Source organism: Streptomyces catenulae (assembly GCF_000718015.1).
Classification (GTDB): domain Bacteria; phylum Actinomycetota; class Actinomycetes; order Streptomycetales; family Streptomycetaceae; genus Streptomyces; species Streptomyces catenulae.
The window spans coordinates 1-44,068 of the sequence record NZ_JODY01000045.1 but is presented as its reverse complement, the minus strand read 5'-3'; the positions used below and the strand labels follow the sequence as shown (position 1 = coordinate 44,068).

At 73.0% G+C, this 44,068-nt stretch carries 39 protein-coding genes; 23 read left to right on the top strand and 16 right to left on the bottom strand.

The features are described 5' to 3' along the window. Positions 1–667: 667 nt before the first annotated feature. Complete coding sequence (locus tag IF23_RS0128595) at positions 668–1,306, top strand: M23 family metallopeptidase (protein WP_030288774.1); 639 nt, start codon at positions 668–670, stop codon at positions 1,304–1,306. Here the strand turns inward: IF23_RS0128595 and IF23_RS0128590 are convergent. Further along, entirely contained in the window at positions 1,288–1,902 is a 615-nt protein-coding gene (locus IF23_RS0128590; RefSeq protein WP_037680067.1) for a TetR/AcrR family transcriptional regulator, read from the bottom strand. The two genes, IF23_RS0128595 and IF23_RS0128590, sit on opposite strands and share 19 nt — an antisense overlap. A gap of 137 nt (positions 1,903–2,039) precedes the next feature. On the opposite strand from IF23_RS0128590, the gene IF23_RS0128585 reads away from it, so the two are divergent. Next, on the top strand, positions 2,040–3,677 hold the full coding sequence (locus IF23_RS0128585) for an MDR family MFS transporter (RefSeq protein WP_030288771.1): 1,638 nt from the start codon (positions 2,040–2,042) through the stop codon (positions 3,675–3,677). A gap of 230 nt (positions 3,678–3,907) precedes the next feature. Here the strand turns inward: IF23_RS0128585 and IF23_RS0128580 are convergent, their stop codons facing one another. Beyond that, positions 3,908–5,545, bottom strand: a complete 1,638-nt coding sequence (locus IF23_RS0128580) for a helix-turn-helix domain-containing protein (protein ID WP_030288766.1) — start codon at positions 5,543–5,545, stop codon at positions 3,908–3,910. A gap of 205 nt (positions 5,546–5,750) precedes the next feature. Between IF23_RS0128580 and IF23_RS0128575 the strand changes: the two genes are divergently transcribed. Further along, complete coding sequence (locus IF23_RS0128575) at positions 5,751–6,467, top strand: DUF4232 domain-containing protein (protein WP_030288759.1); 717 nt, start codon at positions 5,751–5,753, stop codon at positions 6,465–6,467. A gap of 348 nt (positions 6,468–6,815) precedes the next feature. Here the strand turns inward: IF23_RS0128575 and IF23_RS0128565 are convergent, their stop codons facing one another. Next, positions 6,816–7,022, bottom strand: coding sequence for a hypothetical protein (locus IF23_RS0128565; RefSeq protein ID WP_030288755.1), 207 nt, complete (start codon positions 7,020–7,022; stop codon positions 6,816–6,818). A gap of 107 nt (positions 7,023–7,129) precedes the next feature. Between IF23_RS0128565 and IF23_RS0128560 the strand changes: the two genes are divergently transcribed. From IF23_RS0128560 to IF23_RS0128550, 3 genes are read left to right on the top strand one after another with little or no spacing between them, the layout of a single operon-like run. Further along, the gene (locus tag IF23_RS0128560; protein ID WP_342667942.1) at positions 7,130–8,044 is read left to right on the top strand and encodes a helix-turn-helix domain-containing protein; all 915 of its coding nucleotides are present in this window, start codon (positions 7,130–7,132) and stop codon (positions 8,042–8,044) included. Next, the gene (locus IF23_RS0128555; RefSeq protein ID WP_030288750.1) at positions 8,020–8,316 is read left to right on the top strand and encodes a DUF397 domain-containing protein; all 297 of its coding nucleotides are present in this window, start codon (positions 8,020–8,022) and stop codon (positions 8,314–8,316) included. Before IF23_RS0128560 ends, IF23_RS0128555 begins: the two co-directional genes overlap by 25 nt. Positions 8,317–8,363: 47 nt before the next feature. Continuing rightward, positions 8,364–8,846 (top strand): hypothetical protein, encoded by a 483-nt coding sequence (locus tag IF23_RS0128550; protein ID WP_030288745.1) that lies wholly within the window; start codon positions 8,364–8,366, stop codon positions 8,844–8,846. Between the two features lie 22 nt (positions 8,847–8,868). Here IF23_RS0128550 and IF23_RS0128545 read toward each other — a convergent pair whose 3' ends face one another. Continuing rightward, positions 8,869–10,149, bottom strand: a complete 1,281-nt coding sequence (locus IF23_RS0128545) for an FAD-dependent oxidoreductase (protein ID WP_078654328.1) — start codon at positions 10,147–10,149, stop codon at positions 8,869–8,871. 283 nt (positions 10,150–10,432) lie between these two features. On the opposite strand from IF23_RS0128545, the gene IF23_RS0128540 reads away from it, so the two are divergent. Together IF23_RS0128540 and IF23_RS0128535 are read left to right on the top strand one after the other, a co-directional pair. Beyond that, complete coding sequence (locus IF23_RS0128540) at positions 10,433–11,083, top strand: TetR/AcrR family transcriptional regulator (protein WP_078654327.1); 651 nt, start codon at positions 10,433–10,435, stop codon at positions 11,081–11,083. A 133-nt stretch (positions 11,084–11,216) separates the two neighbouring features. After that, positions 11,217–12,128, top strand: coding sequence for a GNAT family N-acetyltransferase (locus IF23_RS0128535; RefSeq protein WP_030288741.1), 912 nt, complete (start codon positions 11,217–11,219; stop codon positions 12,126–12,128). A gap of 549 nt (positions 12,129–12,677) precedes the next feature. On the opposite strand, the gene ilvD is transcribed toward IF23_RS0128535, so the two are convergent. From ilvD to IF23_RS0128520, 3 genes are all read right to left on the bottom strand, one after another. Then, positions 12,678–14,516 carry a dihydroxy-acid dehydratase gene (ilvD, locus tag IF23_RS0128530; RefSeq protein ID WP_030288739.1) on the bottom strand — a complete coding sequence of 613 codons (1,839 nt, stop codon included), beginning with the start codon at positions 14,514–14,516 and terminating at the stop codon, positions 12,678–12,680. A 242-nt stretch (positions 14,517–14,758) separates the two neighbouring features. Next, positions 14,759–15,559, bottom strand: coding sequence for a sugar phosphate isomerase/epimerase family protein (locus IF23_RS0128525; protein ID WP_030288737.1), 801 nt, complete (start codon positions 15,557–15,559; stop codon positions 14,759–14,761). Positions 15,560–15,597: 38 nt separating this feature from the next. Next, positions 15,598–16,530: a Ppx/GppA family phosphatase gene (locus IF23_RS0128520; protein ID WP_030288735.1), complete on the bottom strand. Its 933-nt coding sequence runs from the start codon at positions 16,528–16,530 to the stop codon at positions 15,598–15,600. A gap of 112 nt (positions 16,531–16,642) precedes the next feature. Between IF23_RS0128520 and IF23_RS0128515 the strand changes: the two genes are divergently transcribed. Beyond that, on the top strand, positions 16,643–17,524 hold the full coding sequence (locus tag IF23_RS0128515; protein WP_051739950.1) for a DUF3109 family protein: 882 nt from the start codon (positions 16,643–16,645) through the stop codon (positions 17,522–17,524). An 80-nt stretch (positions 17,525–17,604) separates the two neighbouring features. Here IF23_RS0128515 and IF23_RS0128510 read toward each other — a convergent pair whose 3' ends face one another. Next, positions 17,605–19,431: a BACON domain-containing protein gene (locus tag IF23_RS0128510; protein ID WP_245655143.1), complete on the bottom strand. Its 1,827-nt coding sequence runs from the start codon at positions 19,429–19,431 to the stop codon at positions 17,605–17,607. A gap of 291 nt (positions 19,432–19,722) precedes the next feature. Here IF23_RS0128510 and radA point away from each other — a divergent pair, with 291 nt between their 5' ends. Together radA and disA are read left to right on the top strand one after the other, a co-directional pair. Beyond that, complete coding sequence (gene radA, locus IF23_RS0128505; RefSeq protein WP_030288729.1) at positions 19,723–21,135, top strand: DNA repair protein RadA; 1,413 nt, start codon at positions 19,723–19,725, stop codon at positions 21,133–21,135. Between the two features lie 131 nt (positions 21,136–21,266). Next, entirely contained in the window at positions 21,267–22,391 is a 1,125-nt protein-coding gene (gene disA, locus IF23_RS0128500; RefSeq protein ID WP_030288727.1) for a DNA integrity scanning diadenylate cyclase DisA, read from the top strand. Positions 22,392–22,514: 123 nt separating this feature from the next. On the opposite strand, the gene IF23_RS0128495 is transcribed toward disA, so the two are convergent. After that, positions 22,515–23,504 carry an NAD-dependent epimerase/dehydratase family protein gene (locus tag IF23_RS0128495; protein ID WP_030288725.1) on the bottom strand — a complete coding sequence of 330 codons (990 nt, stop codon included), beginning with the start codon at positions 23,502–23,504 and terminating at the stop codon, positions 22,515–22,517. Positions 23,505–23,724: 220 nt separating this feature from the next. Further along, on the bottom strand, positions 23,725–24,543 hold the full coding sequence (locus tag IF23_RS34235; RefSeq protein ID WP_030288723.1) for a hypothetical protein: 819 nt from the start codon (positions 24,541–24,543) through the stop codon (positions 23,725–23,727). A 444-nt stretch (positions 24,544–24,987) separates the two neighbouring features. On the opposite strand from IF23_RS34235, the gene IF23_RS0128485 reads away from it, so the two are divergent. Beyond that, positions 24,988–25,596: a phosphatase PAP2 family protein gene (locus tag IF23_RS0128485; RefSeq protein WP_030288721.1), complete on the top strand. Its 609-nt coding sequence runs from the start codon at positions 24,988–24,990 to the stop codon at positions 25,594–25,596. An 85-nt stretch (positions 25,597–25,681) separates the two neighbouring features. On the opposite strand, the gene IF23_RS0128480 is transcribed toward IF23_RS0128485, so the two are convergent. Continuing rightward, the gene (locus IF23_RS0128480; protein WP_107127046.1) at positions 25,682–26,251 is read right to left on the bottom strand and encodes a pyridoxamine 5'-phosphate oxidase family protein; all 570 of its coding nucleotides are present in this window, start codon (positions 26,249–26,251) and stop codon (positions 25,682–25,684) included. 380 nt (positions 26,252–26,631) lie between these two features. Between IF23_RS0128480 and IF23_RS0128475 the strand changes: the two genes are divergently transcribed. The 5 genes from IF23_RS0128475 to cseC all read left to right on the top strand — a co-directional run bounded on the left by IF23_RS0128475 (position 26,632) and on the right by cseC (position 31,431). After that, positions 26,632–27,594, top strand: a complete 963-nt coding sequence (locus tag IF23_RS0128475) for an HhH-GPD family protein (RefSeq protein WP_030288717.1) — start codon at positions 26,632–26,634, stop codon at positions 27,592–27,594. Between the two features lie 468 nt (positions 27,595–28,062). Next, entirely contained in the window at positions 28,063–28,668 is a 606-nt protein-coding gene (locus tag IF23_RS0128470) for a SigE family RNA polymerase sigma factor (protein WP_078654326.1), read from the top strand. Positions 28,669–28,753: 85 nt separating this feature from the next. Further along, positions 28,754–29,395, top strand: a complete 642-nt coding sequence (locus IF23_RS0128465) for a hypothetical protein (protein WP_211266213.1) — start codon at positions 28,754–28,756, stop codon at positions 29,393–29,395. A 9-nt stretch (positions 29,396–29,404) separates the two neighbouring features. Next, the gene (gene cseB / locus IF23_RS0128460; protein WP_030288712.1) at positions 29,405–30,121 is read left to right on the top strand and encodes a two-component system response regulator CseB; all 717 of its coding nucleotides are present in this window, start codon (positions 29,405–29,407) and stop codon (positions 30,119–30,121) included. Between the two features lie 8 nt (positions 30,122–30,129). Then, positions 30,130–31,431, top strand: coding sequence for a two-component system sensor histidine kinase CseC (gene cseC, locus IF23_RS0128455; RefSeq protein WP_030288710.1), 1,302 nt, complete (start codon positions 30,130–30,132; stop codon positions 31,429–31,431). 82 nt (positions 31,432–31,513) lie between these two features. On the opposite strand, the gene IF23_RS0128450 is transcribed toward cseC, so the two are convergent. Next, positions 31,514–32,440 carry an MBL fold metallo-hydrolase gene (locus IF23_RS0128450; RefSeq protein ID WP_030288708.1) on the bottom strand — a complete coding sequence of 309 codons (927 nt, stop codon included), beginning with the start codon at positions 32,438–32,440 and terminating at the stop codon, positions 31,514–31,516. Between the two features lie 554 nt (positions 32,441–32,994). Between IF23_RS0128450 and IF23_RS0128445 the strand changes: the two genes are divergently transcribed. Both IF23_RS0128445 and IF23_RS0128440 read left to right on the top strand, forming a co-directional pair. Continuing rightward, positions 32,995–33,231, top strand: coding sequence for a hypothetical protein (locus IF23_RS0128445; protein WP_157848093.1), 237 nt, complete (start codon positions 32,995–32,997; stop codon positions 33,229–33,231). A 175-nt stretch (positions 33,232–33,406) separates the two neighbouring features. Further along, positions 33,407–34,078, top strand: coding sequence for a hydrolase (locus IF23_RS0128440; RefSeq protein ID WP_030288706.1), 672 nt, complete (start codon positions 33,407–33,409; stop codon positions 34,076–34,078). Between the two features lie 19 nt (positions 34,079–34,097). On the opposite strand, the gene IF23_RS0128435 is transcribed toward IF23_RS0128440, so the two are convergent. Together IF23_RS0128435 and IF23_RS0128430 are read right to left on the bottom strand one after the other, a co-directional pair. Beyond that, the gene (locus IF23_RS0128435; RefSeq protein ID WP_030288705.1) at positions 34,098–34,988 is read right to left on the bottom strand and encodes a hypothetical protein; all 891 of its coding nucleotides are present in this window, start codon (positions 34,986–34,988) and stop codon (positions 34,098–34,100) included. A gap of 170 nt (positions 34,989–35,158) precedes the next feature. After that, positions 35,159–37,648, bottom strand: coding sequence for a serine/threonine-protein kinase (locus IF23_RS0128430; RefSeq protein WP_030288704.1), 2,490 nt, complete (start codon positions 37,646–37,648; stop codon positions 35,159–35,161). A gap of 188 nt (positions 37,649–37,836) precedes the next feature. Here IF23_RS0128430 and IF23_RS0128425 point away from each other — a divergent pair, with 188 nt between their 5' ends. The 3 genes from IF23_RS0128425 to IF23_RS0128415 all read left to right on the top strand — a co-directional run bounded on the left by IF23_RS0128425 (position 37,837) and on the right by IF23_RS0128415 (position 39,748). Continuing rightward, complete coding sequence (locus IF23_RS0128425; RefSeq protein ID WP_030288703.1) at positions 37,837–38,151, top strand: SH3 domain-containing protein; 315 nt, start codon at positions 37,837–37,839, stop codon at positions 38,149–38,151. Between the two features lie 147 nt (positions 38,152–38,298). Beyond that, the gene (locus tag IF23_RS0128420; RefSeq protein ID WP_051739949.1) at positions 38,299–38,877 is read left to right on the top strand and encodes a hypothetical protein; all 579 of its coding nucleotides are present in this window, start codon (positions 38,299–38,301) and stop codon (positions 38,875–38,877) included. 64 nt (positions 38,878–38,941) lie between these two features. Further along, positions 38,942–39,748 (top strand): class I SAM-dependent methyltransferase, encoded by an 807-nt coding sequence (locus IF23_RS0128415; RefSeq protein WP_030288701.1) that lies wholly within the window; start codon positions 38,942–38,944, stop codon positions 39,746–39,748. 128 nt (positions 39,749–39,876) lie between these two features. On the opposite strand, the gene IF23_RS0128410 is transcribed toward IF23_RS0128415, so the two are convergent. Further along, complete coding sequence (locus IF23_RS0128410) at positions 39,877–41,325, bottom strand: M1 family metallopeptidase (RefSeq protein WP_030288696.1); 1,449 nt, start codon at positions 41,323–41,325, stop codon at positions 39,877–39,879. Positions 41,326–41,659: 334 nt separating this feature from the next. Between IF23_RS0128410 and proC the strand changes: the two genes are divergently transcribed. After that, positions 41,660–42,469 (top strand): pyrroline-5-carboxylate reductase, encoded by an 810-nt coding sequence (gene proC, locus IF23_RS0128405; protein ID WP_030288695.1) that lies wholly within the window; start codon positions 41,660–41,662, stop codon positions 42,467–42,469. Between the two features lie 203 nt (positions 42,470–42,672). Here proC and trpS read toward each other — a convergent pair whose 3' ends face one another. Further along, positions 42,673–43,668, bottom strand: a complete 996-nt coding sequence (trpS, locus tag IF23_RS0128400; RefSeq protein ID WP_030288693.1) for a tryptophan--tRNA ligase — start codon at positions 43,666–43,668, stop codon at positions 42,673–42,675. Between the last annotated feature and the right edge of the window lie 400 nt (positions 43,669–44,068).

Sequence of the window (44,068 nt, the reverse complement as noted above, 5' to 3'; positions counted from 1 at the left end):
CGGGCGGCGCCCCCGCGCCCCTCGCCCCTCGACAGCTCCCCGCCCCCCCCAGACAACTCCCGCCGCCCTTTCCACCTCCCCCGGCAAGGAAAGGTAACCGCCGTCACATAACCCCCGTCACATTCACCCCTTTCCGAGTAACCGCGGTCACACAAAACCCCGGAAATGATGAAGGAAAGGGGGCGCGGCCCGCCCGCGAGTAACCCCGGTCACAGGGGGTCGAAGGTCCCTCGGCGGGCCGTGAAAGTCCCATCGAAAGGGCTGAGAAGGCGCTTTCCGGTGACGTGCCGCACAGCCGAATTCGGGCCTACTAGAGGAATTAGGGGGAGTTTCGCGGGGGTCCCGGGGGGTGCGTCGGGGGCCCCGCGGGGCGTGTCGTCCGGGGGTGGGGTGCGGGCCCTGCGGGCTGGGCGACGTAGGCTCATATGTCCAGTTCAAGCATGGTATGGCGACCGTGCGCGCCTGGGCAGGATGGGGTGATTTGGGGGATTGATCCGTGGGGTCCGCGGGGTGTCCGGCGGACATCCGGGCGGCGTCGTGCTTACGGTCCGGGCTAGTAGAAAGGGCCCTTGGCAGCACGGCAATGGCGGGTTACCAAGGAATGGCGATGCCGGTCCGCAGCCGGAACGCAGATCCCTTTCCCTTCCTTTCCGGAGGTACAACCCGCATGTCGAAGTTCGCCAAGCTCCGCAATTCCAAGAAGTCCGTTCTCCGTACCCGTGCGGTGGCCGTCACCGTCGGTCTCGGCGCCTCTGTCGCGCTGGGCGCGGGTATCGCGAACGCCGCGGATTCCGGGCTGACGAGCCTCACCTCGAATGTGAGCTCCACCGTCGCCAAGCAGGCCGATGCCCAGACCAAGGCCGTCCAGAGCGCCAAGAAGGCCGCCAACGCCTGGGTCAAGCCGGTCGACAACTACACCCTCGGCTCCACCTTCGGTATCGCCGGTAGCCACTGGTCGCACAACCACAGTGGTCAGGACTTCGTCGTGCCGACCGGTACCGCCGTCAAGGCCGTGCACAACGGCACCGTGGTCAAGGCCGGTCCGAACGGCGGCGGCGACGGTCCCGCGTACGGCAACGCCATCGTGATCAAGCACGCGAACGGTATGTACACCCAGTACGCCCACCTGTCGCAGATCAAGGTGAGCGTCGGCCAGACGGTCAAGACCGGTGAGCTGATCGGTCTGTCCGGCTCCACCGGCAACTCGACCGGTCCCCACCTGCACTTCGAGGTCCGCACCGGTCCCAACTACGGGTCGGGCATCGAGCCGACCGGATTCCTGCGGGCTCACGGCGACGCCGTCTGAGCTGAGTCCGGCCGGGCTGGCCGGCGGTACGGCGGGTTGGCCGCCGTGACCAGTTCCGTGGCGACCTCGAGGATGGCCTTGCGCTTCTCCTCGGGGTCGCCTTCGACGTGCTGCATCGTGAACTGAGCCGCGTGCAGCGTCTGGACCGCGGTCATGCACCGCATCCGGTCGACCAGATCGTCCTCCGGGTCCATGATCATGTCGCACAGCTCCAGCACCCGCCGCTTGAAGATCTGGCCGATGCTGAGATCGCGCATCGTCGCCTGGTTCTCGTGGACGAAACGGAACAGTGCCTCGGCGGTGCGCAGCGCCTCGCCGTAGCGGCGGATCAGTTCGACCTTGGTCTCCGTGGTGTGCGGCTGCTCGCGTCCCCAGGTCAGGAGGTCGTCGATCGGTCGGGCCGCGTCCTCGAAGAGCCCGATGACGATGTCTTCCTTGGTCTTGAAGTGGTAGTAGAGCGCTGCCTTGGTGACGTCGAGCTGCTCGGCGATCTCGCGGAGTGAGGTCTTCTCGTAGCCGTGCTCGGAGAAGAGCTCCAGTGCGGCGTCCTGGATGCGTCGGCGGGTGTTGCCCCTACGCGCCTGACCTGTGCTCATGGTGCTCTCCTGCGTCCTCGGTGCGGTGCTCCCGGCGCGTCAGGAAGAAACTTACTTGACGACCGGCTAGTGACGTCTTACCTTTCCTTACTGTACTGAACTAGCCGGGCGGCAAGTAAGCAGAGTAAGTGAGAGTGATGGGGATGTCGCGAAGAGCGACCCCGACGGGGGACGGCATGTCAACTGCCGAGAAGACGGAACCGGCGCAGGCGGACCAGGGGCAGACGGCGGGCAAGCAGTCCGCGAGTGTGCGGGTGGTCCTCTTCGCGCTGATGATCGCGATGTTGCTCGCGATGCTCGACAACATGATCGTCGGCACCGCGATGCCCACGATCGTCGGCGAACTGGGCGGCCTTGAGCACCTGTCCTGGGTGGTCACCGCCTATACGCTCGCCACCGCCGCGTCCACCCCGATCTGGGGCAAGCTCGGCGACATGTACGGACGCAAGGGCGTGTTCCTGTCGTCCATCGTGGTCTTCCTGATCGGCTCGGCGCTCTCCGGCGCGGCCCAGGACATGGGCCAGCTCATCGGCTTCCGTGCCGTCCAGGGGCTGGGCGCTGGTGGTCTGATGGTCGGCGTCATGGCGATCATCGGTGATCTGATTCCGCCGCGGGAGCGCGGCAAGTACCAGGGCATGATGGCCGGTGTCATGGCCGTCGCCATGATCGGCGGCCCGCTGGTCGGCGGCACCATCACCGACCACCTCGGCTGGCGCTGGAGCTTCTACATCAACCTGCCGCTGGGCGCCGTGGCCCTCGCCATGGTCACCGCGGTGCTGCATCTGCCGAAGAAGCGGGCGCAGGCGCGCATCGACTACATCGGCGCCGCGCTGCTCACCATCGGCATCACCTCGCTGGTGCTGATGACGACGTGGGGCGGGACCGAGTACGACTGGGCGTCGCCGCAGATCATCGGGCTGGGCGCGGGCGCGGTCGTCGCGCTGGTGCTGTTCGTGCTGGTGGAGCGGAAGGTCGCGGAGCCGGTGCTGCCGCTGCACATCTTCCGCAACGGCAACTTCTCGCTGGTCACGCTGATCGGTTTCCTCGTCGGCTTCGTGATGTTCGGGTCGATGACCTTCCTGCCGCTGTTCCAGCAGACGGTCCAGGGCGCCTCGGCCACCAACTCCGGGCTGCTCCTGCTCCCGATGCTGCTGGCGATGATGGTGGTCTCGCTCTTCGCGGGCCGGATCACCACCACGACCGGCAAGTACAAGATCTTCGTGGTCGTCGGCGGCGGGCTGATCACCGTCGGTCTGGCGCTGCTGTCCCTGATGGACGTCGGCACCACCCGCTTCACCTCGGGTCTCTACATGGCGGTGCTCGGCGCCGGTATGGGCTTCCTGATGCAGACCACGATGCTGATCGCGCAGAACAGCGTGGAGATGAAGGACATGGGCGTCGGCTCGTCGTCCGCCACGCTCTTCCGGACGATCGGTGGTTCCTTCGGTGTCGCGGTCTTCGGTGCGATCTTCACCCAGCAGGTGACGGACACGATGAGCCAGCGGCTCGGTGCGGCGGGCGGCAAGCTGCCGTCGGGTGGCGCCGCGCAGTTGGACCCGAAGGGTCTGGCGCAGCTGCCGCCGGTGGTGAAGGACGCCTATCTGCACGCGGTCTCCGCCGGTACGCACCATGTCTTCCTGTGGGGCGCGCTGATCAGCGTCATCGGCTTCGCGGCGGCGTGGTTCCTCAAGGAGATCCCGCTGCGTGGCGGTCCGGCCCGTCCCGTCGCCGAGCAGAACGAGGCCGCTCCGGCGCCCGTCGCCGAACCGGTCTGATCTGCCCGACCTTCCGATACGGACGGTCTGAGCTGCGGATATGAGGAGCGGCCCCTGCTTCGGCGGGGGCCGCTCCGTGCGTTCCAGGGGCCGCCGTTCCGAGGCTGCCGCATTCCATGGCCAACGGTTCGAGGGGCGCCGCGTTCCATGGCCAACGGTCCGGGTCGGTCGTCCGCGTTCCATGGCCAACGTTCCAGGGCGCCCGGCGCCGGTGCCCCGCGTCCGGGGGATCAGCCGTCGCCCCACCATTTCGCGGGGTCGCCGCCGTACGTGTACGTCGTCCTGCTCGCCGCGCCGCTGGTGCGGAACGGGCGACCGCCGTCGTCGATACGGAGGGTGCCGCTGCGCTTGCCGCTGCTCCAGTCCAGCTCCAGATACCAGCTGCAGTCGCAGGAGACCGCGTCCGCCCGGATGGCCAACGCCTCCGGGTCGCTGGCGCTGACCGTGCGCGGGAACGGCTTGGCCGGGACGGTCTTCCCCGCCTGCTCGCCGGGGACCGGCTTGACGACGGGGCTGGTGTTGTCGAGGGCGATGGAGTACGAGGACGGGGTCAGCCCGCCGCCGCAGCCGCCCGACGGGTTGTAGTGCTGCCAGCCCAGCGCCGGACCCCGGCCCACGACCTGGGCGCGCAGCGCCTCCAGGACCACCGGTTCCTTCTCCGTGCCGCGGACCACCACGCCGATCCGCGAGTGCTCCGCGTCCACCCCGCCGAGCGAGCGGGCCCAGCCGACGGTGTCCCCGGACGGCGGGGTGCCGGGCATGTTCTCCGGGGGCCGGTTGATCAGAAAGGTCTGGAAGCAGGGCAGTTCGTCGCCCCAGACGTACGGGCGGACGTTGGCCGTCAGCGGGATGCCGCCGGAGTGGCCGCCGCCCGCTCCGGCGGACGGACCGCCGGACGGATCCTTGCCGGGCGGGGTGGACGCGTCCTTCTTCCCGTCGTCCTTCCCGTCCTCCTCCTTGCCGTCCGCCTTCTTGCCCGGCCCCTTCTCCTTCGCGGTCGCCGACGGGGTGCCGTCGCCCGGTTCGCGGTCGCCGTTCTGTGTGTCGCCGTCGCGGGCGGTGGTGACGCGGTTCGCGGCGCCGTCCCCCGAGAAGCTGTACGCGGCGGTCACCGCGAGCGCGGCGGTGACGGCCACCGCCGCCGTGATCAGGACCGGGCGCCGCTTCCGGGGCGCCTTCGCCGTCACGGTGAACGCGGCATTCTCCGCCGCCTCCTCGTCCGCGCGGGCGGCCGGGCGCCGGTGCCGGTCCGCCGGAACGGGATCGGCCGCGTTCCGGGCGGCGTCCTCGTCGGGATTCCGGTCGGCCGGATGTGGAACGGTGTACGCCGCGTTCTCCGCCGCGGTTTCGTCCGGATCGACGGCGGGCGGGGTGGAGAACATCTCCGGCAGCGGCGGTTCCGTGGCCGCCGGTGCCGCCTCGGCGTTCCTCGCCCACTCCGGCTGTCGTTCCGCGGCGCCCCCCGGCACCGATGCGGACGCCGTCCCGGCTTCCGTTTCCGGCACGGGTGCCGGGTCCGGCTGCGGGGTGTCCGCCTCCGGCTCGGACGCGGCGCCCGGCGTGGGCGTCGGCGCCGTCTCCGGCTCGGGTGCCTCGTCCCGTTCCCGTTTCTTCCCGCTCCGGGCGGCCGACGCCAGGATCCATCTCCGGTGCAGCTCGACCAGTTCGTCGGGTTTCGCGCCGCAGAGCCGCCCGAGGCGTTCCGCGGGGGCGAACTCGGCGGGTACCGCGTCGCCGTTGCAGTAGCGGTGCAGCGTCGAGGTGCTCACATGCAGTCGCTTCGCCAGCGTGCTGTAGCTCTGTCCCGAACGCCCCTTCAACTCCCGCAGCATGGCCGCGAAGGAGCCCTCCCCATCGTCCTTCGTCATGCCTCAACTATTCCACCCGTTCCAGGCAGGCGTTCCAGGCTGTGGATAACCGTGCAGGTCAGGTGGGTTGGAATCATTCCGGCGTCCCGTATGAGCTGGGAATCCTTGCCGCTGGCGGGCTGGAACGGCGAATGTGATGACCACGCCGCGGCGTTGAGGCCCTCCGCCGCGGCCCACCACTTCCACCACGTGATCGAGGTACGTCATGTCTGCTCTTCGCCGTGTCCGCAAGCCCGCTCTCTTCGCCGTCACCGCCCTCGCCGCCCTCTCCCTGACCGCCTGCGGCCCCGCGGACGGTAAGGACGACGCCCTCAAGTCCGTGCCCTCCGCGTCGGAGGAGCAGGGGCAGAACACCACCGACGTCAAGGGCGGGGAGAGCGGCGGTAAGGGGGAGGCGCGGGCCTCCACCGAGCGCGGTGACAGCGCCGGTAAGGGCCAGGCCGGTCAGAACGGCGGCGCCCAGCAGAGCGACTCCGGCGGCAGCGGCGCCGCGGAGGACGTCCCCTGCACCGGCGCGACCGTGAAGGCCGAGGTCTCCCAGCCGTCGCGGCCGATCAACCACCTGCTCATCAAGATCACCAACACCGGCAGCAAGCGCTGCGACGCCTACTACGCCCCCGCGCTCCGCTTCGACGAGGACCAGGCCGCCACCCGCGAGTTGGAGGACTCCCAGCCGCAGGCTGTCGTCAGCCTCAACCCCGGTGAGTCCGCGTACGCCGGTGTCGGTCTGACGGGTGAGCCGGGCGGGGACACCCACCTGCGCGACGCCAGCAATCTGGAGGTCCACTTCAAGGGCCGGGACGAGAGCGAGCCCGACGCCGGTCACAGCGTCAACCTCGCCCTCCCCGACGGCACCAAGGTCGACGACAACGCCTTCGTCACCTACTGGCAGACCGACCCCTCCGTCGCGCTCTCCTTCTGAGCCGATGGAGTCCCCCGACCTCCGCGTCCGGCGGCGTACTTCCCCCGACCCGCCGGGCGCGGAGCCCCCACCCGGTACCGGTCCGGCGCACCCCGCGCCGGGCCGAGCCCGAGCTTCCTCAGTGCCCTGCCGCGCCATGGCAGGGACAGACGCACACCTCGTGCCGCACGCCGGGCACCGCGCCCGGTTCCACCCGTCCCTTGTCGCACCACGGATGCCGTCCGACGTGACAGGCGGGCGAGAGATACGGCTTGGCGGCGTACGGCCGGACGCCCGAGCCGCCGCGCCGGACGATGCTCACGAGATACGGCCGGACGGTGCTCATCACATAGAGGTCGCGTGGGCCGCTCATCCGGCCGCCCCGCGGAGGACGGCGGTGAGCCGTCGTGCGGTGTCGAGGTTGCAGCGTCCCAGCTCGATCAGGACGACGGGCAAGGCGCTGCCGTACGACAGCGGGTCGACGGCAAGCGACGGCAGGGCCACGCCCACCGCCCTGAGCGCGCGGTCCAGTTCGTCGCAGACGGCCTCGGCGTCCTCGGGCTGATTCGTCCCCATGGCCACTCCTGTGTTTTCGGTGTTCGAATGCCGGGACGCGCCACATCAACTACCGTGCGTATTCCGGGTGTTAAGAGAATGCACCCGCAATGGAGCCCCCTTTCCGCATGTCGGAGTCCCTTCGGTTGCTCCAGAACGTAAGTCCAGATCTTCTCGGGGAGGTCGTTATGCCGCCCAGGCGTGCGGTCACAGGTCGAAGCCAGGAGCCGCGTCAACGGTTCGCGGAGGAACTGCGGTTACTACGAGCGAAGAAAGGGGTCAGCTTCCGGGAAATGGGTGATGCTCTGGGGTGGGATGCGTCCCTTTTCGGAAAAATGGAAGGAGGGCAGACGATCGGCAGCCCCGAAGTTGTGGAAGCACTGGAGGTGTACTACGAGACACCGCCAGGGTTGCTGATCGCCATGTGGGAGATGGCTCTGGGCTCCTCGCAGCAGTTCCGCGAGCAGTATCGGCGGTACATGACGCTGGAGGCCGAGGCTGCGGGTATCCAGCAGTACTCGCCCAGTGTGATCCCGGGACTTCTCCAGACGCGGGCGTACGCACGGAGACTGTTGATGCTGGGCAGCCTGGCGCAAGGCGATCAGGTGGAGCAGCAGGCTGATGCTCGAGCAACCCGCAGCGAGTTGCTGTCCGGCGATTTGGCGCCCCACTTCCGCGCGGTCATCGACGAGGCTGCACTGCGCCGCCGCTTGCTGAATGACGAGGAGTGGTGTGAGCAACTGACCCACCTCCTGGCGATGGCCGAGCAGGACAACATCGCCATCCAGGTGCTGCCGCTCGCCGCCGGTCCGTGCGAGTTGATAAACACGGACACCGCTCTTCTGCGACTTCCGGAAGGGCGCACGGTGGCCTGGGTCGAGACCGGGTTCGACGGACAACTGGTGACCGATAACGCCGGAGTTGAGCGGCTGCAGTTCAGTTACGATCGGCTGCGCGACCACGCTCTCTCCCCGCGCGAGTCCGTCGAGTTCATTCAGCGTCTTCTGGAGGAAATCCCATGTCCGTCCGCCGAGTCGAACTGAGCGCTCTCCAGTGGCGTAAGTCCAGCTACAGCAACCACGATGGCGGCGACTGCATCGAGGTGTCGGACGACCTTCTCTCCGCCCTCTCCTGGCGTAAGTCGAGCTACAGCAACCAGGAGGGCGGCAACTGCATCGAGGTCTCCGACGACCTCGACGCGGTGGTTCCGGTCCGGGACAGCAAGGTTCCGGCGGGTCCGGCGCTGGTGTTCGGGGCGCCGGTGTGGGCGTCGTTCGTCGGAGCGGTGAAGGGTGGTGCGCTGTCCGGGCGCTGAGATCCGGGGACGACGACGGGCGGCGGCGCGACCGGCTGATCGCGGTCGTGGCGGTGCTCGTCGTGGCCACCCTCCTCGGGTGGGCCTGGTTGTCCGACGCGGGGGCGCCGCCCCTGGAGAGCCGGGCGGCGGCGCTCGCCACGACAGAACAGCAGGTCAGGAACGTGGCCGCGGATGCCGGTATCGGGATCAGCGGACGGTACAACCCGGGTGCGTCCTACGAGACATGCGGCCGACGCGGCGTCCCGGCGCCGACCGAAGGCCCGTACACCCTGACGTACACCGCGTACGCGGACCTGCCCGACCGGATGCACATCGCCGCACTGCGACGGCTGCGGGCGGCGCTGGAACGGAAAGACGGCGTCGAGATCACCGCGTACGAGGAACGGCCGCAGGTGCAGGAGGCCCAACTCGACGCCGACGACGGGCCACACCGCCGCCACATAGCCGTCGCCTCCGCCAAACCGCCGCACACGGTCCGGCTGGCGGTCAGCACGGAATGCTTCCGGCAGCCGGTGGACGGGCGGTAGCGCAGCCCCGTCCCCGCCGCGGTCAGCCCTGGCCCGACAGATGGGCGAGGACGTGCGCGGCGCCGTCCGCGGAGAAGGCGTCGGCCAGCCCCGCGGCGGCGCCCGCCGCGGCTGCGGTGGAGCGCGGGCGGCGGAACTCCTCGTAGGACGCGACGGCGGCGTCGACGGAAGGGTGGTCGAGCAGGGCGCGGGCGAGGTCCGCGCCGTCCCGCATCGCCAGGTTGGCGCCCATGCCGCCGATCGGGGACATCAGATGCGCCGCATCGCCGAGGAGGGTGACACCGGGGGTGCGCCGCCAGAGGTGGGGGACGGGCAGTGCGTACAGCGGGCGGTTGACGTAGCCGGTGTCGGTGGCGTGCAGGAAGGCGCGGAGCGGGGCGCCCCAACCGGAGAAGCGGGCCAGCAGGGCGGTGCGGACGGCGGCGGGATCGGCGAGGTCGACGCCCGCCGTGCGGTGCCAGTCCTCGGCGGTGCGCAGACCGAGGTGGATGCGGATCCGCCCGCCGCCGTTGCGCTGCGCGATCACGCCCTGACCTGCGTCAAGGGCCATCATCATGCCGTTGCCGGTGAAGGCGGCCAGCTCCGGGTGGCGGTGGTCGGCGTCGTGCAGTTCGGCTTCGACGACGGTGACGCCGGTGTAGCCGGGGCGGGCGTCCGAGACCAGCGGGCGGACCCGGGACCAGGCGCCGTCCGCGCCGATGACCAGGTCCGCTTCGGTGGTGGAACCGTCGGCGAAGTACAGCCGGTGGCCGCCGCCGCCCAACGGTTCGGCGCGCTCCAGGCGCTGGCCCCACCGGACGGTGCCGGGCGCGAGCGCGTCGAGCAGGAGGCGCCGCAGCCGACCACGGTCGATCTCGGGCCGGGCATCGGCGCCGTCCCCGGTCCCGGCGCCGCTCCCGACATCGTCCCCGCCCCCGTTCCCGTTCTCGGGTGGGGCGGCGTCGAGCAGGAGGTGGCCGTGCCGGTCGGCCACCCGTATCTGCTGGCCCTCGGGTCGGGAGAGGGGGTGGAACGCGTCCCACAACCCGGCGGCGCGCAGGGCGTGTTGGCCGGTGTCGGGGTGCATATCGAGGCTGCCGCCCTGGTCACGGGCGGTGGCGGAGGCGTCGAGATCGTGGACGGTGACGGCGACGCCGTGGCGCTGAAGGACCCGGGCGCAGGTCAGACCGCCGGGACCGGCACCGACAACGGCGATCCGGGGCGGGCGTGGCGCGACGGAAGGAGGCGTGACGGAAGCAGACGCAGCGGAAGCAGACGCAGCGGAAGGAGGCGTGACGGACGGAGACGTGGCGGAAGAAGGCATGGCGGTGTCCTCGATTCGTCGGAGAGGGCTGCGCGGACAGCGGACAGCGGACAGCGGACAGCGGACAGCGGACAGTGGGCAGTGGGCAGCGACAGCGGGCCCGAGGGCCGGGTGCGGGGCGGCCCGACCGCAGGGCAGGGCAGCGCAGGGCAGGGCGAACGGGCAGGTCAGGGCCGTGCGGCTCGCCGTGGCCCTGCCGGAACGTCCTCCATGAAAGGGCACCCATAAGAAAAGTGCAACCGTGAAACTTTTTGGGTCGTGCCACCTTGGATAGGGTGGCGGCATGCCCACTCCCGCCGAGCCCACCGCCGCCGAGCCCACTGCCGCCGAGCCCGCGTCCGTCGAGTCCAGTCCCGTCGAGCCCGCGCCCGTAGGGCGTCGCGAGCGTAAGAAGGCGGCCACCCGTCGGGCGCTCGCCGATGCCGCGCTGCGTCTCTTCCTGGAACACGGCTATGACGCGGTGACGCTGCACACCGTCGCCGATGCCGCCGATGTCTCCACGACCACGCTCCTCAAGTACTTCCCGAGCAAGGAAGCGCTGGTCTTCGACGAGGAGGCGGACCAGGAAGCGGGGCTGGTCGCCGCCGTACGCGACCGGAAGAAGGGCGTCAGCGTCCCGGCGGCGCTCCGCGCCCACGCCGAATGGGCCCGCCGGAAGATCGCCGACGAGGCGTCCGGTGCGGCGGAGTTCTTCGCCCTGATCGAGCGCACCCCGGCGCTCGCCGCGTACGCCCACCGCATGTGGATGCGTCATCAGACCGCGCTCGCCCGGGCCATCGCGGAGGACGCCGGAGCCGCGCCGGACGATCCGCGTAGCGCGGCGCTGGCGCATTTCGCGCTGGAGGCGGTCGCGTTGGCGTACCGGGCGGAGGACCAGGTGGCGGTGTTGGACGCGGCGTTCGACCTGCTGGAGAACGGGTGGAGCCGGGGCTGAGCGGTCGGCGGCAGGCGGTCGGCGGCGGGCGGTCGGCGGGGGCGGGCGCGGCACCGTAACGGCGCTGGTCGGCGCCCGCCCGGCCAGGGAAAACCCCCGCGCGCCACGGGTCGCCCCTGGCTACGGTGACCCGATGACGGAAATCAGAGTGCTGGACGAACGCGCGGCGTGGGAGCGGGACTTCGAGCGGCGGTTGCGGGACACGTATCTCGCCGCCAGGCTCGGAGCGGACGCGGCGCAGACCCGGGTCGGCCAGGTTCGGGAGCGGGAGAAGGCGGCGGAGTGGACCGTCGCGGAGATCGGCCACGACGGGGCCCGGATCGGGTACGTCGCGGTGGGTGTCACCACCGAGCACGGCATAGCCGCCGGCCGTATCGGCGACCTCTGGGTCGATGCCGTACACGCAGGTCAGGGCCATGAACAGGCCGCCCGGTCGTGGGCGGAGGCGTGGTGCGCCGAGCGGGGTGCCCGCCGGGTCAACGTCCGGGTCGCCGGACCGGACGGCGGTCTCTTCGCGGACTATCCGGTCGAGGGGCAGGTGCGTATCCGCACCTTCGACGGCCCGCAGCCGTCGTCCGATCCGGTCGCCGCACGGCCGATGACCACGGGCGAGTATCCGCGCTGGCTCGCCGCCGAGAAGGACGCGTATCTCTACGGCATCGTCCGCGCCGGTGCCCTGACCAGGGACGAAGCCCTCCGTAAGGCGGAAAAGGACTTCGCCGAACTGCTGCCGCAGGGCCTGTCCACCCCTGGCCACGCCGTCCTCGTCCTGCAAGTCGAGGGCGCGCCGGTCGGCAGCGCCTGGCTCCACCACGGCCATCTGCCCGGCGTCACCTACGGTTTCAGCCTCAACGTGGACGACGCGCAGCGCGGCAAGGGATACGGCCGTGGCGCGATGGCGGTGGGGGAACAGGCCACCCGCGCCGCCGGGGACACGGCGCTGATGTTCACGGTCTGGGGCGGCAACGAGGTGGCGATGAATCTGTACGACAGCGCCGGATTCCGGGTGCTGGAGAGCAGCCGGTCCCTTCCCGTTTCCGACTGAGTACCCCGCCGCGTTCCCCTCGCGTTCCTGCCGCGCCCCTCGCGGTATTCCCGCCGAACGGCCGTCGAATTTCTCGAATTTGGGAGAGGGAGGAGAGGGGGAGGCGGAAGGGATGCGGAGGGGGCGGCGTGCGGGGGAGAGAGGCGGGAGCCTCTCCAGGAATCCGGAGGGATTCAGGAAAGGATTCTGCTTTCCCGCCGGTTCGGCATTCGGGCGGCAGGGGCGGCGGCATTCCGTTCCGTATGAGGTGCGGAGGGGCTGCGGGGGACGGAGTGGCGGTACGTATTTCGCGGCCCGCCACCGTGCGTGATCCCGCCCGTCTCGCGCCCGGAATTTGCGCCGAACTATCCGTCGCCGGAACGCAGTTGGAATCGAACGCCAGGTAAATGGGGCGGAGTTACCTGAAGAGGGGCAGGGGTAGACCGGACCGTTCCGGCGGCCCCGCCCCGGACGCCGTGTGGGCCCCCGCCATCAGGCGAGGGCCCACACGTACGGACTCCGTCGGTTCAGGGTCAGGTTCGGGTTCGGGTCCGGGCCCGAACCCGGGGGTCAGCCCAGCTTGCTGACGTCGCGCACCGCGCCCTTGTCCGCGCTGGTGGCCATCGCGGCGTACGCACGGAGCGCCTGGGAGACCTTGCGGTCGCGGTCCTTGGGGGCGTAGACGCCGCCCAGGGCCAGACGGCGGGACTCCAGCTCCGTGTCGGGGACGAGGAGTTCGATGGAGCGGTTCGGGATGTCGATGCGGATGCGGTCGCCGTTCTCGACGAGGGCGATGGTGCCGCCGGACGCCGCCTCCGGGGAGGCGTGGCCGATGGAGAGCCCCGAGGTGCCGCCGGAGAACCGGCCGTCGGTGACGAGCGCGCACGCCTTGCCCAGACCGCGCCCCTTGAGGAACGACGTCGGGTACAGCATCTCCTGCATACCCGGGCCACCCTTGGGGCCCTCGTAGCGGATGACGACGACGTCACCCTCCTTGACCTGCTTCTTCAGGATCGCGTCGACCGCGGCTTCCTGGGACTCGCAGACCACGGCGGGGCCCTCGAACGTCCAGATCGACTCGTCGACACCGGCGGTCTTCACGACGCAGCCGTCCACGGCGAGGTTGCCGTAGAGAATCGCCAGCCCGCCCTCGGTGGAGTAGGCGTGCTCGATGTCGCGGATGCAGCCGTTCGCCGCGTCGGTGTCGAGCGACTCCCACCGCTCCGACTGGGAGAACGCCTTCGCGGAGCGGACGCAGCCGGGCGCCGCGTGGAACAGCTCGGTCGCCTCCGCGGACGGGGAACCGCCGCGGATGTCCCAGTTCTTCAGCCAGTCGGCGAGCGAGGAGGAGTGGACGGTGTGGACGTCCTCGTTGAGCAGCCCGGCGCGGTACAGCTCGCCGAGGATGGCGGGGATGCCGCCCGCGCGGTGCACGTCCTCCATGTAGTACGCGCCGTTCGGGGCGACCTTCGACAGGCACGGCAGCTTCCGCGACAGCTCGTCGATCTTCTTCATGTCGAAGTCCAGCTCGGCCTCCTGGGCGGCGGCGAGCAGGTGCAGGATCGTGTTGGTCGAGCCGCCCATGGCGATGTCGAGCGCGACGGCGTTCTCGAACGCGGCACGGGAGCCGACGGAGCGCGGCAGGACGGTGGTGTCGTCCTGCTCGTAGCGGCGCTTGGTGATCTCGACGACGGTGCGTCCGGCGTTCTCGTACAGCGCCTTGCGGGCGGTGTGGGTGGCGAGGACGGAGCCGTTGCCGGGCAGGGCCAGACCGATCGCCTCGGTCAGGCAGTTCATGGAGTTGGCGGTGAACATGCCGGAACAGGAACCGCAGGTCGGGCAGGCGTTCTGCTCGATGCGGAGGATGTCCTCGTCGGAGACGTTCTCGTTGACCGCCTCGGAGATGGCGTTGACCAGGTCGAGCTTGCGGACCGTGCCGTCGACCAGCGTGGCCTGACCGGCTTCCATCGGGCCGCCGGAGACGAAGACGGTGGGGATGTTGAGGCGCATCGCGGCCATCAGCATGCCCGGGGTGATCTTGTCGCAGTTGGAGATGCAGATCAGCGCGTCCGCGCAGTGCGCCTCGACCATGTACTCGACGGAGTCGGCGATCAGATCGCGGGACGGCAGGCTGTAGAGCATGCCGCCGTGGCCCATCGCGATGCCGTCGTCGACGGCGATGGTGTTGAACTCCCGGGCGATGCCGCCCGCCGCGTGGATCGCCTCGGAGACGATGCGGCCCACCGGCTGGAGGTGGGTGTGGCCCGGCACGAACTCGGTGAAGCTGTTGGCGACGGCGATGATCGGCTTGCCGAAGTCCTCCCGCGCTACGCCGCTGGCCTGCATAAGGGCTCGGGCGCCGGCCATGTTGCGGCCATGGGTAACGGTGCGGGACCTCAGCTCGGGCACGATGGTCACTCCCTAGGGGATCGTCTCGGACGACCGCCGCTGCGGCACCGGAAGGAGGGCATCCGCCCTGCTCCGTACCGGCGGCGTCGTACATCAGCCGTCCTGTATCAGCTCATCCCGAGAGTACGCTGCCGATCCGCGATCCGGACAAGTCCTCCGCATGGTGAGACGGGTGACCGGAGTGCGGACGGGCGCGGACGGGTTCCCGGGGCCGGTGCGGCCGGTCCCGCGGCGGCGTCGCCCTACCGCTTCGGGGACGCCAGATGGAGGCGGGTGAAGGCCAGCGCCTCGGCGAGATCGGCCTCGCGCTCCGCCGCGGACATCGCCCGGCGGGTGTTGACCTCGACCACGACATGGCCGTCGAAACCGGTCCCCGCGAGCTGTTCCAGCAGCTCCGCGCAGGGCTGGGTGCCGCGCCCCGGCACCAGATGCTCGTCCTTGCCGGAGCCGCTGCCGTCGGCGAGATGGAGGTGCGCCAGCCGGTCGCCCATCCGCTCCACCATCTTCAGCGCCTCGCTGCGCGATGTCGCGGTGTGCGAGAGGTCGATGGTGAAGTGGCGGTAGTCGTCGTTGGTCGGATCCCAGTCCGGCGCGTACGCCAGCATCTCGCGGTCGCGGTAGCGCCACGGATACATGTTCTCGACGGCGAACCGGACGTCCGTCTCGTGCTCCATCCGCCACACCCCGCGCACGAACTCCCGCGCGTACGACCGCTGCCAGCGGAACGGCGGGTGGACGACGACGGTGGAGGCGCCGAGCTTCTCCGCGGCGTTCTTCGCCCGCTGGAGCTTGACCCACGGATCGGTCGACCACACCCGCTGGGTGATCAGCAGACACGGCGCGTGCACCGCCAGGACCGGCACACCGTGGTAGTCGGACAGCCGCCGCAGCGCCTCGATGTCCTGGCTGACCGGGTCGGTCCACACCATGACCTCGACGCCGTCGTACCCCAGACGCGCGGCGATCTCGAACGCCGTCGCCGTCGACTCCGGGTAGACCGAGGCCGTGGACAGCGCGACCTTCGCATCGGGGATGCGCACCACTGGCTCTGTCACGAGGGACAGCGTACGGGCCGCACCGCTCAGGGCGTCGGCAGGTGGTCGAGCCGCCGCAGGATCACGCCCTCCCGCAGCGCCCACGGGCAGATCTCCAGCGCATCCACCCCGAAGAGGTCCATCGCCGCCTCCGCCACCAGCGCCCCCGCCAGCAACTGGCGGGAGCGGCCCTCGGAGACGCCGGGCAGCGCGGCACGCTGCTGCGCCGTCATCCCGGCCAGCTTCGGCACCCACTCCTCCACCTTCTTGCGCTCCAGCTCCCGCTGGACGTAGAGCCCGTCCGAGGCGCGGGCGGCGCCGGTGATCCGGGCCAGCTGCCGGAAGGTCTTCGACGTACCGACGACATGATCGGGGTTGCCGTAGCGGGTGAAGTCGCTCACCACCCGCGCGATGTCGGCCCGCACCCGGCGGCGCAGCGCCCGCACATCGTCCGTGCCGGGCGGATCACCGGGCAGCGCGCCGCTGGTCAGACGGCCCGCGCCGAGCGGCAGCGAGGTCGCCGCGTCCGGCTCCTCGTCCAGCCCGTACGCGATCTCCAGGGAGCCGCCGCCGATGTCCAGGAGCAGCAGCCGCCCGGCCGACCAGCCGAACCAGCGGCGGGTGGCGAGGAAGGTGAGCCGCGCCTCGTCCTCCCCGGAGAGCACCCGCAGCGCGACACCGGTCTCCTCGGCGACACGGCGCAGCACCTGCTCGCCGTTGGTGGCCTCGCGGACCGCGGAGGTGGCGAACGGCAGCACGTCCTCGACGCCCTTGTCCTCGGCCACCTGCCCGGCCTCCCGGACGGTCGCGACCAGCCGCTCCACGCCCGCGTCGCTTATCGCGCCGTCCGCGTCGAGCAGTTCGGCGAGCCGCAGCTCCGCCTTGTGCGAGTAGGCGGGCAGCGGGCGCGCGCCCGGGTGCGCGTCGACCACCAGGAGATGGACCGTATTCGAACCCACATCGAGGACACCGAGTCTCATACGGGGAAACCTACTGCGGCGCCCGGGACCCCCGGGGGCGCGGGGGCGCGCGTAGTAGGTGTGTGCGCCTGGCTGTCCGGATCCGGGTGCGCCGGGCCCGTACGCTGGAGTCGTGGCTAAGACGAACAAGGCGAAGCGCGGGAAAGCCGCGGAGAAGGGCGCAAAGCGCCAGGCGGGCGCCCCGGCCGACGAGGTCGGCCTCGACTTCGCCCGCGCCTGGGTCACCTTCCCGGACCCGGCCGACGACGAGCAGCTCTTCCGCTGCGACCTGACCTGGCTGACGTCCCGCTGGACCTGCATCTTCGGCAGCGGCTGCCAGGGCATCCAGGCGGGCCGCGCCGACGACGGCTGCTGCACGCTCGGCGCGCACTTCTCCGACGAGGAGGACGAGGAGCGGGTCGCCGGACACGTGGCGCGGCTCACGCCGGAGCTGTGGCAGTTCCACGACGTCGGCACGGAGAGCGGCTGGACCGAGGAGGACGAGGACGGCGACCGGCAGACCCGCCGCTGGCAGGGCTCCTGCATCTTCCAGAACCGCCCCGGCTTCGCGGCGGGCGCCGGCTGCTCCCTGCACCTGCTGGCGCTGCGCGAGGGCCGCGAGCCGCTGGAGACCAAGCCGGACGTCTGCTGGCAGCTCCCGGTGCGCCGCACCTACGACTGGATCGACCGGCCCGACGACACCCAGATCCTCCAGGTGACGATCGGCGAGTACGACCGCCGCGGCTGGGGCCCCGGCGGCCACGACCTGCACTGGTGGTGCACCTCCGCCACCTCCGCCCACGGCGCCGGTGACCCGGTCTACGTCTCGTACGAACCGGAACTCACCGAGCTGATGGGCAAGGAGGGGTACGCCAAACTCGTCGAACTCTGCGAGGAACGGCTGGCCGCCACCCTCCCGCTCGCCCCGCACCCGGCCGACCCGGCGACCCCGCCGGAGTCCGCCCGCTCGGGCAAGGCGGTCAAGCTGGAGGTTCCGGAGGCGGGCCGGGGCTGAGCCCGGGACGGCCCGCGGCGACGCGGCCGTTCCACCCCGCCGTTCCAGCCGCTGACCTGCCCGTTCCAGCCTTCCGCCGACTACCGCACGGTGGCCACCGGCGTCGACGAATCCGTCGGCGTCGGGCCGGTGGGGGTGGGATCCGGTGACGTCGGAGGCGTCGGCGACGGGCGGGTCGGCCGCGGCGCCGGGGTGGTCGGACGGGGCGGCGTCGGCGCCGGGGGAGTGGGGCGCGGACGGCCCTGGCCCGGGGAGTCGCCGCCCCGGCCCTCCATCGTGACGGCGGTCGCGCCCGGCCCGATGACGATGCGGGTCCGCCACGGCCCGTCCGGCTCCCGGTCGTGGTCGACGGCGACGGTCACCGCCGTGCTCCGCCCCGGCTCCAGCTCCCCCGCCGTCCGGCTGAGCTGGAGCCACGGGGCGCCCGCGGCCGCCGTCCAGCGCACCGGGGCGCCGCCGGACGCGCTGAGCGTGATCACGGTCGTCGCGCCGCGCGGCTGCGCCGTGACGGTCAGCCGCCCGGGGCCGGTCGACCGGCGCGCGCGCCCGCCGTCCGCGCCGGTCACCCGCGCCGTCACCTCCCCCGGCACCTCGGACGCCGACGCCGCCGGGCGCGGCGGCGTCCCGGCGTTCCCGGCGTTCTCGTACGGGCGGCCGTCCAACCGCCCGCTGTCCGAGTCGACGGCCGTCACCGGGGGCGCGCTCTCCGCCTCACCCGGTGCGGGGGCGCCCCGGTACGCCGCCCACAGGGCCAGCACCGGGGCGGCCAGCACGGTGGCGACGATCGTGGTCGTCATCGCGCGGCTGCGCAGCCGCATCCGGCGGGCCGCCAGATCCGTCGCACGGACCGGGAAGCCCCGGCGGTCGTAGCGTGGAGAACCGTTTGCCCCACCGCTGCGGCCCGTCCGGCGCGCACCGGACGCCACCCCCGAACCGGCGACCCCCTCGGCCCGCCCGGACCGCGTCCGCCGGGCCGCCGCCAGCGCCCCGAACACCGCCTCCCGGGGCGCCGCGACCAGCGGCAGCGTCCCCCGGGCCGCGGGTGCGGTGCCCGGCCAGGGACCGGTGGCCGTCGCGCACTCCGCGGTGCCGCGGCACTCGGCGCAGTCGTCGACGTGCCGCACCAGCTCCCGCCGGAGCACCGCCCCCAGCAGCATCCGGGTGCCACCGGCCAGCCGCGCCACGTCCGGGCAGTGCCCGCGCTCCACCACGGCCAGCGCCGCGCGGGTCCGCTCCACCTCGCAGGAGGCGGTGGCCAGCAGCGCCCGGGTGGCGACCGGATCGGTGCCGAGCACCGCGGCCACCTCCGCCGCGGGCAGCCGGTGGCGGACCGACAGCTCCAGCGCCTCGCGCTGCTCCGGCGTCATCCCCGCCGCCTCGGGCCACGCCAACCGGGCCAGCTCGCGCCGCCCGGACTCCGGGTCCGCCGCCGGGTCCGGCGCGCTGGGATCGGCCAGCCGCCGCAGGCACGCCCAACGGGCCAGGGCGTAGAGCCAGGGGCGGTACAGACCCGGGTCGTCGGGGCGTCTGCCGTGCTGCCGCTCGGCGAGCGCCAGCGTCTCCCCGAGCACCGCCGCCGCCGCGCCGTGCGCGCACAGCACGGACAGGCAGTACGTGAACAGCCCGTCCAGATACGGCTCGTAGCCCGCGGCCCGGACGGGATGCCCGGGACGGCCGGGGGGACCGGGACGCGCGGCATGCGGCTGGCCGCCCGGAGCGCCCGGGGTCCCCGGGGGCGGGGCCAGGACGGGCCAGGCGACGCGGACCGACCGCTCGGGGCGGACGGCCTGCTCGGGACGGTCGGAGGGCACCGGTCGGCCGGGGTGCTGCGGCCTGCTCCGATGCGAAGCGCCGCTGCGCGACCGGTGTGCGCCGGTGGTGTGCGTGGGGTGCTCGGGCCTGCTCATCACCCCGGCGACGGTAGGGCGATGATCCAGCGGCACTGGCCGTCTGGCCGCACATTCAACCCTAACGAGTGAGCATCTCACTCAAAAGGGGACATGAACCACCCGTTCCGCCCAAGCCTCCCGAACGTGACGGGGCCGGGGCGGGCCCCTCGGACCGTTTCCCGCCTCTCCTCCGGGACACCGGACCCGCCGGAGACGAGGGGGCCGGGCGGTCCGGGCCGGGCGGTCCGCCGTCGCCCCGGCCGACCGCCGCCGACCCCCGCTGTCACACCCCGCCGCTACGGTGACGTCATGGCAACCCGTAAAACGTCGGCCAAGGAGCGTCCCTCCTACCGATGCACCGAGTGCGGCTGGACCACCGTGAAGTGGCTCGGGCGCTGTCCCGAATGCCAGGCGTGGGGCACGGTCGAGGAGACCGGCGGCGCCGGGGCGGTCCGCACCACCGCGCCCGGCCGGGTCACCACCGCCGCCGTCCCGATCGGCCAGGTCGACGGCCGCCGGGCCACCGCCCGCTCCACCGGCGTGCCCGAGCTGGACCGCGTGCTCGGCGGCGGCCTCGTCCCGGGCGCCGTCGTGCTGCTCGCCGGGGAGCCCGGCGTCGGCAAGTCCACCCTCCTGCTGGACGTCGCCGCCAAGGCGGCGTCCGACGCGCACCGCACCCTGTACGTCACCGGCGAGGAGTCCGCGAGCCAGGTCCGGCTGCGCGCCGACCGCATCGGCGCGCTCAGCGACGACCTCTACCTGGCCGCCGAGACCGATCTCTCCGCCGTCCTCGGCCACCTCGACAGCGTCAAGCCCTCGCTGCTGGTCCTCGACTCCGTGCAGACCGTCGCCTCCCCGGAGATCGACGGCGCCCCCGGCGGCATGGCGCAGGTCCGCGAGGTCGCCGGGGCCCTCATCCGCGCCTCCAAGGAGCGCGGAATGGCCACCCTCCTCGTCGGCCATGTCACCAAGGACGGCGCCATCGCGGGCCCTCGGCTGCTGGAGCATCTCGTCGATGTGGTCCTGCAGTTCGAGGGCGACCGGCACGCCCGGCTGCGGCTGGTCCGCGGCGTCAAGAACCGCTACGGCACCACCGACGAGGTCGGCTGCTTCGAGCTGCACGACGAGGGCATCACCGGGCTCGCCGACCCCTCCGGCCTCTTCCTGACCCGCCGCGCCGAGCCGGTGCCCGGCACCTGTCTGACCGTCACCCTGGAGGGGCGCCGTCCGCTCGTCGCCGAAGTGCAGGCGCTCACCGTCGACTCGCAGATCCCCTCGCCCCGGCGGACCACCTCCGGCCTGGAGACCTCCCGCGTCTCGATGATGCTCGCCGTCCTCGAACAGCGCGGCCGGATCAGCGCCCTGGGCAAGCGCGACATCTACAGCGCCACCGTCGGCGGGGTGAAGCTCACCGAGCCCGCCGCCGACCTCGCGGTGGCGCTCGCCCTGGCCAGCGCCGCGAGCGACACCCCGCTGCCGAAGAACCTCGTCGCCATCGGGGAGGTCGGGCTCGCCGGGGAGGTCCGCCGGGTCACCGGCGTCCAGCGGCGGCTCGCCGAGGCGGCGCGGCTCGGCTTCACCCATGCGCTGGTGCCGTCCGATCCGGGCAAGATCCCCGACGGGATGCGGGTGCTGGAGGTCGCCGACGTCGGTGAGGCGCTGCGGGTGTTGCCCAAGCGGCCCCGGCGAGCGGCCCCGCAGGAGGAGGAGGTCCGCCGGTAGACTCTGCCCCGGTCCCGCCCGCCCCTCCGCAGTCCTGCCGCCGGGACACGTACGCTCCCTGATACGCCGCAGGACACCACGGCAGGGGCCGGGCGGCTGCGGACCGACAGACCTTGCGACGGAGGAGTGCAGTGGCAGCCAACGACCGGGCATCGTCTCCCGGCAGGTCCGGCGGGGGTTCCGGTACCGACGCCCTGATGCGCGCCTCGCTGAGCGCGGTCGCCCCCGGTACGGCCCTGCGTGACGGACTTGAGCGCATCCTGCGCGGCAACACCGGCGGACTGATCGTCCTCGGCTTCGACAAGACCGTCGAGTCGATGTGCACCGGCGGCTTCGTGCTGGACGTCGAGTTCACCGCCACCCGCCTGCGCGAACTGTGCAAGCTGGACGGCGCGCTCGTGCTCGACAAGGACATCAGCAAGATCCTGCGCGCCGGGGTGCAGCTGGTGCCGGACGCCTCCATCCCCACCGAGGAGACCGGCACCCGCCACCGCACCGCGCAGCGCGTCTCCATCCAGGCGGGCTTCCCCGTCGTCTCGGTGAGCCAGTCGATGCGGCTGATCGCCCTGTACGTCGACGGTGAGCGGCGCGTCCTGGAGGAGTCGGCGGCGATCCTCTCCCGCGCCAACCAGGCGCTGGCGACGCTGGAGCGGTACAAGCTCCGCCTCGACGAGGTCGCCGGCACCCTCTCCGCCCTGGAGATCGAGGACCTGGTGACGGTCCGGGACGTCTCCGCCGTCGCGCAGCGCCTGGAGATGGTCCGCCGGATCGCCACCGAGATCGCCGAGTACGTCGTCGAACTGGGCACCGACGGCCGCCTCCTGACGCTCCAGCTGGACGAGCTGATCGCCGGGGTCGAGCCGGAGCGCGAGCTGGTCGCGCGCGACTACGTCCCCGAGCCGACCGCCAAGCGCTCCCGCACCGTCCCCGAGGCGCTCGCGGAGCTGGACGCGCTCACCCACACCGAGCTGCTGGAACTGCCGACCGTCGCCCGTGCGTTGGGGTACAGCGGCTCGCCGGAGACGCTGGACTCCGCCGTCTCGCCGCGCGGCTTCCGGCTGCTGGCGAAGGTGCCGCGGCTGCCCGGCGCGGTCATCGACCGCCTCGTCGACCACTTCGGCGGCCTCCAGAAGCTGCTGGCCGCCAGCGTCGACGACCTCCAGGCGGTGGACGGCGTCGGCGAGGCCCGCGCCCGCTCGGTCCGCGAGGGCCTCTCCCGCCTCGCCGAGTCGTCGATCCTCGAACGGTACGTCTGACGGGGGCGGGCCCGGGGCATCCGCGTCCGGGCCCGGGCCCCGGCTCCCGCGTCCGGCCGGGTGGACGGGCTTCCGCTCGTCCGCCCGGCCGTTTTTGTGCGCGGCGGCCCGTCCGACCGCGCGTCACTTCGCCCAGAAGGCCGCCTCCTTCTCCGGTGACAGGCCCGGCGTGGGGCGTCCCGGGTGCAGCGGGGCGGTGCCGCCGATCGACCGCAGCCACTCCCAGGTGTCGGCGACCGTCTCCGCCACCGGACGGCACCGCAAGCCGGTGGCCAGCGCCTTCGACACATCGCCGCGGTGCAGCGTGTCGTGCAGCTCGCCCGGCGGCAGCCACACCGGCAGCTCCGTCCACGGCTCGATCCCGGCGGCCGTCACCGCGTCCGGATCGGCCCAGCGCAGCTCGGCGTCCGAGCCCGTCACCCGGACACAGGCGTCGAGGAGTTCGCCCATCGTGGCGTGACCGGTCGGGCTGACCAGGTTGTACGCGCCGCCGGGGATCCCGTCGCGCAGTGCGTCCAGCGCCCATACGGCGAGGTCGCGGGCGTCGATGTACTGGAGCGGCAGCTCGCGCGGCCCGGGGGCGAGGACCGGCCCGCCGCGGGCGATGCGGCCCAGCCACCACGGCAGCCGCCCGATGTTCTCGTACGGCCCGAGCACCAGCCCGGCGCGGGCCAGCACCGCCCGGTCGCCGAACGCCTCCTGGACCGCCAGTTCGGCGCCCCGCTTGGCGCGCGCGTAGTCGTCGTCGGAGGTGTCGTCGGGGGAGCCGTCGACCACCGGGCCGTCCTCGTCGAGTCCGGCGGCGGACGGGAACGGGTGGACCGAGCGGGAGGAGATGTAGAGATGGCGTCCGACGCGGCCGGACAGCAGCCGGGCGGCCTCCCGGGCGGCGGACGGTGCGCCCTTCCAGGTGTCGACGACCGCGTCCCAGCTGCCGTCCTCCAGCGCCGCCAGCCCGCCCGGGACGCTCCGGTCACCGATCCGCACCTCCACCCCCGTGGGCGGCGCGGAACGCCCGCGGTGAAAGACCGTCACCTCCCAGCCCCGGCCCAGCGCCTCCTCGACGACCGACCGGCCGACGAACTCGGTCCCACCCAGCATCAGTAGCTTCATGCGGTGACTGTGCCCCGCGCGGCGGCGGCCCACCGGCGGCGCATGCTCTCAGCGAATCCTCTGTGGGCGGAACAAGCGGAGTGCCCAGGTCCGAGGGGCTGGTGACGGGGTGTGGGATACGCCGCCCGGGACCTGGAACGCGCAGGTCAGCGGCTGGAACGCGGGAGGCGGGAGGCCCGGGCGGGACGGTCGGGGCGGTGGCCCGGCCGTCCCGCGGCGGTCAGTCCTTGGCGAGCGTGAACTCCGTGTGCACCGCGGTCAGGCCCGGGACGGCGGCTTCGACGCGGTACTTGCCGGCGGGCACGGTGGCGGCGCTCGGGGTGGCGCACTGGGGGCCGCCGGCCCGGCGGTCCCAGGTGACGGTGCGGGTGACGGCGCCGTGCGCGGGGATCTTCATCAGCGCGGCGGTGGCGCTCTTGGGGCAGTCGTCGGAGGCCCACACCGGGTCGTCGGCGGTGGTGTCGGTGATGGTCAGCACCGCGGCCTTCGCGCCGAGGTCGACCTTGCAGTCGGCGCCGCCGGTGTTCTTGACGGTCAGCTCGAACTCGGGCTTCGTCCCGGGGTGGTAGGAGTCCTTGACGCTGCGCAGCGTCAACTCGACGCTGCTGCCGGAGCAGCTCGGCAGCGAGGAACCGGCCGCCACCGGCGCGCCGCCGGTGCCCGTGCCGATCGGGCCCTTGCCGGAGCCGCCGGAGCCCGCGTCATCGGAGCCCGCGCCGCCGGAACCGGAGTCCCCGGAGCCGGAACCCGAGCCGCCCGTGCCGTTGCCGCCTCCGCCGCCGGAGCCCGACTCGTCGCGACCGCCGGGCTTCTGGCTGATCGCGGGGCCGGTGGAGGAGGGGCCTGGGGTGATGGCGTCGGCCGGGCCGTGGTCCGCGGCGCCCTTGCCCTCGGTGTCGGTGGGGCCGCTGCCGCCGCCCCAGTTGAGGATCCACACCACCAGGAGGGCGAGCAGCGCGAAGATGCCCAGCGCAACGGCTCTCCGCCGCCAGTAGATGGAGGAGGGGAGCGGACCGATCGGATTGCGCAGAGATCCCACGCGGAAACTCTACGAGAGATCACCCCCGGCACCGGCCAGTACCCGCCGCACGAAACGGCAACTTTTCTCATGATCGTTCCGGTGGAGGGACGGGAGGCGGGAACGGGACACGGTCCGGGACGTATGGGAGGCGTTCCGGAGAGGTGCCGGAGGCGTTCCGGGGACGCCCCTGGAACGGCCCGCCTGGGCGCCGTCGGGGCCGTTCCAGGGGCCTGACCTGTGCATTCCGGGGCATTTCCGCCGCCGTTCCAGGGGGCCGCTCCCCCGTGGGGCCCGACCGCGCGCCGGAACATCCCGGGCCCCGTACCGTCCCGCGCCTTCCGTGGCGGTCCGTTCCGCGCCGTTCCCGAACGGTCACCGAACGGGCGCCCGGCGTTGGCCGGGGGGTCCCGGAGCCGTACGCCAGATGCGCTAAGGGCCCGGCATTACGTACCGTCTGCCCTCATGAACAGCACCGACCTCTATCGCGATGTCACCGACTTCGCGCACGGCACCCCTGGGTGGGTCCATTCCTTCGCCGATGCCGGTACCGAAGGCGGGATTCTGCTCCTGATGGCGGTGGCCGTCCTCGGCTGGTGGCGGGCGCGGCGCCTCGAACCGCGTGCGGTCGCGCTGGCCGTGCTGGTGCCGGTGGGCACGGCCGTCGCCTACCTCCTGAGCGAGATCCTCAAGAGCTTCGTCCAGGAGGAGCGGCCGTGCCGGGCGGTGGCGCACGCCGCCGCGTCGATCGCCACCTGTCCGCCCGAGGGGGACTGGTCCTTCCCGAGCAACCACTCGGTGATCGCCGCCTCCCTCGCCGTCGGGATCTTCATCGCCTGGCGGGCGGCGGCCTGGCTCGCGGTGCCGGTGGCGCTGCTGACCGGCTTCTCCCGGGTCTTCGTCGGCGTGCACTACCCGCACGACGTCGCCGCCGGGCTGCTCTTCGGCGCCGTGATCGCGGCGGTCTGTGTGCTGGCGCTGGCCGGTCCGATGACCGCGCTGGTGATCAAGTTGCGGACCGGACCGCTGAAGCCGCTGGTCGAGGCGCGCCGGGGGTCGCACGCGGCCGGTTGACCGGCGGAACGGGGGAGCGCACCGGGTGGCGGCACAGGGCTACGGGCCCTGGGGCCGCCACTCCTTTTTGTACGGGCCGGAGACCCTAGGCGCCCTGGGGCCGCCACTCCTCTTTGTGGCCGAAGCCCCGGCCGTTGTCGATCAGGCGCAGCCAGTCCGGGCGCAGCTCCCACAGCGCGGTCCGTTCCAGGGCCCCGCGCAGCCGTGCGTCCCCGGCGACGAACGGGAACCGGCCGGTGTACGCGTCCCACCCCGCCGCCCGCGCGGCGCCGGTCAGCTCCCGGCACCCGCCGCGCCCCTGGAGCCCGGTGAGCCCGCTCCACTCCTGACCGTCGCGCTGCGCCGTGAACGCCACCCGGGCGCCGGGCCGGGCCAGCGCCCGCCCGTGCCGGGTGGAGTGCGCGGTGACGAAGTACAGCAGGGGCGCGGCGGCGTCCCCGCCCGGCGCGTAGAGCACCGCGCACGCCTGCGGACCGTCGTCGTCCGCGTAGGCGAGCGTGAGCGTGGTGTGGGCGGCCAGCGCCTGCCGGATCCCGGCCGGGCAGTCCCCGGAACCGGCCGCGGCGGCCTCGCCGCCGGACCCCGGGCCCGTGCCGCCGGTCCCGCCGCCCCCGGGTGCCCCGCCCTCGGGCCCGTCCGCCTCGTACGTGGTCATCGTCGCCGTCTCCTGATCCTGGTGCCGCACCGGCCGGGCGCGCGGCTCGCCGCCGCCCGTCCCTCCACTCTGCCGCCCCGGCCGGACCGTCCGCGGGCGGGGGCGCGCCCCGGGGGAGCCGCACCCGGCGAACGGGCCGGGCCCCGTACCACCGGGCCGTCCCGGGGACCGCACCCGGCGAACGGGCCGGACTCCGCACCGCCGGGCCGTCCCGGGGGCCGCACCCGGGAGCCGCCTCGCGCCCCGGGTCCGGCGGCAGCCCCTACCCCCGGTAAGCCGCCACCCGTACGTACCGAGCCTCCCGCGTGCGGGTGGGCGTGCGGTGGTGCGGGCCCGGCGCGTTTCATGGGTGGGTGCGCCCGTGCCAGGATCGTCGGGCCATGACTTCCATCCCCGCCACCACCCCCACGGTCCCGCCCTCCGCCGCCTCCCTGCCCTCCGCCGCCGTACCGGCCTCGGAGGGGTCCGACGGGTCCCAGCTCCACGCCCCCGTCACCGACTGGTTCGACGCACACGCCCGCGACCTGCCCTGGCGCCGCCCCGAGGCGGGCGCCTGGGGCGTGATGGTCAGCGAGTTCATGCTCCAGCAGACGCCGGTCAGCCGCGTGCTGCCGGTGTACGAACAGTGGCTGGCCCGCTGGCCGCGCCCCGCCGACCTGGCCGCCGAGGCGCCCGGCGAGGCGGTCCGCGCCTGGGGCCGCCTCGGCTACCCGCGCCGGGCACTGCGCCTGCACGCCGCGGCGCTGGCCATACAGGAACGCCACGGCGGGGACGTCCCGCGCGAGCACGGCCAGCTGCTGGCGCTGCCCGGGGTCGGCGAGTACACCGCCGCCGCCGTCGCCTCCTTCGCGTACGGGCAGCGGCACGCGGTGCTGGACACCAATGTGCGGCGGGTCTTCGCCCGCGCCGTCACCGGCCGCCAGTTCCCGCCGAACGCCACCACCGCCGCCGAGCGGAAGCTCGCCCGGGCGCTGCTGCCGGGCGACGAGCGGATCGCCGCGAAGTGGGCGGCGGCCACGATGGAGCTGGGCGCGCTGGTGTGCACCGCGCGCAGTCCGGAGTGCGGACGGTGCCCGATCGCCGCCCGGTGCGCCTGGAAGCTGGCCGGTTCCCCGCCCCACGAGGGCCCGGCCCGCCGCACCCAGACGTACGCCGGGACCGACCGGCAGGTCCGCGGCAAGCTCCTCGCCGTACTGCGGGAGGCGCTGGCGCCGGTGCCGCAGGCGGCGCTGGACGCGGTGTGGGACGAGCCGGTGCAGCGGGCCCGCGCCCTGGACGGCCTGGTCTCCGACGGTCTCGTCGAACCGCTGCCCGGCGGTCGCTACCGCCTGCCGCGCACCTGACGGCCGCCTGATCCGGCCGCCGGACCGGGTCGGTACGGAGGGACGCGTCCCGGGGGCGCGTCCCTCCGCCGTTCCCGGGGACGCGGTGACCTGGAACGCCTGGAACGCCCGGGACGCGGTGCCTGGAATGCCCGGGACGCCGTTCCGGGAACGGCCGGACCGTTCCAGGGGGAGCCCGCGGACCGTTCCGGAACGGCCCCGCACCCTTCCCGGAACGGTCCCGCACCCTTCTCGGAACGGCCCGTCCCGTCCCGGACGTCACAGGTCCCGCACCCCGCCGTTCCGGCCCGTCCGTACCTCCGGCGGCCCCCGTCCGTCCGGAGGATGACGCATTTCGGACCCGCCGTCCGTCCCTGGTAGGACCCCTGGCCCGCTGTTACACAACCGACGGATTTCCGTGCACTGCCTGTGGTGCCGACGCACATTGCGCCGCAACACCCCCTCCGTAGCGTCCTCCTCGTGCCGGAGATGACCACCGGCACGGTCAACGTGGGGATTCGCAAGCGGAGCGGAGGCGTCGGGATGGCGACCAGCGGCGGCAAGGTACTGGACTTCGAGGAGTACGTACGGACGCGGCAGGAGGCCCTGCTGCGCAGTGCCCGGAGGCTGGTGCCCGACCCCGTGGACGCCCAGGACCTCCTGCAGACGGCGCTGGTGCGCACGTACGGCCGCTGGGACGGCATCGCGGACAAGTCGCTGGCCGACGCCTACCTCCGCCGCGTCATGATCAACACCCGTACCGAGTGGTGGCGGGCGCGGAAGCTGGAAGAGGTGCCCACCGAGCAGCTGCCCGACGCCAGCGTCGACGACGGCACCGAGCAGCGCGCCGACCGCGCCCTCCTGATGGACATCCTCGGGGTGCTCGCACCCAAGCAGCGCAGCGTCGTCGTGCTGCGACACTGGGAGCAGATGAGCACCGAGGAGACGGCTGCCGCGCTCGGCATGTCGACAGGTACCGTCAAGAGCACGCTGCACCGGGCCCTGGCCCGGCTCCGCCAGGAGCTGGCCGACCGTGACATCGACGCGCGCATGCTGGAGCGCGGCGAGACGGAGCGGGACCGGTGCGCGGCCTGACCGGTACGGCATCAGGAACGGCGGCTGTGCGAACAGCACGGTGAGCAGGAGCGGATTGACCAGGAACAGGTTGACCACGGGCGGGTTGACCACAGGCGGCGCGGCCACGGCGGGGGTGGCCGCGCTCGGTCTGCTGCTCGCGGGCTGCCACCCCGGCAGCGAGGGCGTCCGCAGCGAGGGCACGCCCACCAGCACCGCCCCCGCCCCCGGCCACGCCCCCTCCGCCGACCCCACGCCCACCTCCGGCGCCTCGCTGAAGAAGGTCGACGCGGTGGCGCTGCTGAAGAGCGACGCGAAGGTCAGCGGCGAGGTGAAGCGGACCCTCGCCAAGCCCTGCGTCGCGGACGCGTACCCGGTCGAGGTGACGTACGCCTCAGTCACCGGCAGCAAGGCGCCCGACGTCATCGTCAACGTCATGACCTGCGCGGATTCCATCGGTATCGGTGCCTACGTCTACCGCAAGAGCGCCGCGGGCGGCGACGGGTATGACAACGTGTTCAGCGATGAGCAGCCGTCCGTCTCCGCCGGGGTGAACAAGGGGGACCTGGAGGTCTCCAAGCAGACCTACGGCACCGGCGACAAGGTGTGCTGCCCGTCGGGTGAGGACGTGACCACCTACCGCTGGTCCCACGACCGTTTCGCGGAGCTGGACCGCTACCACACGGACTACAGCAAGACCACCGTCGACGGCCCCGGGCCCGAAGACGACGACACATCGGAGGGTTGAGACAACGGCATGGCCGACACCCATGTGCTCTTCGTCGAGGACGACGACGTCATCCGCGAGGCCACCCAACTCGCCCTGGAACGCGACGGCTTCGTCGTCACCGCGATGCCCGACGGCCTCGCCGGGCTGGAGGCGTTCCGCGCCGACCGGCCGGACATCGCACTCCTCGACGTGATGGTCCCGGGTCTGGACGGCGTCAGCCTCTGCCGCCGCATCCGGGACGAGTCCACCGTCCCCGTGATCATGCTCTCCGCGCGCGCCGACTCCATCGACGTCGTCCTCGGTCTGGAAGCCGGTGCCGACGACTACGTCACCAAGCCGTTCGACGGCGCCGTCCTCGTCGCCCGGATCCGCGCCGTGCTGCGCCGCTTCGGCCACGCCAGCGGCCCCGACGCGCGTAGCGGAGGCCAGGCGTCCGGCGCCGACGCCGGGCCCGCCGAGGCGATACTCCGCTTCGGGGACCTGGAGGTCGACACCGAGGGCATGGAGGTCCGCAAGGGCGGCGAGCCGGTCGCGCTGACGCCGACCGAGATGCGCCTGCTGCTGGAGTTCTCCGACGCCCCCGGCACCGTTCTGACCCGCGACCGCCTGCTGGAGCGGGTGTGGGACTACGGCTGGGGCGGCGACACCCGCGTCGTCGACGTCCACGTCCAGCGGCTGCGCGGCAAGATCGGACAGGACCGCATCGAGACGGTCCGCGGCTTCGGCTACAAGCTGAGAGGCTGACGCGCCAGGTGTTGAGGCTCCCCCTGCGGACGGGGCTGAGGTGGAAGCTCAGCGCCGCCATCGCGCTGGTCGGCGCGCTGGTGGCGGTGGCGCTGAGCCTCGTCGTGCACAACGCGGCGCGTGCCTCGATGCTCGACAACAGCCGTGACGTCCAGATCGAGCGGCTGAACTCCACCCAGCGGATCTACGAGTCGACCGGCCAGCTGCTGTTCAGCGCCAAGATCGACGACCCGGCGATCCCCGCGGAGCTGCGCAAGGAAGTCCTCACCAACACCCGCGCCACCTACCTCCAGGACAACGGCGAGGCCGCCCCCGAGGTGTGGGCCGCCTCCCCGCTCGGCGGCGGCCGGGTCCTGTCGATGCACGGCCGCTACTACGACCGCTTCAAGGTCCTCGACGACCTCGACCAGGCGCTGCTCGTCGGCTCCACCGCGGTCGTCGTCGGCGGCTGCGCGCTCGGCGTCCTGGTCGGCGGCCGTCTCTCGCAGCGGCTGCGGAAGGCCGCGGCCGCCGCCGGGAAGCTCGCGGACGGTGACACCTCGGTCCGGATCCGGGACGCGGTCGGCGGCCGGATCCGGGACGAGACGGACGATCTGGCCTGGGCGGTCGACGCGATGAACGATGCGCTCCAGCAGCGCATCGAGGCGGAACGCCGGGTCACCGCCGACATCGCCCACGAACTGCGCACCCCCGTCACCGGCCTCCTCACCGCCGCCGAGCTGCTGCCCCCGGGCCGCCCCTCGGAGCTGGTACGCGACCGGGCGCAGGTGCTGCGGACCCTCGTCGAGGACGTGCTGGAGGTGGCGCGCCTCGACGGGTACGCGGAGCGCGCCGAACTCCAGGACGTGGCGCTCGGTGAGTTCGTCGCCCGCCGGGTGCGGGCCCTCAACGCCGATGTGGGGGTCGAGATCGTCCGGGACGCGGAGGTCACCACCGACCCGCGCCGCCTGGAACGCATCCTCGGCAACCTCATCGCCAACGCCGCCCGGCACGGCAAACCGCCGATCGACGTCATGGTCGAGGGTCGCATCATCCGGGTCCGCGACCACGGCAAGGGCTTCCCGGAGGCGCTGCTCAAGGAGGGCCCGAGCCGTTTCCGTACCGGCAGCAGCGACCGCGCGGGCCGCGGCCATGGCCTCGGCCTGACCATCGCCGCAGGTCAGGCCCGGGTCCTCGGGGCCCGTCTCACCTTCCGCAACGCCGATGAACTGGGCGACGGCTCGACCGGCGCCGTCGCCATCCTCTGGCTCCCGGAGAACGCCCCGACGGCCACGGGCAGCTTCCCGGTGATCCACCTGCCGGAGCGCTGAGGGACGGCCGTCCCGTAACAGCTACGGGCGGCACCGGCCGTCCCCTACGGGCACCGTTCCCCCTACGGGCACCGTTCGTTCCTCACGGTCCCGCCTCCGCCAGCATCGCGCTGATCCACAGCTCGGGGACGAGCCGGTACCCCGTCCCGTGCCGTTCCACCCGGCTCAGCCCCGGGTACTCCGTGTGCGCGCCCGCGAGCAGCGCACCGTCCGCCGCCGCGCCGCGCAGCACCGCCTCCCGGGTGCGGGCCGCGGCCGGGGCGTCCACGTCGAAGACGACGGTGGCGTCGGGGCGCGGCCCCTGGACGGCCGGGAGATGCAGCAGATCGCCGACGAGAAGGACGGTCCGCCCGCCGCCGGTGAGCCGGTAGCCGTAGTGGCCCGGTGTGTGGCCGGGCAGCGGGAACGCCGTGAGGCCCGGCAGGACGCCGCGTTCGCCGGTGAACGTCCGGATCCGCTCCCGGTACGGCGCCAGGGCGCGGGCCGCACCGGCGCGGGTGATCTCCGGCGCCCACGGCGGCAGCCCCGCGGCGGGCTCCGGCACCGGCGTACCGACGCCGTCCGGCAGCCAGTACGCCAGCTCCTCGGCGGCGAGCACGACCTCGGCGCGCGGGAAGAGCGGGTCGCCGTCGGCGGTGACGAGGCCGCCCGCGTGGTCCAGATGGAGATGGGTGAGGAGTACGGTCTCGATCTCCTCGGGCCGTACGCCGGTCCCGGCCAGCGCGCGCGGCAGCTGCCCGAGTGTGGGGCCCCAGCCGTGCCCCATGCCCGCGTCGACCAGCGCGGGCCCGTGCCCCGGCCCGCGGAGCAGGTACATGGTGTGGGTGAGCGCGGCGCACTCCGGCCGGTGCGACGCCTTCTGGAGGCGCGCCGCCTCCCCGGTGTCGAACCGCGGGAGGACGGTCGCCAGATCGGCGGCGAAGAACCCGTCGCTGAGGGCCGTCAGGGTCGCCTCCCCCACGGGCCAGTGGACGGCGCTGGAGTAGGGGCTCGGGACAGTGGATGCCATGGTCTCTCCTGTCGTCGCCGCCCAGTATGGGGGAGCCCGGGCCCCGCGGCGACAGACCCTCAAGAGCGGCTTCTCCCCTACGGGTTGGCCCCTTGCGGGTCCGCCCGCGCCCTGGGCGGCGGCCCCGTCACGGAAGCGTCATCCGCCGCGAATCCCGCGCGCACACCGCCTTCCCAGGGTCGGGGCCATGAGCGCCCGAAAGAACCTCTGTGCCACCGCCGTGACGGCGGCAACCCTGCTCTCCACCCCGGGAGTCGCGGCGACGGCCACGGCGTCGGCCCCGGGAGCGGTCCCGGCGGTGGGAACACCATTTCCATGGCCCTGGAATACGCGGACGGCGAGGGAACGCGTCCCACCCCCCCCAGGACGTCCTGGCCCACGAGCCGGCCCACACCTGGCTGGAAGCCGTTCCGACCCGGGAGACTACGTGGCGGAGACCCTCCCCACCTCTCTCCAGTGGGCCTGGCTGGAAGCCGTTCCGGGACGTGGACCTCGTCGCGAGGTACCGGGAGCGGGTGAAGGCCATCAGGTGGGAACAGCCGAGCGTGTACACCGTGAGCGACGTCAGCATGTACGCGCTCCGGCGGCTGGTCGGGGACGCGGCGTTCGAGCGCGCGCTGAAGGACCGGCTGCCCGCCCACGCCGGGCGTCCCACCGCCTGGGACGCGTTCCGGACGTCCCTGGAACAGCATTCCGGCAAGGACCTGAAGCCGTTCTTCGCCGCCTGGTACCCGGCCGAGCCCGGCTACCCCGGTGACGAGTTCGTCTGGCCCGACTGGGCCAAGGGTTGAGGCGGAGCGCGGGGACCGCCTCGGCCCGCCTGCCGCGCGGTCCGGTGCGGGGTCGGGCCCGAGCGGATGCGCCCGGTTCCTGAGACGCTGGGGAAGGCGGGGCGGCCCGGTGCGGTCTGCTCGCCGACCTCCGCCCGCGCCGTCCGTACCGCCCCGGACACGGAAGGGACACGTCATGACCGCCGATGCCGCGCACGCCAAAACGGACCCCGAGCCGGTTCGGGACCCGGCCGCCGATTCCCTGCTCACCCCGGACAACTGCGCCGTCGTCCTCATCGACTACCAGGAGGGCCAGTACGCCACCGTCGGCTCGGCGAGCCGCGAGGAGATCGACCTCGGCGCCGTCACCCTGGCCAAACTGGCCCGCGCCTACGCGATCCCGACCGTGCTGAGCACCGTCGCCGTCGGGATGGGCGTCAACAAACCCACCGTCCCCGAGTTGACCGCGGAGCTGCCCGGCGTCCCGGAGATCGACCGCACCGGGGTCAACTCCTGGGAGGACGCCGATTTCCGCGCCGCCGTACGGATGACCGGCCGCCGGAAGATCGTCATGGCCGGACTGTGGACCGAGGTCTGCCTCGCCTTCCCCACCCTGGACATGCTCCGCGAGGGCTTCGAGATCTACCCGGTGATCGACGCGGTCGGCGGCGTCTCGCCGGTCACCCACGCCACCGCGATCGAGCGGATGACACAGGCAGGCGCCCGGCCGATCACCTCACTCGCCTTCGGCTGCGAGCTGATGCGCAACTGGGCCCGCCCCGACGCCGACCTCTACCGCACGATCATCAACGACTACTTCCGCCGCAAACAGGCCATCGGCGAGCGGACCGGCACCCTCTTCCACTGAGCCCGCTCCCCGTGGGACGTCAGTGCCCCAGACGCCCGCTCCAATACGCGTCGTCCAACTCCATCGCGTCCGGGCTGAACTCAACCTCCGCCCTCCCGGCGGCCTTCGGCGGCAGCGAGAACGCGTACGCGCCGACCATCGTCCGCCCCGGCAGGACATAGCCGTCGAGGACCTTCTGCCGCCCGCTGCCGTCGATCACCAACTCCGCCGACGCGCCGTCCGCGTCGCTGACGTCCGGCAGCCCGGTCTTGATCCGCACCCGCTTCTCACCCGTGTTGACCACGGTGACGGTGACCTCGATCGCCTTGTTGCCCTCGGCGTGCCCGTTGGCGAACTCGTCCGGTGTGAACGGCACCGGCTTGCCGACCGTCACCTTCAGCCCGTCGGAGAAGGTGTACGTCTCCCCGAACGCCAGGTGGCGGGCCTTCTCCGCCGCCGCCTCCGCCTTCCGGGACGCCTGCGCGGAGGCTTTGGCCTCCTTGATCTCGGTGCGCGCGTGGTCGATCGCCTTGTCCACGAGCACCACCGTGAAGATCAGGCTCGCGGTGGAGATCAGCAGCCCGAGGCCGCCCAGAAGCACACCGGCCAGCGCCATCCCCCGGTTCGTCGCCACGCCCTTGCGCGCCTGCGAGATGCCGATGCCGCCGAATATCAGGGCCAGCACCGCGGGCAGCCACGCCAGCCAGAACAGCACGATGAAGGCGGCGAGCACGACACCGGTGAAGCCGAGCACCAGCGCGCTGATGCCCATGCCGTTACGGGGCTGCGGTGCGCCCCACGGAGCCACCACCGGATACGGCGCCGGCCCGACCGGCTCCGCCCCGGGCGGCGGCGGTGCCCAGGGGTCGCGCCCGGCGCCGTCGGGTCTGCCGGTGGGCTGCTGGTCTCCGGGCGGAGCGGGCACACTCATAGGAAGTCCTCGTATCAATCCGAAAGAGCCGAACTCGCGACATTAGCAGTCGGTTTTACGCGTTCATTGCCTATTTTCGGATGCTCGACGGACCGTCCCTGGCACGCCGTCAGGTGCACAACGGCGGTCGGGACGGCGGGCCGACCCGGGACCGACGGTGGAACGGCCGGTCACCAGGAGGCCGGGTCCTTCGCCGCCGCGGCGAGGACCGTGCCGTCCGGGGACGCCCCGAAGACCCGGTCGCCGTACGGCGCGGGCGCGGGCACGGTCTCCAGGAAACCGTGGTGGCGGGTGGCCTTGAGGCGCGGCGGGGTCTGACCGGTCAGTTCACCGTTCCGGGCGTCGAGGGAGAGGAGACGGCCGTCGGCGGAGGAGAAGTACAGCCGGTCGTCGGCCGTCACGACGGGCGCGGAGCCGCGCGCCACGGAGGTCTCGACGTCCCACGTCCGCGCCCCGACAGCCTGTAGCGCACCGCCCTCGGCCAGCAGATACGCCGTCTCGCCGCGCACCGCCGCGAGCACCCCGTCCAGCGGCGCGGCCAGCGGGAACCGGCGGCTGCGCCGGGCCTGCGGGTCGTAGCGGACGACGGCGGTGGTCCGGGAGACGAGCTGCGGCTCACCGACCGTGAGATAGAGCGACCCGGAGGCGCCCGCCCCGGCGACCGTCAGCATCCCGGGCAGCCGGGCGTGCCAGCGGACCTCGCCGGACGCCGGGTCGACCGCGGTGACCTGCGTGGACGTGCCGTCGGCGCTGTTCTCGGCGGCGTACGCGGTACGGGAGTCGGCCCCGTACGTCCGGAACGAGGGCAGCGCGTGCCCGGCGAACGCGCGGTGCCAACGGGTGCGGTGGGTGGCGCTGTCGAGGGCGGTGACGGTGCCGTCGGCGGCGGTCAGCAGGACGGTGTTCCCGGCGACGGCGGCGCCGCCCTGGTAGGCGGTGAGGTCGAGGGACCAACGGGTACGGCCCCGGCCCTCGGCGGACGGGTCGAGCGCGCTCAGCTCGGTGCGGTCGGCGGAGGTGACGTAGAGCAGCCCGCCGGAGAGCTGCGGGGCGGGCGGCGCGGTGTCCGTCTTCCCCGGCGGCGGCGCGGCGCGGCGCCACACCACCGTGCCGGTCGCCGGGTCGAGCCGGGCGGCGCTCACCCCGCGCTGTGTACAGAACACGGCCCCGCCGCTCCCCGCCGCACACGCCGGCATCTCCGCCTCGTACCCGGCGGGACGCGGCAGCAGCGTCGTACGCCAGGGGTGGAACGCGGTGCTGGGGGAGGCCGCGGGACGGCGCGGTGTCCCGTCGCCGGACGCGGCGTGGACGATGACGAAACCGCCGGTCAGCGCGGTGGCGAGCGCGGCAGCAGCCCAGATGAGGAGCCGCCGACGCGGACGCCGCGCCGCCCCCGGGACCCCGTCCGAGGGACGCGCCGGAGCCTCGGCATCCGGATCCGTTCCACCCTGGAACGCGGCTCCGGCACCGGACTCCGTTCCACCCCCGAACGCGGTACCCGGGATGGCATCCGGATCCGTTCCACCCTGGAACGCGGGCCCCGCGCCGGACTCCGTTCCACCCCGGAACGCATCCTCCGGCCCGGCGCCGGGTTCCCCCTCCGTCACGTCCCGCAGGGCATCCCGTACGTGCGTCACCGCCGCGGACGGCGCGTCCGCGGCGGGCCATCCCGCAGCGGGCGCCCGTCCCGGCGTCCCCGATTTCCCCGGAACGAGCGAATCGTCGGGCGGCCCCGCCTGCCCCGGAATGCGCGGCGTGGCCGCGAGACCCACCGGGGTGTCGGACGGGCCGCCCTCGGCCAGCCGCTCCCACAGGTCGAGATGGATCTCGGTCGGCAGATCCGTCCGCAGCCGGTCCATCAGGGCGCGCGGCGTCGGCCGGTCCGCCGGATCCTTCGCCAGACAGGCGGCGATCAGCGGCGTCAACTCCTCCGGCACCCCGTCCAGATCGGCCTCGTCGTGCACCACCTGGTACGCGACCAGGTACGGGCTGTCCGAGTCGAACGGCCCCCGGCCCGTCGCGGCGTGCACCAGCACCGACCCCAGCGCGAAGACGTCCGCCTGCGGACCCACCTCCCGCGGCCGCTGGAACTGCTCGGGCGCCATGAACGGCGGCGTCCCGATGAGCTTTCCGGTCTCGGTCCGCATCTCGCTGTCGGACGGCCGCGAGATCCCGAAGTCGATGACCTTCGGACCGTCCGCCGCCAACAGGACGTTGCTCGGCTTCAGATCGCGGTGCACCACCCCGGCGCGGTGGATGTCGCGCAGCGCCTCGGCGAGGCCGCAGGCCAGCGCCCGCACCTCACCGGGCGGCAGCGGCCCGTTCCGCTTCACCTGCTCGGCAAGGGTCGGCCCGGAGATGTGCAGCGTCGCCATCCACGGCCGGTCGGCGTCCGGGTCCGCGTCCACGACGGGCGCGGTGAACGCCCCGCTGACCCGCCGGGCGGCCGCCACCTCCTGCCGGAACCGCCCCCGGAACTCCGGATCCTGCGCGAACTCCGCATGGATGACCTTGACCGCGAGCGGCAGCCCCGACGGCGAACGGGCGAGGTGCACCTCGCCCATCCCGCCCGCGCCCAGCCGCGCCTCCAGCCGGTACTGCCCCGCATATCCCGGATGTTCCGCTTCCGGCTCCACGCCGGTATCCCGCAGCGGCGACATCGTCCACCCCCGTGTCCTTCGCCGTGCCGAACCCCGCGTCCACAGGGCGCAGGGGTACGCGCGGAGCCTAGTCGATGGCGCGTACGAGACGTACGAGGCTTGCTAGCGTGCCCGGTGCACAGGCGCCTGCCACCCGGGTACGGCGCACCACCGCGCGCGACGCGCGCACTCCACGGGGGAGTACACCGATGAGCGACATCCAGGACCTGTCGGACGCCACAGCGGGCGACGTCCAGCCCCTCGCCGCGGCCGCGACGTCCTACCCGCTGGTCCCCGGCTACCGCGTCAACGTCCGCCAGGGCCCCAGCACCGCCACCCCGGTCGTCCGCCAGCTCCCGGCCGGTTCGTCCGTCCAGATCCGCTGCCAGCGCTACGGCCAGCGCGTCTCCGGCCCGACGGGCGTCTCCGAGATCTGGGACGCGATCGGGGGCGGCGGCTATGTCTCCGACAGCTACGTACGGACCGGCAGCAGCGGCTTCGTGGCGCCGCACTGCACGTCGTGACCCGGCGCCGGGCGCCCGCCCCGTACGGGACGTGAGCCGACGGCCCGTACGGGGCGGGCGCCCGGCGTTCCAGGGGCGTTCCGGGGTCCGCTCCCCGGGGCGACCCGCGGTTCCGTGGCGCCCCGGGCGGACGGCGATAATCGAGGTATGAGCGACGAGCGGACGACCCCCGGCGGCCCGGAGCGCGCCCCCGGACCCGGCACCGGCCCGGCCGACGGCGGGCCGACGCCGGAGCCGATCCGCTTCTTCGGCACCTGCTGGCTCCACCACGACCGCGGCTACGCCCTGCGCCGCGTCGCCGTCGCCGTCGGCTCGCTGCTGGCCACCCTCGCCGGTGCGGTCGTGCTGCGGTTCGCGTTCCAGGGCCTGGCGATCGGCGAGGTGGGTCCGCTGGTGACGGTGCTGGTCATCGCCGGTTTCGCGGTCTGCAGCGCGCTCGCGTTCCGGCGCACCTGGGACGGGTTCGTCCGCCGCCCCGACCCGTCATCGGCGAGCGCCGCCGACCGCTCCGTACAGAGCCTCCTGCTGATCGGCTTCCTCGGCTCGCTGCTCGCCTACTTCTGCCGCAGCCTCGTCGAGGCGCCCGGCGAGAAGCTGCACCGCGCCGAGTACGCCGCCGCCCGCTCCCGCCACGAACGCCGCCGCACCGCCCGTACGGGCAACCCGGCGGCGAAGCGCCCGAAGAACGGACCGAGTGCGAAGTCCCCCAAGGGGAAGCGGAAATAGCATCCGGGGGCTGTCCGGGCCCGACCCGTACGGGCCCGCCCCCTCGTCCGGAAAGGCGCGCCCCATGACACACGACCCGCGGCCGGACCCGCTTCCGCCGACGCCCTCCCACGAGACCCGGGCCCGCTCCTTCGACACCGTCGCCGCGCAGTACGCCGCCGCCCGCCCCGGCTACCCGCCGTCGCTCCACGACGCCGTCGAGCAGCTGGCGGGCCGCCCGCTGGCCGGAGCCCGGGTGCTCGACGTCGGCGCCGGTACGGGCCTGGCCACCGCCGCGCTCGCCGCCCGCGGCGCCCGGGTGACGGCCGTCGAACCGAGCGCCGCGATGGCCGCCGAACTGCACCGCGCCCACCCGGCGCTCCCGGTGGTCCGCGCCCGGGGCGAGGCGCTGCCGTTCCCGGACGGCGCCGACTTCGACCTCGTCACCTACGCCCAGTCCTGGCACTGGACCGACCCGGAACGCTCCGTCCCCGAGGCCCTACGGGTGCTGCGGCCCGGCGGCACCCTCGCCCTCTGGTGGAACGTCCCCGACCCGGACGTCCCCTGGCAGGCGGCCCAGGAAGCCCGCCTCGCCCGCCGCCTCCCCGGCTACCACCGCCACCACGCCGCCGACACCGCCCCGGACGTCCTCGCCGCCCTCCCCGGACCGCGGCTGCGCCCCGCGACCCGGCTGCTCCACTGGACCCGCCGGGTCCCGCTCGCCACCCACCTCGCGATGCTCGGCAGCCGCTCCCACCTCGCGGCCCTCGGCCCCGCCGCCGCTCCCGCACTCGCGGACGAGGACGCGGAGCTGCGGCAGGTCTTCCCCGACGGCACCGTCGAGGAGGCGTACGCGCTCCACCTCACGGCCGTCCGACGCACCGACGCCTGAACCGGGGGCGGTCCGGGCCCCGAGGCGCGCATCCCGGGGCACGCATCCCGGGGCACGCACCCACCTCACCCGGGGCACGCACCCACCCCACCCGGGGCACGCACCCACCCCACCCGGGGGCCGACCGCTCAGTACTCCCAGTCCGGCCGACCCTCCCCGTAGAGCCAGTCGTCGAACAGATCCGTCAGATCCACGTCCGTCCGCTCCTGACAGAAGTCGATGAACTCCTCGGAATCCGCGTTCCCGTGCCGGTGCGCGGCCGGCCACTCCCGCAGAATCCGGTAGAACGCCTGGTCACCGACTGCCTTCCGCAGCTGCTGGAGCACCATCGCGCCCCGGTCGTAGACCGGCGTCCCCGTCACGTTCTCCGCCGACCCCGGATCCCCCGGCGGGAACTCCCACAACTCCTCGTACGTGACGCCGTCCACCTCGTCCTCGTCGTCATCCTCCAGCGCATACAGCGCATCGAACCGCTCCTGGGGCGTGCGCCCGCCCTCGTGCGCCTCCCACAACCACTCCGCGTACTGCGCGAACCCCTCGTTCAGCCAGGTGTCCGCCCAGGTCCGCGGCGTCACCGAATCCCCGAACCACTGATGCGCCGTCTCGTGCACCACCGTCGACGTATCGGGGGCGCCCGCGTACACCGGCTTCGTCTGCGTCTCCAGCGCCACCCAGTCGATCCGCTCCGGCGTGTGGTCGACGATCGCCCCCGCCGACGTGAACGGATACGGCCCGAACAGCTTCCGCGACCAGGCCAGCACCTCCGGCAACCGGTCGAGCGCCTTCCGGCTGCCCGCCGCCTCCTTCGGGTTCACCGCGACGTACAGCGGCAACCCGTCCGCCGTCCGCGACTGGTGCACATCGAACCGCCCGATCGTCGCCGTCGCCAGATACGTCGCCATCGGCTCCCCGGAGTGCCACACGAACGTCGTCCGGCCCCCGGAGGTGACGCTCGACCGCAACTCCCCGCCCGCGACCGCCGTGTACCCGCGCGGCACGGTGATCCGGATGTCGTACGCCGCCTTGTCGGACGGATGGTTGTTCCCCGGGAACCACGTCATCGCCCCCGCCGGTTCCCCCGACACGAACGCCCCGTCCCGCGTCTTCACCCACCCCTCCGACGCCCCGTCCGCATCCGTCATCTCCTGCGGCGCCCCGTCGTACGCCACCGTCGCCCGGAACGTGCTGCCCTTCCGCAGCCCCTCCGCCGGACGCACCGTCAGCTTGTGCCCCTTACGGGAGAACCCGGCCGTGGCCCCGTCGACCCGGACGGAGGTGACCCGCAGACCCTGAAGATCGAGCCGGAACGCACGGAGGTCCCGCGTCGCCTTCGCCGTGATCCGCGCCGTCGCGTCGAGCCGCCCCTCCGCCACGTCGTACGCCAACTCCAGCCCGTAGTGGCTTACGTCGTACCCGCCGTTCCCGAGCGAGGGAAAGAGCGGGTCCCCGACCCCACCGGCCCCCACCGACCCCGTGGCCACCGCCCCCTGCGTACAGGACGACACCAGCAGGACGGCGGCGAGCGCGGCGCACGGCACAACGGCCGCACGGCGGGAGAGAACGGACCGGCGCTTCACAGAACTCCAGACGTGGAACCGACTACGGGCGGGCCGCCACCACGGCGGTCACCCGCCCGACCCGGCCCCATGATCACGAACCCTCGACCTTACGGACTTTTCGGATACGAGGCGGGAGAGATCCGGTACGGCACGGCGCAGCGGCCCCCGTCCGCACCCCGGAACGCCCCCGCCGCCGCCCGCCCCCAGGTGCGAGGATGGCCGCGCAACCAGGCAACCCCAGGACGTGCCACCCCACCCCGCCCGGCCGCGGCCCGTAAGGGATTGCGACGGGCCACCCGGCGGGGGACCGGCACCACACCCTGGCACCACCACCGGCGAGGTGAAGCGCAACATGGCTCAGAAGGTCGCCGTACTCGGCACCGGAAAAATCGGCGAAGCCCTGCTCAGCGGCATGATCCGCGGCGGCTGGGCACCCGCCGACCTGCTGGTCACCGCCCGCCGCCCCGAGCGCGCCGCCCAACTCCGCGAGCGCTACGGCGTCGACGCGGTCACCAACGCCGAGGCCGCCGCAGCCGCCGACACTCTGATCCTCACGGTCAAGCCGCAGGACATGGGCACCCTCCTGACCGAACTCGCCCCGCACGTCCCCGCCGACCGCCTCGTCATCAGCGGCGCCGCGGGCGTCCCCACCGCCTTCTTCGAGGAACGGCTGGCCGCGGGCACCCCCGTCGTCCGGGTCATGACCAACACCCCCGCCCTCGTCGACGAGGCCATGTCCGTCATCTCCGCGGGCACCCACGCCACCGGCGACCACCTCCGCCGCGCCGAGGAGATCTTCGCGGGCGTCGGCAAGACCCTGCGCGTCCCGGAGTCCCAGCAGGACGCCGCGACCGCCCTCTCCGGCTCAGGACCGGCCTACTTCTACTTCCTCGTCGAGGCCATGACCGACGCCGGAATCCTCCTCGGACTGCCCCGCGACAAGGCCCACGACCTCATCGTCCAGGCCGCGATCGGCGCCGCCGTCATGCTCCGCGACAGCGGCGAACACCCCGTCAAACTCCGCGAGAACGTCACCTCGCCCGCCGGCACCACCATCAACGCCATCCGCGAGCTGGAGAACCACGGCGTCCGCGCCGCCCTCCTCGCCGCCCTCGAAGCCGCCCGCGACCGCAGCCGCGAACTCGCCTCGGGCAACGGCTGAGCCCCGCCGAGACTTCCCCTACGGGCCGGGGCCGCCCTCTACGGGCCTAGATCCCCTACGGGCCGCGACTGTCCCCTACGGGCCGGGAACGACCCGTAGGGGACACCCCGCTCAGGGACCGCGCCCCGGACCCGTAGGGGAAACCCTGCCCTTAAGGGAGCCCCCGCCCGTAAAAGGGACAGGCGCCCCGCAAGGCCGCGCCCTCACCCCGGCGGCAGCAACCCCACCGCCCGGTACGCCGCATCGACCCGCGGTCGCGCCATCGCCCGCGCCCGCCCGGCCCCGTCCCGCAGCACACCGTCGACGTACCCCGGATCCGCGGCCAGCTCCGCATGCCGCTCCCGCACCGGCCGCAACAGCTCCACCACCGCCTCCGCCACATCCTTCTTCAACGCCCCGTACGAGCCGTACGCCCCGGCCAACGCCTCGGGCGACTCCCCGGTGCACGCCGCCAGGATCTCCAGCAGATTCGCCACCCCGGGCCGCGCCACCGGGTCGTACCCGACCTCCGGACACGCATCCGTCACCGCCCGCGTCACCTTCCTGCGCACCGTCTCCGCCTCGTCCAGCAGATAGACGATCCCGGCCGTCCGGGCATGCGACTTCCCCATCTTCACCGTGGGCTCCTGGAGATCCTTCACCCGCGCGGCAACCGGTGGCCGCGTCGCCCGGGGCACCACGAACACCGGCCCGTACCGCTGGTTGAACCGCACCGCCAGATCCCGCGTCAGCTCCACGTGCTGCGCCTGGTCCTCACCCACCGGAACCTCATCCGTCCCGTACGCCAGGATGTCCGCCGCCATCAACGCCGGATACGTCAGCAACGACAGCCGCACCTCCGCGCCGCCCCGCGCCTTCTTCTCCTTGTACTGGATCATCCGCCGCATCTCCCCGTCGGACGCGGTGCACTCCATCAGGTACGAAAGCCGCGCGTGCTCATCCACCTGGCTCTGCACGAACACCGTGCACCGCTCCGGATCCACCCCCGTGGCCAGCAACAACGTCGCCGCCTGCCGGGTCAGCCGCCGCACCCGCGCCGGATCGTGCGCCACGGTCAACGCATGCAGATCCACCACACAGAACAGCGCGTCCGCCCGGTACTGCTCCACCTCGGCCCACCGCCGCAACGCCCCCAGGTAGTTCCCCAGCGTCAGATGCCCCGTCGGCTTCACCCCACTGAAGATCCGCGTCCTCGCCATGTCGTCCTCTCCTGCCATCCGGTACGCGCACGCCGTTCGGCGCCGCGCGGACCACCGGGCCCGACGGCCGACTGCGGGAGGGAGGAGAAACGCGAACGGCCGCCGAGGCGGCGGCCGTGGTCGTGCATGCGCTGTGGTCGGCCGCCGTCAGGCGAGCCACCACTGCTGTACGTGCGCATGCGGGGTCATGGCGGCCAAGCTACCCCGCAAATCCGGGGCCCGCCCCAGGTTTGAAGCACCCAGGGGCCTCGTGTACTGTTCCCCGAGTTGCCACACAGCTGTAACGGTTCTGTGGCAGCCGTCCGCCGCATCGCGGCACACCACTACTGCACGACTCCTCACCGGGACGAATTTCGGCATGCCCGAATTTCACACCGCGACGTGATTATGCGTCACCGAG

Excerpts from the sequence above, each read along its gene's own strand:
- IF23_RS0128415 (WP_030288701.1), top strand. The coding sequence starts at position 38,942 with ATGACACACGACCCGCGGCCGGACCCGCTTCCGCCGACGCCCTCCCAC.
- radA (WP_030288729.1), top strand. The coding sequence starts at position 19,723 with ATGGCAACCCGTAAAACGTCGGCCAAGGAGCGTCCCTCCTACCGATGC.
- IF23_RS0128470 (WP_078654326.1), top strand. The coding sequence starts at position 28,063 with ATGACCACCGGCACGGTCAACGTGGGGATTCGCAAGCGGAGCGGAGGC.
- IF23_RS0128575 (WP_030288759.1), top strand. The coding sequence starts at position 5,751 with ATGTCTGCTCTTCGCCGTGTCCGCAAGCCCGCTCTCTTCGCCGTCACC.
- IF23_RS0128510 (WP_245655143.1), bottom strand. The coding sequence starts at position 19,431 with ATGAGCAGGCCCGAGCACCCCACGCACACCACCGGCGCACACCGGTCG.
- IF23_RS0128440 (WP_030288706.1), top strand. The coding sequence starts at position 33,407 with ATGACCGCCGATGCCGCGCACGCCAAAACGGACCCCGAGCCGGTTCGG.
- IF23_RS0128535 (WP_030288741.1), top strand. The coding sequence starts at position 11,217 with ATGACGGAAATCAGAGTGCTGGACGAACGCGCGGCGTGGGAGCGGGAC.
- IF23_RS0128580 (WP_030288766.1), bottom strand. The coding sequence starts at position 5,545 with ATGACGAAGGACGATGGGGAGGGCTCCTTCGCGGCCATGCTGCGGGAG.
- IF23_RS0128420 (WP_051739949.1), top strand. The coding sequence starts at position 38,299 with ATGAGCGACGAGCGGACGACCCCCGGCGGCCCGGAGCGCGCCCCCGGA.
- IF23_RS0128480 (WP_107127046.1), bottom strand. The coding sequence starts at position 26,251 with ATGACCACGTACGAGGCGGACGGGCCCGAGGGCGGGGCACCCGGGGGC.
- IF23_RS0128565 (WP_030288755.1), bottom strand. The coding sequence starts at position 7,022 with ATGGGGACGAATCAGCCCGAGGACGCCGAGGCCGTCTGCGACGAACTG.
- IF23_RS0128585 (WP_030288771.1), top strand. The coding sequence starts at position 2,040 with ATGGGGATGTCGCGAAGAGCGACCCCGACGGGGGACGGCATGTCAACT.
- IF23_RS0128485 (WP_030288721.1), top strand. The coding sequence starts at position 24,988 with ATGAACAGCACCGACCTCTATCGCGATGTCACCGACTTCGCGCACGGC.
- IF23_RS0128475 (WP_030288717.1), top strand. The coding sequence starts at position 26,632 with ATGACTTCCATCCCCGCCACCACCCCCACGGTCCCGCCCTCCGCCGCC.
- IF23_RS0128425 (WP_030288703.1), top strand. The coding sequence starts at position 37,837 with ATGAGCGACATCCAGGACCTGTCGGACGCCACAGCGGGCGACGTCCAG.
- IF23_RS0128545 (WP_078654328.1), bottom strand. The coding sequence starts at position 10,149 with ATGCCTTCTTCCGCCACGTCTCCGTCCGTCACGCCTCCTTCCGCTGCG.
- IF23_RS0128540 (WP_078654327.1), top strand. The coding sequence starts at position 10,433 with ATGCCCACTCCCGCCGAGCCCACCGCCGCCGAGCCCACTGCCGCCGAG.
- IF23_RS0128435 (WP_030288705.1), bottom strand. The coding sequence starts at position 34,988 with ATGAGTGTGCCCGCTCCGCCCGGAGACCAGCAGCCCACCGGCAGACCC.
- IF23_RS0128430 (WP_030288704.1), bottom strand. The coding sequence starts at position 37,648 with ATGTCGCCGCTGCGGGATACCGGCGTGGAGCCGGAAGCGGAACATCCG.
- IF23_RS0128495 (WP_030288725.1), bottom strand. The coding sequence starts at position 23,504 with ATGAAGCTACTGATGCTGGGTGGGACCGAGTTCGTCGGCCGGTCGGTC.
- IF23_RS0128450 (WP_030288708.1), bottom strand. The coding sequence starts at position 32,440 with ATGGCATCCACTGTCCCGAGCCCCTACTCCAGCGCCGTCCACTGGCCC.
- IF23_RS0128560 (WP_342667942.1), top strand. The coding sequence starts at position 7,130 with ATGTCGGAGTCCCTTCGGTTGCTCCAGAACGTAAGTCCAGATCTTCTC.
- IF23_RS0128595 (WP_030288774.1), top strand. The coding sequence starts at position 668 with ATGTCGAAGTTCGCCAAGCTCCGCAATTCCAAGAAGTCCGTTCTCCGT.
- trpS (WP_030288693.1), bottom strand. The coding sequence starts at position 43,668 with ATGGCGAGGACGCGGATCTTCAGTGGGGTGAAGCCGACGGGGCATCTG.
- IF23_RS0128590 (WP_037680067.1), bottom strand. The coding sequence starts at position 1,902 with ATGAGCACAGGTCAGGCGCGTAGGGGCAACACCCGCCGACGCATCCAG.
- IF23_RS0128555 (WP_030288750.1), top strand. The coding sequence starts at position 8,020 with ATGTCCGTCCGCCGAGTCGAACTGAGCGCTCTCCAGTGGCGTAAGTCC.
- cseB (WP_030288712.1), top strand. The coding sequence starts at position 29,405 with ATGGCCGACACCCATGTGCTCTTCGTCGAGGACGACGACGTCATCCGC.
- IF23_RS0128520 (WP_030288735.1), bottom strand. The coding sequence starts at position 16,530 with ATGAGACTCGGTGTCCTCGATGTGGGTTCGAATACGGTCCATCTCCTG.
- proC (WP_030288695.1), top strand. The coding sequence starts at position 41,660 with ATGGCTCAGAAGGTCGCCGTACTCGGCACCGGAAAAATCGGCGAAGCC.